Origin of the sequence: Nocardioides sp. (assembly GCF_036274455.1) — a bacterium.
Classification (GTDB): Bacteria; Actinomycetota; Actinomycetes; order Propionibacteriales; family Nocardioidaceae; genus Nocardioides.
The window spans coordinates 1-43,688 of record NZ_DASUFR010000160.1 but is presented as its reverse complement, the minus strand read 5'-3'; the positions used below and the strand labels follow the sequence as shown (position 1 = coordinate 43,688).

The window sequence follows — 43,688 nt, the reverse complement described above, 5'->3', positions numbered from 1 at the left end:
CTAGGACGGATCCGGCACCCTCCGGCGTCGGCGCTGCCGAGACCGGCGGTCGCCGAGCCGATCGACGATCGATTTCGCCGATCGGCCCGAAAACTGCACATCTCTGCACCGCACCTTTTCGCAACTTTGCCCCATTGACCGGACATGTTGCGCGGGTGGAGATTCCAGACCGGATCCATTCTCGGGCGGTCCGTCACCCGGGGCTGGAGCCTGCCTGGAACCCAGGCACCTTCCATCCAGTGGCTCGATCGAGCCCTTCACAAGGAGATTCTCGGGTGAGAAGAAGACTCGTCACCGGGGGCGTCGCTGTGCCGATCACAGTGGGTGCCCTCGTCACGGCGATGGCCGTGCTCGCGCCCACCGGCGCCGGCGCAACCCCAGCGCACCACCCCGACCGGACCGCACCGTCCAAGGGCGTCGCGGTCAAGCCCGCACCGCACGGCGGTGGAAAGGCCGCCGCTGCCGCCTCCGCGGACCGGCTGGTCCACACCAAGCCGGCGGTGCTGAAGGCGGGCAGGCACGACGCGTTCAGGGCGGGCAAGGTGGTGAGCTCGATGGGGCTCCACTACGTGCCCTACGAGCGCACCTACCGCGGCCTCCCTGTCGTCGGCGGTGACTTCGTCGTGGCGACCGACGCCAACGGCAAGATCCTGACCACCAGCGTGGCGCAGACCCGGCAGGTCAGGCTGCACTCGGTCCGGGCGACGGTGACGAAGGCGCGGGCACGCTCGGTCAGCAGGCACGGCGTGCGCCACGCACAGCTCGGTCGGACCCGGCTGGTGGTGCTGCAGCAGAAGCGCTCCCGGCTGGCCTGGGAGACCATGGTCACCGGCCGCAGGCACGGCGAGCCCTCGCGCCGGTCGGTCTACGTCGACGCGCACACCGGGCGCTACCTCACCGCCAAGGAGCACGTCATGGACGGCACCGGGCACTCGGCCTACGACGGCGACCCGGTGACGATCCCGACCAGCGGGTCGGGCAGCAGCTTCTCGATGACCGACCCCGCCCACCCGACGATCAGGTGCCAGAACGCGTCGACCAACACGACGTTCACGGGCACCGACGACGTCTGGGGCAACGGCTCGAAGACCGACCGGGAGACCGGCTGCGTCGACGCGATGTACGTCGAGGACCAGGAGAACAAGATGCTCGCGGCCTGGGACGGCCGCAACTCGTTCAACGGCAGCGGCGGCGGCTGGCCGATCCGCATCGGCCTCAACGACGAGAACGCCTACTACGACGGCACCCAGGTCCAGATCGGCCACAACACCCAGAACCAGTGGATCCCGGTGCTGGACGTGCTCGGCCACGAGCAGGGCCACGGCGTCGACGACCACACCCCGGGCGGCATCTCCGGTGCGGGCACCCAGGAGTTCGTCGCCGACACCTTCGGCGCCGCGACCGAGTGGTACGCCAACAACGCCGTCGACCGGCCCGACTTCACCGTCGGCGAGATGGTCAACCTGGTCGGCTCCGGCCCGATCCGCTACATGTACAACCCGTCGCTCGCGGGGGACAAGAACTGCTACGACTCCTCGATCCCGAACGGCGAGGTGCACGCCGCCGCCGGCCCGGGCAACCACTGGTTCTACCTACTGGCCATGGGCACCAACCCGACCAACGGGCAGCCCACGAGCCCGACGTGCAACAGCACCAGCATCACCGGGCTCGGGATCCAGAAGGCCGAGCAGATCATGTACAACGCGATGCTGCTCAAGACCAGCTCGTCGTCGTACCTGAAGTACCGCACCTGGACGCTGACCGCGGCCAAGAACCTCTTCCCGGGCAGCTGCACCGAGTTCAACACCGTCAAGGCGGCGTGGAACGCGGTGTCGGTGCCGGCCCAGTCCGCCGACCCGACGTGCACGACGAGCGGTGGCGTGACCGTCACCAGCCCGGGCAACAAGACGGGGACGGTCGGTACGGCGATCTCGTCGTTCACGCTGTCGGCGAGCCCGGCCGGGTCCTACACCTGGTCGGCGACCGGGCTGCCGCCGGGCATCACCATCGGCTCGTCGTCCGGCACCGTCTCGGGCACGCCCACCACGGCCGGCACCTACAACGTGACCGCGACCGCGACGGGGTCGAGCGGCTCGGGGTCGACGACGTTCACCTTCACCATCTCCGGTGGCGGTGGCGGCGGGTGCTCGTCGCCGGGCCAGAAGCTGGGCAACCCCGGCTTCGAGTCGGGGACCTCGCCGTGGACCGGCAGCACCGGCTCCATCGGCAACTGGTCCGCCTACGGTGAGCCGGCGCACTCCGGCACGCGCGCCACCTACCTCGACGGGTACGGCAGCACGCACACCGAGGCGATCAACCAGTCGGTGAGCATCCCGGCAGGCTGCTCGACCTACACGTTGAGCTTCTGGCTCCACATCGACACGGCGGAGACCACCACGTCGGTGGCCTACGACAAGCTCACCGTGAAGCTGGGCTCGACCACGCTGGCGACGTACTCCAACCTCAACAAGAGCTCCGGGTACGCCCAGAAGTCGTTCAACGTCTCCGGGTTCGCCGGGCAGACGGTGACGCTCACCTTCAGTGGGTCCGAGGACGTCTCGCTGCAGACGTCGTTCCTGATCGACGACGCGGCGCTGTCGGTCAGCTGATCCCTTGCGAGGAAGCGGAGGCCGTCACCCTGCACGGGGTGGCGGCCTCCGTCCACGTGGCCCCACCAAAAATAGTTAGCCAAGGACAAGTAATCTGGGGTCAGTGACCACCACCGAGCCCAGCCGCCGCGTCCGCGCCAGCCGCTTCGACGCGGAGCACCCGCACTACCGCTGGGTCGCGCTGTCGAACACGACGCTGGGCATGCTGCTCGCGACGGTCAACGCCTCGATCGTGCTGATCTCGCTGCCGGCCATCTTCCGCGGCATCCACCTCGACCCGCTCGAGCCCGGCAACGTGAGCTACCTGCTGTGGATGATCATGGGTTTCCTGGTCGTCTCGGCCGTGCTCGTGGTGCTGCTGGGTCGGCTCGGCGACATCTACGGCCGGGTCAAGATGTACAACCTCGGCTTCCTCGTCTTCGCGCTGTCGTCGGTCGCGCTCTCGCTGGACCCGCTCGAGCAGGGACAGGGCGCGATGTGGCTGATCGTGTTCCGCGTCGTCCAGGGCGTCGGCGGGGCGATGATCTTCGCCAACTCGACCGCGATCCTCACCGACGCGTTCCCGGCCGACCAGCGCGGGATGGCGCTCGGCATCAACAACGTCGCCGCCGTGGCGGGCTCGTTCATCGGTCTGGTCGTCGGCGGCCTCCTCTCGGAGTGGGACTGGCGGGCGGTCTTCTGGGTCAGCGTCCCGATCGCGATCCTCGGCACCGTGTGGGGCTACCACTCGCTCCGCGAGCTCGGCACCCGGCGTACCTCCCAGATGGACTGGTGGGGCAACCTCACCTTCGCGGTCGGCCTCACCGCGGTCCTGGTCGCGATCACCTACGGGATCCAGCCGTACGGCGGCCATGCCACCGGGTGGACCAACCCCTGGGTGGTGGCCGGGCTCGTCGGCGGCGTCCTGCTCCTGGTGGCGTTCGTGGTGATCGAGAACCGCGTGGCCGACCCGATGTTCTCCATGCACCTGTTCCGGATCCGGCCGTTCGCGGCGGGCAACCTTGCCAGCGTGCTCGCCGCGACCGCGCGGGGCGGCATGCAGTTCATGCTCATCATCTGGCTGCAGGGGATCTGGCTGCCGCTGCACGGCTACGACTACGAGTCCACGCCGCTGTGGGCCGGCATCTACCTGCTGCCGCTGACCGTCGGGTTCCTCGTGGCCGGGCCGCTGGCGGGCCGGCTCTCCGACCGGTACGGCGCCCGGCTGTTCGCGACCGGCGGGCTGGTACTGGTGGCGGCGACCTTCGTCGGCTTCCTGCTGATCCCGGTGGACTTCGACTACTGGGTCTTCGCGCTGCTGCTCCTGGTCAACGGGATCGCGTCGGGCCTGTTCGCCGCGCCCAACGCCACCCAGATCATGAACAGCGTCCCGGCCGACCAGCGCGGCGCCGCCTCCGGCATGCGAGGCACGTTCATGAACTCCGGCAGCGCGCTCTCCATCGGCATCTTCTTCTCGCTGATGATCGCCGGGCTGGCCAGCAGCCTGCCCACCTCGCTGCGGTCCGGGCTGACCGCGCAGGGGGTGCCCGCCGACGTCGCCGGGCAGGTCGCGGACCTCCCGCCGGTCGGCTCGCTGTTCGCGTCGTTCCTCGGCTACAACCCGATCCAGACCCTCCTCGAGCCGTCGGGGACCCTCGACCGGCTCCCGGCCGACCACGCAGCGACGCTGACCGGGAAGCAGTTCTTCCCGGACCTGATCTCACAGCCGTTCCACGACGGGCTGGTGGTGGTCTTCCTCGCGGCGGCCATCATGAGCCTGGTCGCGGCGGTGGCCTCGGCGCTCGCCGGAGCGCACTACGTGCACGAGGAGGACTGACATGGCCGACCCCGATCTCGCGGTCTCCCTCTACGTCGCCATCGGCCGGGTGGTCCGCGCGCTGCGCCAGGAGGCGCCGAGGTCGGACATCGGCCCCGGCGGCCTCGGCGTGCTGGTGAGCCTCGACCAGCTGGGCCCCCAGCGGATCGGCGCGCTCGCGGAGGCGGTGGCCGTCACCGCGCCGTCGATGACCAGGATCGTCAACGCGCTGGAGGCCGAGGGGCTGGTGGTCCGCGATCCGGACCCCGACGACGGCCGAGCCCAGGTGGTCGCGATGACCGACGACGGCGCCGCGCTGCTGACCTCGGGACGAGAGATCAGGGTCGCCGCCCTGCGCCGCCGGCTGGCCGAGCTGCCGGCCGAGGAGCGGGACCGGCTGGAGGCGGCCCTCCCCGCGCTGGAGTTAATGGGTGGCGCCCGGCTCGCCGCGCCGTGACATTTGGTCCATGGAGATCCACCGGTTCGGTCCGGACGACACCGACCGGCTGCAGCAGTACGTCGAGGTCGTCAACGCCGCCAGGGCGGTCGACTCGCCCTGGCAGCACCCCGACACGCTCAGCGGCGTGGAAGGCCGGTTCCGCCACGGCTGGGACGGCGAGGTCGAGGCGCCCTACGTCGGCCTCGACGGCGACCTCCCGGTCGCCGTCGGCCGGGTCGGCACCACCGACTACGACAACCTCCACCTGGCCTGGACCGGCGTCCAGGTGCACCCCGACCACCGGCGCCGCGGCCACGGCACCGCGATGCTCGAGGTGCTGGTCGACGAGGTGAAGGCGCGTGGACGCACCTCGGCCGGCATCGACGGCTGGGACGACGAGAGCACACGCGGCTTCGCGGCCAGGCACGGGTTCGAGCAGAAGAGCGCGGCCATCCAGCGCCGGCAGCACCTGGCCGAGGTCGACTGGGGCGACATCGAGCGGTTGCACAAGGAGGCGGCGGCCGCGGCGTCGGCGTACGACGTGATCCGGCGAGCGGGCCGCACGCCCGACGACGAGCTCGAGGAGCTCGCGGTGATGGCCAGTGCGATCAACGACGCCCCTACCGACGACCTCGACATCGAGGACGAGGTCTTCACCGCCGACCGGATGCGCGCCTACGAGTCGGCCCAGCTCGACCGCGGCAACCGGATCTTCCGCACCGTGGCCCGGCACCGCGGCACCGGCGAGTTGGCCGGTCACTCGGTCGTGGAGGTCGACGGCGAGCGGCCGCAGTACGCCGAGCAGGGCGACACCTCGGTCGTGGCGGCGCACCGCGGCCACAGGCTCGGACTGCTGCTGAAGACGGACATGAACCTCTGGCTGCGCGACGAGCAGCCCCAGATCACCGAGATCAGCACCTGGAACGCCGAGTCCAACGACTTCATGATCGCCGTCAACGAGGCGATCGGCTACCGGGTCATGGGGCGGGAGCTGCAGTTCCAGAAGTCGCTCAGGTGAGCGCAGCCAGCACGGCGACGGCCGCCGCTAGCCTTCGTCCCATGGTTCGATTGCAGCGCTGATTCGATCGGCGATCTCCGAGACCTCGTCGAGCACTCCGGTGGAGACCGCCATCACGAGCTCGTACGCGTCATCGTTGGTCAAGGTCAGTCGGTGTCCGTTGAGACCGAGGAAGGCGATCGTGCTTGCCAGCCCGAGTCGCTTGTTGCCGTCGACCAGAGCATGGTTGCGGGTGACGGAGTGGAGGAGCGCGGCAACCTTCGTCTCCAGGGTGGGATACGCGTCCTGGCTGTAGACCGTCGTCCGAGGGCGTGCGGCCGCCGCGTCGAGTAGCCCGAGGTCGCGGATCTCGGGTGGGCGGCCCAGCACGCGTTCGGCGATGTGCAGCAGGTCGTCCAGGTCGAGGTAGATCACTGACCGAGTCGGTCCAGTGCGTCTTCATAGCGCGGCAGCTCGGTGTCCAGGACGAGGTCCAGGAGCTCTCGTCTGGTGTAGTGCTCGACGTAGGCCTCGATGGCCGCGCGTGCCACTTCCTGCTTCGAGCGCCCTTCGCGTCGTGCGCGCTCGGTCAAGGCGCGATCGAGGTCCGTGTTCAGTCGGAGCGTCATCGCCACCCGTCCATGATACCACCCCTGGTATCACGGGACACCGCGTTTCGATACCGCTCGCCGAGCACCGCCACCGCCTCCACCAGCGCCGGCGGCTCGGTGACGTGGAAGTCCAGGCCGAGCATGCCGATGTAGACCGCGATGATCTCGATGCTGTCGCCACCGGTCACCAGCACGCAGTGGTCCGCGTCGACGCTCTCGACCACACCGACGGTCGGGTTGATGCGGGCGAGCACCTCCTCGGCCGGTGCGTCGACGGCGATCCGCGCGTGGTGCTCCCACCCGGAGAAGGCGACCTCGCGCAGCACGAAGGACGTGTAGTCCCCGCCCGGCAGCGGGTGCGGCGTGAACCGCCGGCCGCCGGGCCGCTTCAGGTCCAGCCAGTCGAGGCGGTACGGCGCCCAGCTGTCGGTCCCGGCGTCGCGGGCAACCACGAACCAGCGCCGCTGCCAGCTCACCAGCCGGTAGGGCTCGACCTGGTGGCGGCCGTCGCGGTAGTCGAACCGGATCTCCTCGTGGTCGCGGACGGCCGCCGCCACCTCGGCCAGCAGCCCCGGGTCGACGACGGGGTCGTCGACGTTCGAGCCGGTGTTCTCCGGCCCGGCGCTGACCGCGTCCGTCAGGGCGTTGACGCGGCGCTGCAGCCGGTGGGGGAGGACGTGCTCGAGCTTGGCCAGTGCCCGGGCGCTGGTCTCCTCGATGCCCTGGACCGACGTGCCGGCGCGCAGCCCGATCGCGACCGCGACCGCCTCGTCCTCCTCGAGGAGCAGCGGCGGCAGCTTGGTGCCCGCGCCGAGCCGGTAGCGCCCGTGCCGACCGCGCACCGCGTCGACGGGGTAGCCCAGGCCGCGCAGCCGGTCGACGTCGTTGCGGACGGTCCGGTCCGAGACGCCCAGCCGCTCGGCGAGCTCGGCGCCGGACCAGTCCGAACGGGCCTGCAGCAGCCCCAGCAGGGCCAGCATCCGGGCCGCGGTGTCCGCCATCGAGAGCACTCCGAAAGTCGCGTGGATTCTAGGAAGAAAACGTTCCTAAAGCGTTCGTAGCGTAGCGCCATGACCACCACCCACGACACCGAGAACCCCGACCACACCGAGGTCCGCCCGTTCACCATCACGATCCCCGAGGAGTCCCTCGCGGATCTGCGCCGCCGCCTCGACCACACCCGATACGCCACGCCGGCGCCGGGCGACGGCTGGGAGTACGGCACACCGGTCTCCTACCTGCAGGACATGGTCGAGCGCTGGAAGAGCTTCGACTGGCGCGCGCAGGAGGCCCGGATGAACGCCGTGCCCAACTTCGTGACCGAGATCGACGGCCAGACCGTCCACTTCGTCCACGTCCGCTCGGCGCGCGAGGACGCGACGCCGCTGCTGCTCCTGCACACCTACCCGGGCTCGTTCGCCGAGTTCCTCGACATGATCGGGCCCCTCACCGACCCCGTGGCGCACGGCGGCCGCGCCGAGGACGCCTTCCACGTTGTGGTGCCCTCGATGCCCGGCTTCGGCTTCTCGACGCCACTGGTCGGCGCCGGCTGGACGATGGCCCGGGTGGCGCGGACCTACGACGCGCTGATGCGGCGGCTGGGCTACTCGTCGTACGGCACCCACGGCAGCGACGGCGGAGCGCTGGTCTCCCGCGAGCTCGCGGTGATGGACCCGGAGGGATTCCTCGGGGCGCACGTGCTGCAGCTGTTCTCCTTCCCGTCCGGCGACCCGGCGGAGTTCGAGAGCTTCGGGCCGAAGGAGTACGCCGCGCTGGAGTTCCTCGGCTGGTTCCAGTCGGTCGGCGGCTACAACCAGATGAACGGCACCCGGCCGCAGACGATCGCCGCCGCGCTGGCGGACTCCCCGGTCGGCCAGCTGGCCTACAACGAGCTGTTCGAGAACTTCGGTAACGGCACCAGCCTGGTCTCACCCGAGCAGGTGCTCACCCAGGTGTCGCTCTACTGGCTCACCAACACCGCTGCCAACGCGGTCCGCTACCACTACGCGGAGGCACACGCCGGGGCCGAGGCGCAGGTCAGCCACGGAAGGACCGGCGTCGCGGTGTTCAAGGACGACTTCCAGACCATCCGGCCGCTGGCCGAGCGCGACAACGACAACATCGTGCACTGGTCGGAGTTCGACCGGGGCGGCCACTACGCCGCGCTGGAGGTGCCTGAGCTGGTCGTCGGCGACCTGCGGGTGTTCTTCGCGACGGACCGCTGACAGTGCACCGGAGCGAGATGGCCGGCCCGGTCTCGACCGGGCCGGCCACCTCCTTGGTGCTACGACGTTGGTGCTACGACGTTGGTGCTTCGACGCTGCTCAGCCGAGGCCGATGGCCCTGGCCAGGCTGCCGTTCACCCGCCCCGAGGCGGCCATCTTGGGCAGCACGACACTCGAGCCGGCCGGGTCGAAGGTGACGGAGTCCAGGAGGACCGGGGCGCCGGCGACGTTGGCGGCCACGGCTCCGGGCGGCAGGACGAACGGGCCGCTGATCAGCCCGGCCGCACCGACGATGATCGTGCCGCCCGAGCTCAGGTCACCGACGATCATGGTCTTCGCCGGGACGTAGCCGGCCGGCAGCGTGAAGACGATGGCGTCGGAGGCCTGACCCGGGGCGCTGGAGTCGCAGACCGCGTCGCCACCGGGACCGTTCATGCCGACCGCGATGCCGCTGAGGTGCACGACACCGAACCGGTCCTTGCGGTAGGTCGGTCCGCCCAGGCCCGGCGCGAGGGCGGCACCGCCCTGCCAGATGCAGTCACCCTCGGTGCCGTTGAGCAGGGTGGCGGCGTGCTGCTGCTCCTCCGCGACCATGTCGGCCGCACCCAGCGAGCCGTCCTTGACCTTGTCGGCGGTCACCGCGTTCTTCTTGATCTTCTTGGCGGTGACGGCGTTCTTCTTGATCTTCTTCGCCGTGATGGCGTTGTTCTTGATGTCGCTGGTGCCGATCTGGCCGGCGGCGTAGCCGACACCGGCCGCGCTGGCGACGAGGGCGAGCAGGGCGACGAGGAGGGCGAGCGGCGAGAGTGCCGACCCGACCCTGCGCAGGGCTTTGTTCACGAAACGTGTCTCCTGGATAGGGGTTACAGAACCTGGGAGAATCTCGCAGGCCGGGGTCCCGGACGCACGCACTTCCGGGGGTGTCGCTCGAAACTGGCTAGACCATGCAGCGCGACGCCCGGCCGAGCTCCTCGACGGCGCCGGCGACGATGCGGTCGACCACCTCCTCGCAGCTGGGGACGTCGTCGATCACGCCGACGACCTGCCCGGAGGCGAGGATGCCGGCTCCGGTGTCACCCTCGACCAGCGCGGCCCGGAGCAGGGTGGGGGTGTTGGCGGCAAGCGCCAGCTGGGCGAGGGTGCGGCCCTGCGCCGTGCGCATCGCCCGGCCGTCGCGGGCGAGCCGGAGCCAGCTCATCCCGCTCTCCTGCTTGAACCGACGGGTCCGCCGCACCGCCGCGCCGAACCGGCGGAGGGCGGATGCCGCCTCGACCTCCTCGACGAACGGCGTGCGCAGCATCCGGTGCGGCATGCCGTCGACCTTGGTGGTCACGACCGTGCCGGTGAGGTCGGTCGTCAAGTAAAGTTCCTTTACTTGTTGCGGAACGGTGGAGTCGCGGGTGAGCAGGAACCGGGTGCCCATCCCGACCGCGGCCGCGCCGTAGGACAGCGCCGCGGCCAGGCCCCGGCCGTCGAAGAAGCCCCCCGCCGCCACGACCGGGATGTCGGCCCCGGCGTCGTGGAGGGCGTCGAGCACGCTCGGCAGCAGGAGCGTCGTCGGCACCGGTCCGGTGTGGCCACCGCCCTCGCCGCCCTGCATCATGACTGCGTCCGCGCCCCAGCCGGCCACCTTGACGGCATGCCGGGCCGCGCCGATGGACGGCATCACGACAACACCGGCGTCCTTGAGCCTCCCGATCAGCTCCGGCTTCGGCGCGAGCGCGAACGACGCGACCTTGACGCCGTGGCGGATCAGCAGGTCGCACCGCTCGCCGGCGTCGCCGGCGTCGGCGCGCAGGTTGACGCCGAAGGGCTGGTCGGTGCGGCTCTTCACCTCGAGGATGGCCTGCTCGAGCTGGTCCACGGTCATCGTGGCGCCGGCCAGGATGCCCAGTCCGCCGGCGTTGGCAGTCCCGGTCACCAGTCGCGGCCCGGACACCCAGCCCATGCCGGTCTGCACGACCGGGTGGCGGACGCCGACCAGGTCGGTGAAGGAGGTGCGCAGCAGCTGGGGGGTCACCGGTCGGGCACCTCCTTGAACCGCAGCCCGTGCGGGTCGAGCACCTCGTTGATCAGGACGAGCTCCTCGGCGGTCGGCAGCCGGGTCTCCGGCACCGAGTCGGGCAGAGTGAGGTCGCACCCGGTCGCCGCGCGTACGTCGTCGAGGGTCACGCCAGGGTGCAGCGACAGCAGCCGGAGCGTGTCGTCCGGTCCCCGGATATCAAGGACCGCGAGGTCGGAGACGATCCGGTGGATGTCGTGGTAGCGGGACGCCGCCGGGCCGGCCGCCTGGGCGCGCTGGGGCCCGACTCCCGAGACGACGTCGACCTGCTCGACGAAGACGCGCGGGGAGTGCTTCGGGACCCAGTACGACGTCCGGTTGTTCACGGTGTTGCCCGGCGCCCCGCGCGAGCCGAGCAGCTGGCGGGTCGGCCGCGAGAAGTCGCCGATCGCGGAGATGTTCTGGTTGCCGTGGCGGTCGACCTGGCTGGCGCCCATCATCACGTGCCGCTTGCCGTTGGCGACGACGTCGAAGACCCGCCGGAACGGGATCCACCCCTCGACGACGTCGCCGCGGGCGGACAGCGGTGGGGGAGAGGCGAGGAACAGCGACTCGCCGTCAGAGATGACCAGGTCGGGGTTCTGGGTGAGCCGGCAGAGCCGGACGCCGAGCGTCGGCAGCAGCCCCATCGGGCTGGCGAACAGCTCGCCGTCGTCGACGAAGGCGTCCGCGATGGCGGCCGCGCACACGTCCGCGCGTGTGGGCGTCATCCCTCGGCCTCCTCGGCGAAGGCAGCCACTGCGGCCTGGTAGGCCGCCTCGTCGCCGGAGAGGAAGCGCTGCTCGAAGGCCGCCCACTCCTTCTCGGTGCCGCCGGCTGCCGCCGCGTAGGCACGTTGGAACCGCTCGTCGCGCTCGTAGTCGGGCGTGCACGTCGTGAAGTGCGCGCCGTTCGGTGTCTCGACCACCCCGTCGACCATCATCCGGCTGACCAGCAGCCGCTGGACGGGGGCGTCGACGCTGAGCCCCGCGGTGTCGACGATCTCCTCGCAGGAGACGTAGGCACGGTCCGCGGCCATGCAGAAGAGGTCGTCGAAGTAGGGGTCCGGGCCGAGGTAGGTCGCGTTGCCGTGCCGGTCCGCGCGGTTGAGGTGCACGAGTGCCACGTCGAGCTCGAGGGCGGGCACGGCGACCAGCTCCTGCCCGTCGTCGTAGGGACTGGTCACGGTCCTGATCCACGGGTTGTTGACCAGCACGTCCGAGCCGAGCCCGGCCCGCATGGGCAGGAACGGCAGCCGCTGGGCGGCGGCGTACAGCCCGGTCTGGAACATGCCCTCGTCGAGCTCGACGACCTCCGCGATGGTGCCGAGCTGGCGGGCGCGCTGGAAGTTCGGCTCCAGCGGGATGGAGTCGAGCGAGACGAACGCGTAGACGAGCCTGCGGAGCTTGCCCGCGCGGGCCAGCAGCCCCACGTCGGCCCCGCCCCAGCTGACCAGCGTGAGGTCCTTCAGGTCGGAGCGGAGGATGGCCCGGACCAGCGCCATCGGCTTGCGTCGCGCTCCCCAGCCGCCGATCCCCAGGGTGATGCCGTCCTCGAGGGTCGCCACGACCTCGTCGACGGTCATCCGCTTGTCGCGGGGCCCCTTCGTCACCGCTCGCCCTGCACGAACCGGTCGCGCAGCTCGTCGCTCACGCCGGAGAGGTTGAGCTCGAAGGTGAACCCCTGCTCGAACCGGTAGCTCCGGTTCACGTCGACCGGGTCGATGCCGTTGAGCGCCTCCTTGGCGGCCCGGATCACTCGGGGGTCCTTGGCCGCGATCTCGCCGGCGACCCCCAGCGCCGCCTCGTCGAGCCGGTCGTGGGGCACCACCTCGAGCACGCTGCCATGGGGGAGCAGGTCGGCGGCCTTGATGGTGCGGCCGGTGAAGTAGAGCGTGCGCATCAGGTGCGGCGGGACCAGCCGGGCGAGGTGCGTGGCGGCGCCGAGGGCGCCCCGATCGACCTCCGGCACGCCGAAGTAGGCGTCGTCGCTGGCCACGACGCAGTCCGCGTTGCCGACCAGGCCGACACCGCCGCCCAGGCAGTGGCCCTGCACGGCCGCGACCACCGGGACCGCGCACTCATAGACCGCCTTGAACGCCGCGTAGCAGCCACGGTTGGCACCGATCAGCGCGTCGAAGCCGCGGGTCCGCTGCATCTCCTTGATGTCGACGCCGGCGTTGAAGCCGCGGCCCTCGGCCCTCAGCACCACGACCCTGGTGTCCGCGTCGGCGGACGCCTCGTCGAGGGCCGCGGCGAGGTCGAACCAGCCCTGCACGGTCAGCGCGTTGACCGGGGGAGCGTCCATCGTGACGAGCCGGATGCCCTCGGGGCGCAGCTCGCTGCGGACGGCCATCGGCGGCTCCTCTCTGTGCCCCGGATCTCTGTGCGCCGGATCTCCGCGCCCAGGGCCAGCGGCTCGGACAACCAAGCATTTGCTTGGTAGGGTAGCAGCCATGGCCCTGACGATCGACCTGACCGGTCGGGTCGTGCTCGTCACCGGCGGCACCCGCGGGATCGGCCTGGGCATCGCCGAGGCGTTCGCGGCGGCGGGGTCGCACGTGGTCACCTGCTCGCGCTCCGAGGTCAGCCCCGGGGTTCAGGTCGTGGACCACCACCTCTGCGACGTGCGGGACCCCGACGCGGTCGCGGCGCTCGTGGCGGCGGTCGTGGCCGGCCACGGGCGGCTGGACGTCCTGGTCAACAACGCGGGCGGAGCGCCGTACGCTCCGGCCGCGGACGCCTCACCTCGGTTCCACGACAAGGTGGTGGGGCTCAACCTGCTCGCTCCGCTCGGCTGCGCGCAGGCCGCCAACGCGGTGATGCAGCAGCAGGAGAGTGGGGGCGTGATCGTCAACGTCTCGTCGGTCTCGGCCACCCGCCCGTCTCCGGGGACGGCTGCCTACGGCGCGGCCAAGGCCGGCCTCGACTCACTGACCGCGTCGCTGGCGGTCGAGTGGGCTCCGAAGGTGCGGGTGAACTCGATCGACGTGGGGCTGTGCCGCACCGACGACACCGCGGACCACTACGGCGGGGACGACCGGGTCGCCGCCATCGAGCGGACCATCCCACTCGGCCGGATGGCCCGGCCCGAGGAGGTCGGGAACGTCGCGGTGTTCCTGGCCAGTGACCTGGCGTCCTACGTGTCCGGCGCCCGGGTCGAGTGCCACGGCGGGGGAGAGCCACCGGTGTTCCTCTCGGCCGGGGCCGGGTCCACATGAGCCTGCTGGAGGGTCGGATCGCGATCGTCACCGGAGCCGGCCGGGGCATCGGACGCGCGCACGCGCTCGAGCTGGCCAGGCACGGTGCCGCGGTCGTGGTGAACGACTTCGGGGTCTCGCCGGCCGGCGAGCGCACCGGCGAGACACCGGCCGACGAGGTCGTGGCCGAGATCGAGGCCGCCGGCGGCCGGGCCGTGGCGAACGCCGCCGATGTGGCCGACTTCGAGCAGGCCGCGGCTATGGTGCGGCAGGCGGTCGACACCTACGGCGGACTCGACGTCCTCGTCAACAACGCCGGGTTCGTCCGCGACCGGATGGTCGTCAACACCTCCGAGGAGGAGTGGGACACCGTCATCCGCGTGCACCTCAAGGGCCACTTCGCGCCGCTCCGGCACGCGGCCGCCTACTGGCGCACCGAGTCGAAGGAGGGCCGGCAGCGCGCGGCCCGCGTGATCAACACCAGCTCGGGCGCCGGGCTGCAGGGTTCGGTCGGGCAGGCGACCTACTCCGCGGCCAAGGCGGGCATCGCCGGGCTCACCCTGGTCGCGGCCCAGGAGCTCGGGCGGTACGGCGTCACGGTCAACGCGATCGCACCGGTCGCCCGGACCCGGATGACCGAGGGCGCGTTCGACACCTCACAGATGGCACTGCCCGAGGACAACTCGCCCGTCGTGGCCTGGCTCGCGTCGGTGGAGGCCGGTGACATCACCGGCCGGGTGATCGAGATCGACGGCAGCACGCTCACCGTGGAGACCGGCTGGCGGCACGGCCCCGCGCGGGACAACGGCAGCCGGTGGGAGGCGGCAGCCGTCGGGCCTGCGCTGCGCGCGCTGCTCGCGGACGCACCGGCGCCCGAGCCCGTCTACGGCGCCTGAAGTCCCGCGGGCGACGGACTTCCGACCCTCGTTCGCGAGCGCGGTCGTCCCTAGCGTCGGAGCATGAGGAGCCGTGTCGTCACGGCCGTCGCACTCCTGGGGCTCGCCGGGTGCGCGGCCACCACCACGGGTGGCGTCGGACCGATCGAGTCCGGCGGCCTGCCGACCGCGACGCCCATCGACCTCGGCTTCGACGCCGAGACGCTGGACCGGCTCGCCGACGACGCAGCGGCGTTCGGCTCGACGTGCTTCCTGGTCTCCCGGCAGGGGAAGGTCGTTTTCGCGCGCTACTGGAACGGCGGCGGGCCCGAGAGCCCGCAGGAGGTCTACTCGGTCACGAAGTCGGTGACGAGCACCCTCGTCGGGCTGGCCCAGGCCGACGGTGACCTGTCGATCGACGACGCCGCGTCGACCTACATCGACAGCTGGCGCGGTACGTCGTCCGAGCCGGTCACCGTGCGCCAGCTCCTGTCCGGCGTCAGCGGCCGGTTCTGGAGCGAGGAGAGCGACTACAGCGAGCTCATCGAGACCTCGGACCGGACGGCGTACGCCGTGGCCCTCGACCAGCAGGAGGAGCCGGGCACCGTCTGGGTCTACAACAACGCGGCGGTGCAGACCCTGGACGCCGTGCTCCGGAGCGCCACCGGGACCGACCCCGCCGGCTTCGCCGAGGAGCGGCTCTTCGGACCCCTCGGCATGGAGCACACCCGGTTGACCGAGGACGACAGCGGCCACTCCACCAACGTCTTCTTCGGGATGCAGTCGACCTGCCCCGACCTGGCGCGGTTCGGGACCCTGTTCGCCCAGGACGGCCGGTGGGACGGCCGCCAGCTGGTGCCGGGCGCGTGGGTGCGCGAGGCGACCGGCCGGCCCTCCCAGCCGCTCAACGTCTCCTACGGGCTGCTGTGGTGGCTGAACACCGACGGCCCGGACCAGCTCGCCCCGAAGGCCCGGCCGGAGCTGTTCGCGGCCCAGGGGCTCGGCGGCCAGGTGGTGCTGGTCGACCCGCGCAGCGACACCGTGGTGGTCCGGCTGGGTGGCGGCGAGGACCAGGGCGCGGAGGGCTACCAGATCGCCGACGCGACCCGGGTGGTCACCGAGGCGATGGTCGCTCCCTACACCGGGTAGGTCACGGGTTCGGCGTGCCGTAGACCTCCAGCTCGGTCAGGTCGGCATGCAGGCAGCCGGTGAACGCGCCGGGGCAGTCGGTGCCGAAGTCCGGCACCTGGTTGCCCAGGATCGTGAACCGGACGAACCGCACGGCGGTCGTGCCCGCGGTCGGTGTCAGCATGTTCAGCCGGCCGAGGTCGCCGGCGGTGAACGTGCCCTGGTTGGCCGTCGTCCAGGTCGTGCCGTCCGGTGAGGTCTCGATCCGGTAGCCGCTGGTCGAGGCGCTGGCCCCGTCGAAGCAGGTTGCCGTCGGGTCGACCGCGAGCTGCTTGAGGTCGACCGGCCGCGGCAGCTTCACGGTGAGGTGCTTGGGCACGAACACGTTGCTCGGCGTGGCCTCGTCGGCCGCGGCCGCGGTCTTCCACCCGCTCACCTGGCTGAGGTCGAGCGCGGCGGCCGGGCCGCAGCCGCCGGCGGTGTGGTCGGTGCCGGTGAACTCCGCGACGGTGGCACCGCCGGCCGTGGCCGCCCAGTCGCGCCGCGCGGAGAAGTCGCGACGGGTGCTGCCCTTGCCCACCGTGACCGCCGCCCGGACGGGCAGGTAGCCGGGCGAGTCGGCCTCGAGCTTGGCGTAGTGACCACGCGGCACGTGGCCGAGGGAGTAGCGCCCCTGCGCGTCGGTGACCGTGGACGGGTTCACCAGCCCGCGACCCTGGAAGGCGAGCGTGACCACGGCGCCCGCGACCGGCTGGCCCGAGTCTGGGTCGGTGACGACTCCGGTGATCCGGCCCGTCGCGTGTCCGGCCGGGGGCCGGGCGAAGCTGGCTCCCGGTGCGGCGTCCTCGCCGCCGAACGAGCCGGCGAAGAAGCCCATGCCGCGGGCGGCGAACACCTTCCAGATGGCGCTGTGGTGGCGGCCCCCGAAGACGGCCGTGTCGGCGACCAGGATGGCGTTGCGGATGTCGAGGAACGACGGGTCGTGCGGTGCCAGCTCCATCGCCCGCGTCACCAGCGACTCGGTGGCCCGCGAGCCGAGCCGGGCGCGCAGCTGCCACAGGGTCTGGGCCCAGATCTCGCCGTCGGAGTGCACCTCGGGGCCGCCGAGCACCTTGGCGTAGTCGCGGTAGGTGTACCCGCCGCGGTGACCGGTCGAGCCGCCGTTGCAGCGGGTGGCCGTCGAGCCGACCGGGCAGTCGATCGGCTCGGTGCGGTCGAGGGCGACCCCGGCGCCGTCGAACTGGAACAGCACCACGTCGACCTTCCTCGGGTCGTCCTTCTGGAGTCCCTGGTCGACCAGGTAGTCCATGGCGTACCAGTCGCTCCACGCCTCGCCCATCGCGCCGGCCTGGACGAAGCCCAGGGTCGACTGGCCGTTGGCGTTGACCACGAGCCGGTTGGACAGGCCGTGGGTGTACTCGTGGTAGACGGTGTCGGCCTCGTCGCCCACGTCGGTGGGCGCGAACGGGTCGCCCTTCGGGTAGGACGTACCGGGCGTGTGCTGGAGGTACATCTGCATCCGCGGCGCCTTGCCGTCGGGAGGCGTGGCCATGTTGGCGTTGTCGACGTGCGCCGGGTCCGGCAGGCCGTGGTCGATCGCGGCACCGTCGTCGGTCTGGGTGTTGACGGCATCCTGGCCGCGACCGAGGTGGGTGCGGTTCTTCGCCTGGAAGTTGCCCGCCGCCTCGGTGAAGCCGATCGGCGCCCGCATCAGGTGGTCGTGCCAGTTGTTGACGAAGAAGAAGACCTGGGTGGCGTTCTGCTTGCGGTTGACCTGCCACGAGAACGGCTTGTCCGGGTTCCAGGTGCACGGGTACGGGTTGTCGCAGAACCGCACGCCCTTGAGGTGGAACGGCGTGAGCGGATAGCTCCAGGTGCCGTTCCTCAGCGGCGGCACCTCCTCGCTCGGGTTCGCCACCTGGTCGTCGTTCACGTCGGAGTAGGTGTGCGAGTTGTTGCCGGAGAGCTTGCGCGCGCCGGCCGGCAGCCAGCCCCGGGCCGTGAAGTCGACGTGCCGCGCGGTGCCACCGCGGGGCGCCCCGGGGAAGTACTCCACCGCGGTGCCGCGGCTGTGCTGGTCCTGGGCCAGCGGCCGGCGGTAGAGGAGCCTTCCGGTGACCGCGTCGAAGACTGCGAGGGTCGGCTGCTCGGCGGACATCGTGGTCGTCTGCCAGGCGGCGTGGCTGGTCCCGTCGGCCACGAACACGACCGGCTCGGCCTCGTCGTCGGGTCCGGGCGCGGTCGACGTCTCGCCACCGTCGCGGCGCGCGGCTGCGATGGCGTCGCCCGCGCCGGCCAGCTTCGGCGTCGCGACCGCCGGCGCGGCGGCCCTGCTCACCGGTGACCCGAAGACGACCAGGAGCCGCCCCGACCGGGTGACCGCGGCCTGGAGGCCGGCGTCGAAGACCTTCGTGCCTCCGATCTCCTGGGTCCAGGACAGGTGGTGGGTGCCCTCGATGTCGACGTAGTCGCGATGGAAGTCGAAGGTCCGCAGGTCGGCGGAGGTGAGGCCGAGCGCGGCGAGGTGGCGGCGCACGTAGCCGAGGGCGACGGCGCGGGCCGGCTTCCGGGACGGCCCGGTGAGGTAGCCGTCGAGCTTCTCCACGATGCGGACGGTGCCGGTGGCCGGGTCGGTCTCGAGCAGCCCGCCGGCGGGGACCGAGCGCCGGACCGAAGCCCCGGTGCCCGACCGGCGTGCGTCGTAGAAGCCGAGGTCGTCGGCCGCGGACCTCCGCTCGGCCCTCGGGGCGGGCGGCGGCGACGGGTGACCGGTCGCCGGGTCGGGTACGACGGCCATCGACAGCACGAGCGCGGCGCTGCCGGCCACGACGAGGAGGGGGCGCATGGGCTCACCCTCTTGTCAGCACCGCGTGCGGGCAAGGCTTCGGCAGTGCCCGAGACCGAATCGTGCCTGCGACGTGCAGGCTCCGGACAGGTAGGGGCTACACCCGCTCCAGGACGGTGCCCGTCGCCATCGCACCACCCGCGCACATCGAGATGAGCGCGAGGTTCGCGTCGCGCCGCTCCAGCTCGTGCAGCGCGGTGGTGATGAGGCGGGTGCCGGTGGAGCCGACCGGGTGCCCGAGCGCGATGGCGCCGCCGTTGACGTTGACCCTGTCCAGGTCGACGCGGTGCTGGCCGGCCCAGGAGAGCACCACCGATGCGAAGGCCTCGTTGACCTCGAACAGGTCGAAGTCCGAGATGGCCATGCCGGTCCGGTCGAGCAGCTTCTGGGTGGCCTCGATCGGGCCGTCGAGGTGGTAGTAGGGATCGGAGCCGACCAGGCAGTGGGCCCGGATCCGCGCCCGCGGAGCGAGGCCGAGCGCCCGCGCACGGTCCTCGTCCATGACCAGCACCGCGGACGCGCCGTCGGAGATCTGCGACGAGGTGCCGGCGGTGTGCAGCCCCTCGGGCAGCACCGGGTCGAGGGCCGCGAGCCCCTCGAGCGTCGTGTCCCGCAGCCCCTGGTCGGCGTCGACGACGCCGTCGGCCGTGGTGTACGGCGCGAGCTCGCGCTTGAACCGGCCCTCGTCGACCGCCACCCTCGCCTTCTGCTGTGAGGCCAGGCCGAACGCGTCGAGGTCGGCGCGGGTCAGGCCTCGGCGCGCCGCGATCCGGTCGGCGGCCTCGAACTGGTTGGGCATGTCGATCGACCAGTCGTCGGGACGCGGGTCGCCCAGCCCCGCGGGCACGTTGGCGCCGAGCGGGATCCGGGACATCGACTCGACGCCGCACGCGACGCCGACGTCGATGGTGCCGGCGGCGACCATGTCGTGCACGAGGTGGGCCGACTGCTGGCCCGACCCGCACTGGGCGTCGATCGCGGTGGCGCCGGTGCGCTGGGGGAGCCCGGCGTACAGCCAGGCCCGGCGGACCATGTCGTTGGACTGCTCACCGGCCTGGGTCACGCAGCCGCCGACCACCTGGTCCACGAAGTCGGGGTCGACCCCGGCCCGGCGCAGGACCTCGGTCTGAACGAAGCCCAGCAGGGCGGCCGGGTGGACGCCGGCCAGCCAGCCGTTCCGCTTGCCCAGCGGCGTCCGGACGGCCTCGACGATCACCGGTGTGCCCATGGGGCCATGATGGCACAGAACTAGAACACGTTCTCGTTCGGAGCCCTTCCGAAACGTACCGCGAGTATGTAGCCTCGCCCGCTAGAACGTGTTTCAGAATTCCGCGAGGGACTCCGAGAGGGACACCGTGACCGACGTCCTGCCCGAGGGCTACGACTTCACCGACCCGGACGTGAACTGGGAGGCGATCCCGCACGACAAGTTCCAGGCGCTGCGGCTCAATGCGCCGGTGCACTGGATCGAGCAGCCTCAGTCCTCGCGGGACGGGATGCTGGGCGGCACCGGCTACTGGGCGGTCTCGAAGCACGCGGACGTCTCCGCGGTCTCCAAGGACAGCAAGAACTTCTCCTCCTCGGAGAACGGCGCGATCATCCGCTTCCAGGAGGGGATGCTGCGCGAGATGGTCGAGTTCCAGCGGGTGATGCTGCTCAACCAGGACCCGCCGGAGCACACGACGACCCGGCAGATCATCTCCCGCGGCTTCACGCCCCGCTCGATCGGCGCGCTCGAGGAGATCATGGCGGACCGGGCGCAGCGGATCGTCGCCGACGCCGTACGCCGCGGGAAGGGCGACTTCGTCACCGAGGTGGCCGCCGAGCTCCCGCTGCAGGCGATCGCCGACCTGCTCGGCGTCCCGCAGGAGGACCGGGCCAAGCTGTTCGACTGGTCCAACCAGATGCTCGCCAACGAGGACCCCGACTACCAGGGCGAGCCCGACCTGGCCGCCACCGAGATCCTGGGCTACGCGATGACGATGGCGGCCGCGCGGCGCGAGGAGCCCAAGGACGACCTCGTCACCAAGCTGATCAACGCTGACAAGGACGGCCGCGGGCTCACCGACGACGAGTTCGGCTACTTCTTCATCATCCTGACCGTGGCAGGGAACGAGACCACGCGCAACGCGATCACCCACGGCATGAACGCGTTCCTGGACAACCCCGACCAGTGGCGGCTCTGGGTGGAGCAGCGCCCGGACACCATGGTCGACGAGGTGATCCGCTGGGCCACCCCGGTCAACGTCTTCCAGCGCACCGCGTTGGACGACGTCCGGGTCGGGGGCGTCGACGTGCAGCGGGGCCAGCGGGTCGGCCTGTTCTACGGCAGCGCGAACTACGACGAGGACGTCTTCGACGACCCCTACACCTTCGACATCACCCGGACGCCCAACCCGCACGTGGCGTTCGGCGGCCACGGGGCGCACTACTGCATCGGCGCCAACCTCGCGCGGCTCGAGGTGCGGCTGATCTTCACCGCCCTGGCCGACCAGGCCCCCGAGATCGCCAAGCTGGCCGAACCGCGCCGGCTGCGCCACGGCTGGATCAACGGGATCAAGGAGCTGCAGGTTAGCTACGCCTAGATGACTGATTCCAAGGGATCGTGCAAGCGAGCGGCGCTCAGCGCCGCGCTGGCAAGGCGCGGGCGCGATGTCGTACTTGGTCGTCCAACGAGCGTCCGCAACGCCGCCAGCGTGGATGCTGGGCGTCGCGTAGCGTGCGAGCCCTTGGAATTAGTCATCTAGCCCCGACCACCCGCTCGAGCGCGGTGAAGGCGCGGTCCACGTCCTCGTGGCTGGTGTAGGCGGCGAAGCTGAGCCGGCAGCTGGCCGGTGGGTTCAGCTTGAGGTCGAGGTGGGCGAGGGTCGCGCAGTGGCAGCCCGCGCGCGCCTCGACCCGGTGCTCGTCGAGGGCCGAGGCGACCTGACGGGAATCTCGTCCGCGGACCGTGAAGGCCACCAGCGGCGACCTCGACACGTCCGGCCCAGGCCCGTAGACCTGCACCCCGGGGATGGCCAGGGCCCGGCGCAGAGCGGCGTCCGTCAGCGACCGGACGTGGCTCGACACGAGTGTCATGGCCGACTCCACATGGGTCCGTGGGAGCGGCCGGGCGGTGCCGAACCACGGCTCGTCCGGGTCGAGCGCGAGGTCGACGAGGAGGCGCAGCGCCTGCGCCGAGGCGATGACCCCGAGCACGTTGGGCGTGCCGGCGGCGTACTTCCAGGGGAGGTCGCCGTACTCGACGAGGTCGGGTGAGACTCGGCCCTCGGCGATCATGTCGCCGCCGTAGAGGAAGGGGAGCGAGCCCTGGAGCAACGGCTCGCGCGCGTAGAGGACCCCCACGCCGAACGGCGCCAGCACCTTGTGGAAGGAGAACGCGAGGTAGTCGACGTCGAGCGCGATGACGTCGATGACGCTCGTGGGTGCGAGCTGGGCCGCGTCGACGAGGAGCAGCGAGCCACTCCTGCCGTCGCCGCGCCGGTAGCCGCTCTCGTCAGCGATCCGCCGGATGCGGTGCAGCGGCGGCTTGGTGCCCAGGAAGTTCGAGGCTCCGGTGACGCACACGAGCTTCGTGCGGTCGTCCACGAGCTCGGCGAGGTGGTCGAGGTCCAGCTCGCCCGTCTCGTGGTCGAAGCGGACGACCCGGCACTCCACGCGCCTGCCCAGGCGCGGCAGGATCTCGCGCGACAGGGCGTACCAGGGGACGAAGTTGGAGTTGTGCTCCATCAGCGTCGTCACGACGTTGTCGCCGTCGCGGAACTCGGTGAGGAGCGAGTACATCACGGCGTTGATGGCCTCGGTCGTGTTGCGGTAGGTGGCGATGCAGCGCCGGCTCGGGGCGTTGAGCCAGGTCGCGATGGTGTCGAAGGACTCCTCGAACTCCTCGGTGATCCGGCGTGACGCGGTCGACTGCCCTCGGTGCACGCTCTCGTACCTGGGGGAGAGCTCCCGGAAGAGCTCGATCAGCTCGCGGGGGGTCTGGGAGGTGGCGGCGTTGTTGGTGACCACGCGGCCGGTGCCCGCGAAGTCGAAGTGGCTGCGCATCCGGTCGACGTCCAGCCGGGGCGGCTCCGGCTCCGGCTTCGGCCGTCGCCGCCGGGGCGGCCAGAGCCGTCCGGTCAGCAGCTGCTCGCTCACGTACCCGTAGTGGCTCATCCTCCGAGCTCCTCCCTGCGACACCGGTCATGAACGTACGCCGGTGTCGCGATAGCTGCAACCAGCAATCTGGCTACACTGGTGTCGCTGTGGAGGGAGTCGCGATGGGGAGGAGTCGATGACCGCCGTGCAGATACCGACCGTGGAGATGACGGAGGACCGGGTCCCACGGTCGGCCGCGCTCGTCCGCGACTTCGTCAACACCGTCGACCGCGAGCTCGGCACCGACGCCCTGGAGTCACCGGCGGGACTCTCGGCGTTCCTGTCCGAGCAGGGGCTCGTCACCCGCCCCGGCCGCGCCTCGTCGGCCCAGCACGGGAGGGCGGTCCGGCTCCGTCGCGCCCTGCACGACGCGCTGGAGCTCAACCACGCGTCGGCCGCCGCAGCGTTGCCCGACCTCGACACGGTCCTGGGGGAGCTGTCGGTCCGCCTGGCCTGGGACGGGCAAGGCGTCGTGGGGCGGCCGGCCGAGGAAGGGGTGGACGGGGCCCTCGCCCGGATCGGCCTGGCCGCCCACGAGGCGGTGGCGCAGCAGGTGTGGTGGCGGCTGAAGGTCTGTGCCTTCGACGAGTGCGACTGGGCCTACTACGACCAGTCCAAGAACCGTTCCCGCAGCTACTGCGAGTACGGCTGCGGCAACAAGCTGAAGACTCGCGCCTATCGGGCCCGGCAGCGCTCCGCCCGCCGCTGACGTCGGCCTCGATCCAGGCTCAGCCCTCGAGGTGGCTCCGGTCGGTGAGGACGAGCGGCCCGTCCTTGGTGATCGCCACGGTGTGCTCCATGTGTGCGCCGCGCGAGCCGTCCGCGCTGCGCAGGGTCCAGCCGTCGGCGTCGGTGTAGATCTGGTCGGTCGAGCGCAGGAACCACGGCTCGATCGCGATCACCAGCCCCGGCTTGAGCTTGATCCCGCGGCCGGGCCGGCCGTCGTTGGGCACGTGCGGGTCGCCGTGCATGGTGCGGCCCACGCCGTGGCCGCCGAACTGCAGGTTGACCCCCAGCCCGGCCGCGCGCGCGACGTCACCGATCGCGGCGGAGATGTCGTAGAGACGGTTGCCGACCCGCGCCTGGTGGATCCCGGCCTCGAGGGCGCGGGTGGCCACGTCGATCAGCTCCAGGTCGCCCTCGCGCGGCGTACCGACCACCACGCTGAGCGCCGAGTCGGCCACCCAGCCGTCGACACTGGCGGCGAAGTCCAGGCTCAGCAGGTCGCCGTCGCGGAGGTCGTAGTCGTGGGGGAGGCCGTGCAGCACCGCGTCGTTGACGCTCGTGCAGAGCACCTTGCCGAACGGCGAGGCCCCGAACGACGGGTGGTAGTCGATGTAGCAGGACTCGGCTCCGCGGTCCTTGATCATCTCGTGGGCGAGCGCGTCGAGGTCGAGCAGGTTGACTCCGACGTCGGCGGCGTCGCGCAGCGCGACGAGCACGTCGGCGACGAACCGCCCGGCCGGCCTCATCGCCTCGATCTGCGCGGGCGTGCGGAGCTCGATCATGACCTGAACCCTATGGGTCGAGACCACACCGCATAGGGACACCTCTTGACTTCCACGATCCGGAAGATAATGTCCGGCATGCGAATACTTCACCGGACGAGGAGTGCCACATGCCCCAACGCACGAGTGCCACCGGCCCGACCGGACCGACCGGTGAGCGGCTCGCGGACGCGCTGACCGCGGCACTGGACACCCGGCTCGCCGCCGCGGACGCGGCGCTGGTCCGGCAGTTCCCCGGCGACGCCCCCGACCGGCAGCCGGTGCACACCGTCTACGTGCCGGCGGACCGGTTCGGCGACGACCTGGCCGAGAGCTGGGGCCGGTCCGCGCTCGCGGCCATCGACGAGCACCCGGCGACCTTCGCCGACCTGGCCGGCGGGGAGGCGCAGGCCGACCTGGTCCGCGACAAGCTGCGGCGGGAGCCGATCGAGGATGTGCGGATCGACTTCGAGGACGGCTACGGCGCCCCGGGCGACGACGTGGAGGACGAGCACGTGCGCCGGGCCGCCGCGGCGCTCGCGGCGATGGCCGGGTCCGGGACCGCCCCGCCGTTCCGCGGGATCCGGTTCAAGAGCCTGGAGGCGCCGACGCGCAGGCGGGGGATCCGGACGCTCACGCTGTTCCTCTCCGAGCTGCTCGAGCGCGGCGGCGACCTGGCCGGGTTCGTGCCGACCCTGCCCAAGATCACCAGCGTCGACCAGGTCGAGGCGATGGTCGAGCTGACCGGCCGGCTCGAGGAGGCGCTCGGGCTCGCCGCGAGGTCGCTCCGCTTTGAGCTCCAGATCGAGACCCCGCAGTCGATCCTCGGACCGGACGGAACGGCGCTGGTGGCCCGGATGATCCATGCCGGCGACGGCCGGGTCACCGCGCTCCACTACGGCACCTACGACTACTCGGCGTTCTGCGGGATCCCGGCGGCCTTCCAGAGCATGGAGCACCCCGTGGCCGACCACGCCAAGCTGGTGATGCAGGCGGCCGCGGCCGGCACCGGCGTACGGCTGTCCGACGGCTCCACGAACATCCTGCCGCTCGGTGACGCGGAGGCCGTGCGCCACGGCTGGGAGCTGCACGCCCGGCTGGTGGGCCGCTCGCTCGAGCGCGGCTACTACCAGGGGTGGGACCTGCACCCTGCGCAGCTGCCGAGCCGGTTCGCGTCGACCTACGCCTTCTACCGCGCCGGGTTCGGGGCCGCCGCGCTGCGGCTGCGCAACTACCTCGAGCAGACCGGTTCGAGCGTGGTGGACGAGCCCGCGACGGCCCGGGCGCTGTCGGACTTCGTGGTCCGCGGCGTCGACTGCGGCGCGGTCTCGGCCGCCGAGGTGCAGGAGGCCACCGGCCTCGACAGCGCCGGGCTCACCGCGCTCGCGCGACCACGGCGAGCATGACCCGACGAATGTGAGCACGGTCACCCGAAGGTCTTGACGCCGTTCCCCTCCAGCCCTAATCTTTCCGAAGAACGGTAAAAAGTTTCCGCATACCGGAAACATTGGAGTCTAGGAGAGTGCCATGGGCGTCGTGCTCGGAGCCAACCAGTACGGGAAGTCGGAGAACCGGGTGGTGCGCGTCTACCGCGACACGGACCGCCACGAGATCCGCGACCTCAACGTCTCGACATGGCTCCGCGGCGAGTTCACCGACGCCCACATCACCGGCGACCAGGCCAACGTGCTGCCGACCGACACCCAGAAGAACACCGCCTTCGCCTACGCCAAGGAGCACGGCGTCACCTCGCCGGAGGACTACGCGGTCGCGCTGGGCCGGCACTTCCTCGACGCCGCTCCGCCCGCGACCGGCGCGCTGGTGCAGGTCGACGAGTACGCCTGGGACCGGATCGACGTCGACGGCCAGGGCCACGACCACTCCTTCCTCAGGCGCGGCACCGAGACCCGGCGGACGTGGGTCACCGTCGACGGCCGCGGCGAGGACCAGAAGGTCTGGGTCGTCTCCGGCTTCACCGACCTGACGGTCTTCAAGTCGACCGGCTCGGAGTTCAGGGGCTTCCTCAAGGACCGTTACACCACCCTCCAGGAGACCGACGACCGGATCCTCGCCACCTCGCTGACGGTGTCGTGGCGGCACGAGGGCACCGCACCGCAGCCCGGCACCGACTGGGAGGCGAGCTACGAACGGACCAAGAAGACGCTGCTCGCCACGTTCGCGACCACCTACAGCCGGGCGCTGCAGGAGACGCTCTACGCGATGGGCCAGGCGGTCCTCGAGAGCGACCCGGGCATCGCCGAGCTCAAGTTCTCGGCGCCCAACAAGCACCACTTCCTGGTCGACCTCGACCCCTTCGGCCTCAAGAACGGCGGCGAGGTGTTCATCGCCGCCGACCGCCCCTACGGCCTGATCCAGGCCACGGTGAGCCGCGACGACTCCTCCGAGCCCGGACTGGCCTGGCAGGCCGTGCCGGCGTTCGCCTGAGACCTCCCCACCTGAAACCGGCGCACAGCGCAAACCACTCGGCAAAACCACGAGAAGGTGTGAGATGAGCACAACCACCACCGCCGCGAAGAGACGTCCGCGGCACCCCGTCGACGAGGTGCTGCCCGCGCAGCAGCTCGCGGTCTACGGCCTGCAGCACGTCTTCGCGTTCTACGCCGGAGCCGTCGTCGTCCCGATCCTGCTCGCCGGAGCCATCGGGCTGAACCAGAGTCAGCTGATCCACCTGATCAACGCCGACCTGTTCACCTGCGGCATCGCGTCGATCCTCCAATCCGTCGGGGTCTGGAAGATCGGGGTCCGGCTGCCGCTCCTGCAGGGCGTCACCTTCACCGCGGTCTCGCCGATGATCATCATCGGCCTCGACCACGGCGGTGGGGCGGACAGCCTGACCTTCATCTACGGCGCGGTCATCGTGGCCGGCATCTTCCAGCTGCTCATCGCGCCGTACTTCAGCAGGCTGGTGCGGTTCTTCCCGCCGGTGGTCACCGGCTCGGTGATCACCATCATCGGCATCACGTTGATCCCGGTCGCCGCCTACGACGCGGGTGGCGGGCAGTTCGCCCTCTACAACCCCGACCTGGTCCCCGAGAACATGAAGTTCGGCAGCGCCACCAACCTGAGCCTCGCGTTCTTCACCATCGTCGTGATCCTGCTGATCACCCGGTACGCGCGTGGCTTCCTCGCCACCATCGCGGTGCTCGCGGGGCTGGTGATCGGCACCGCGGTCGCGGCGTTCGTCAGCGACGGCTCCGGCGGCAAGGTCGCCGAGTTCGACTCGGTCAAGGGCTCGGACTGGGTCGGGTTCACCGGGCCGTTCCACTTCGGCGCACCGCAGTTCGCGCTGGTGCCGATCCTGCTGATGATCGTCGTCATGCTGATCACGGCGGTGGAGACCACGGGTGACGTCTACGCCACCGGCCAGATCGTCGAGAAGCCGATCGGCAAGTCCGACATCGCCGCGGCCCTGCGCGCCGACGGGCTCGCGACCTTCCTCGGCGGGGTGATGAACTCCTTCCCCTACACCTGCTTCGCGGAGAACGTCGGCCTGGTGCGGCTGACCCGGGTCAAGAGCCGGTGGGTGGTCGCGACTGCGGGCGGCATCATGATCCTGCTCGGCCTGGTCCCCAAGGCCGGCGCCCTGGTCTCGAGCATCCCCAGCTGCGTGCTGGGTGGCGCGGCGCTGGTCATGTTCGGCACCGTCGCGGCCGTCGGCATCCAGACGCTGGGCCGGGTCGACTTCCACAACCACCGCAACATCATGATCGTGGCGGTGAGCCTCGGGGTCGCCATGATCCCGGTCGCCCTCCCGCAGACCGCGGACGGGCAGTCGGTCTTCCTGACCTCCTTCCCCGACAACGTCCAGGCGTTCTTGAACTCCGGGATCACGGTGGGAAGCGTGACGGCGATCCTGCTCAACCTGTTCCTGAACTACTGGGGCGGCTCCGACGACACCGGCAAGCCCGATCACGAGCTGATCAACATCACCGTGCTCAACACGATGACCCGCGAGGAGTTCATCGCCACCGTCGCCCCGGCGTTCCAGGGAACGTCGGCCGTCGCCGGCGCCGCCGCGGACCGGCGTCCGTTCGCCGACGCCAACGCCCTGCGGGCAACGCTGCAGGACGAGCTGTTCTCGCTGCCGGCCGCGCAGCAGGACGCTCTGATGCACAGCTATCCCGCCCTCGCGGGCGAGGAGCTGCGGGCCGGCGACCTGGGCGAGAACTCGGTGATCGACCAGGCGAGCGCCGGGCTGACCTTCCTCGGCGAGGAGCACCAGGAGGCGTTCAACGAGGTCACCCGGGCATACGAGGAGAAGTTCGGCTTCCCGCTGATCATCGCGGTCCGCGAGCTCAGCGCCGAGCAGGTGCTCGAGCAGGCCTGGAACCGGCTGGACAACTCGCCGACCCAGGAGCACGCCGCGGCGCTGCTGGAGATCGCCAAGATCGCCAACCACCGGTTGGCCGACGTGGTCGCAGACACGGCCCCGATGGGCTCGCAGCGCGCAGCCAGCCTCCAGCGGGTCTACTGAGGGGTCGCGGAGTGACGGTCTCGACCCACGTGCTCGACGCCGTCCACGGCACTCCGGCCCAGGGCATGGCCCTGAGGCTGGAGCGCCTGGACGGCGGCGGGTCCGTACCACTCAGGGAGGGCACGACCAACGCCGACGGCCGGTGCCCCGAGCTGACCGACGGACTCGAGCTGGCCGCCGGGACCTACCGGCTGCGGTTCGCGACGGGGGACTGGTTCGCCCGCACCGGGACGCCGGCGTTCTACCCGATGGTGGACGTCTGCTTCGAGGTCGTCGACCAGGCGGCCCACCACCACGTCCCGCTCCTGCTGGGCCCGTTCGCCTACTCGACCTACCGGGGGAGCTGACCGGCATGACCACCCCGGTGACGGTGATCGAGGGCGGCGTGGTGGCCACCATGGACGGCGTACGCGCGGAGCACGCTCCGGGCCACCTCGTGGTGCGCGACGGCCTGGTCGAGGCGGTGGGCCCGGGTCCGGCCCCTGCCCTCGATCCGGCCACGCCCGTCGACCGGGTGGATGCCCGCGGCTGCCTGGTGACCCCCGGCCTGGTCAACACCCACCACCACCTCTACCAGTGGGCGACCCGCGGGCTGTGCGTCGACGACGGGCTGTTCGGCTGGCTGACCCGCCTCTACCCGGTCTGGGCGCGCATCGACGAGGGCGTCACCGGCGCGGCCGCGGCGGCGGGTCTCGGTTGGCTGGCTCGCACGGGCTGCACGACGACGATGGACCACCACTACGTCTTCCCGAGCGGCGGTGGCGACGTCCTCGGGGCCACCATCGACGCCGCCGACCGGATCGGACTGAGGTTCCTGGCCACGCGCGGCTCGATGGACCTCGGCCGGTCCCGGGGCGGCCTGCCTCCCGACGAGGTCGTCGAGGACATCGACACGATCCTGGCCGCGAGTGCGGCGGCCGTCGATGCGCACCACGACCCGGGGCCGCGGTCGCGGGTCCGGATCGGGCTGGCACCCTGCTCGCCCTTCTCGGTCTCCGCCGACCTGCTCGTGGAGTCGGCCAGGCTCGCCCGCGGGGCCGGGGTCCGGCTGCACACGCACCTGGCCGAGACGCGCGACGAGGACGACTACTGCCGCGAGCACTTCGGGTGCTCGCCGGTCGACCACCTCCAGAAGCTGGGCTGGCTCGGCGACGACGTCTGGTTCGCCCACGGGATCCACTTCGACGACACCGGGATCCGCGAGCTCGCGGCCTCCGGGACCGGTGTCGCCCATTGCCCGTCGTCGAACGCCCGGCTGGGAGCCGGCATCTGCCGCACCCGAGACCTCCGCGACGCGGGCGTCCCCGTGGGGCTCGGCGTCGACGGCGCGGCGAGCAACGAGGCCGGCTCGCTGGTCGAGGAGGCCCGGCAGGCGCTGCTGCTCGCCCGGGCCAGGGGCGGACCCGAGGCGCTCACCGTCCGGGACGCGCTGGAGACCGCCACCATCGGCGGCGCCCGGGTGCTCGGCTGGGACGACCGGATCGGTTCGCTGGAGCCCGGCAAGGAGGCCGACGTGGCCGTCTGGCGGCTCGACACGCTGCCGCACGCCGACATCGTCGACCCGGTGGCCGCGCTGGTCCTCGGCACCCGGCCGCCCCTCGAGCTGCTGCTGGTCGCCGGGCGCCCGGTCGTGGAGCGCGACCGGCTCGTGACCGCTCACGAGCAGGCGCTCGCCGCCGAGGTCGTACGACGCCAGCGCGCGCTGCTCGGCAACGGTTGACGAGCCGCGCCGGCGACGCGTAGTCTCTCGTCCAATGGAAAATATTTTCCGCGATACGGAAGTGATGGAGATGACCGACCACGGGCTGCCGTACCTGGCGAACTGCTCGATGCTGTTCACCGAGCAGCCGTTGCTGGAGCGGCCGCAGGCGGCGAAGGACGCCGGCTTCGACGCGATCGAGTTCTGGTGGCCGTGGCCGGACCAGCCGGTGCCCGCCGACGCCGACGTCGCGGCGTTCGTGGCCGCGGTGCGCGACGCCGGGGTGTCGCTGGTCGGCCTGAACTTCTTCGCCGGTGACCTGGCCGGACCGGACTGCGGGGTGCTGTCGATCCCGGACCGGGCCCAGCAGTTCCGCGACAACATCGACGTCGCGGTCGGCATCGGCGACCAGCTCGGCGTGCGCGCCTTCAACGCGCTCTACGGCAACCGCGTCGACGGTGTGGCCCCGGAGCAGCAGGACGAGCTGGCCCGCGAGCAGCTGCGGGCCGCGGCCGACGCCGCGGCGAGGATCGGGGCGACCGTCCTGGTCGAGCCGGTCAGCGGGCCCAAGCCCTACCCGCTGCGGACCGCCGCCGACGCGGTCGGCGTGGTGACCGCGGTCCGGGCCGACGGGGCGTCGTCCATCGGCTTCCTGTGCGACCTGTTCCACCTCGCCAACAACGGCGACGACCTAGCTGCCGCCATCGAGGCCTACGGGGACCTCGTCGCCCACGTCCAGGTCGCCGACTTCCCGGGCCGGGGCGAGCCGGGCTCCGGCGAGCTCGCGATCGACGACCTGCTCGGAGCGCTCGCCGCCCGGGGCTACGACGGGTGGGTCGGCCTCGAGTACAAGCCCACCACCGACACCGCGGCCAGCCTCGCCTGGCTGCCCAGGGCGCGCCGCGCCGCACCAGCAAGGGAGCAGAACCGATGACCACGATCGCCTTCATCGGCCTCGGCATCATGGGCCAGCCGATGTCCGTCCACCTCCAGAAGGCCGGGTTCGACGTCTGCGGGGTCAACCTGTCGCCCGAGCGGCTCCAGCCGCTCGTCGACGCCGGCGGCCGGGCCGCGTCCTCGATCGCGGAGGCGGTCAAGGGAGCCGACGTGGTCGCGGTGATGGTCCCCGACTCGCCGGACGTCGAGCAGGTGCTGGCCGGTGAGGGCGGCGTGTTCGGCAACGCCGAGCCCGGCACCCTGATCATCGACTTCTCCAGCATCCGGCCCGACGTCACCGCGAGCCTCGCCGAGCAGGCGCGGGCGAAGGGGTTCCGGATGCTCGACGCGCCCGTCTCGGGCGGCGAGAAGGGCGCGATCGACGCCGTCCTCTCGATCATGGTCGGCGGTGCGGCCGAGGACTTCGCCGAGGCGCGGCCGATCCTCGACGCCGTCGGCAGGACGATCGTGCACGTCGGCCCGAGCGGGGCCGGCCAGACCGTGAAGGCCGCCAACCAGCTGATCGTCGCGGTCAACATCGAGGTGCTGGCCGAGGCGCTGGTGTTCCTGGAGGCGTACGGCGTCGACACCGAGGCCGCGCTCGAGGTGCTCGGCGGTGGGCTGGCCGGCTCGAAGGTGCTCGACCAGAAGCGGTCGAACATGCTCAACCGCTCCTTCGACCCGGGCTTCCGCATCGACCTGCACCACAAGGACATGGGCATCGTCACCGCCGCCGCCCGCGAGGCCGGCGTCGTGATCCCCCTGGGCGCGGTCGCGGCCCAGCTGATGGCCTCCGCCCGGGCGAACGGCGACGGCGGCCTCGACCACTCGGCACTGCTGCGGGGAGTCGAGCGGCTCTCCGGCCGCGGCTGACGAGCAGACCACAGCAGACGACGAGGAGCACCGACATGACACGCATGACTGCGGCCCAGGCCGCCGTGGAGATCCTGAAGCTGGAGGGCGTGACCAACGTCTTCGGGCTGCCCGGAGCCGCGATCAACCCCTTCTACAAGGCGATGAAGACCAGCGGCGGCCTCCACCACACGCTGGCGCGCCACGTCGAGGGCGCATCGCACATGGCAGAGGGCTACACCCGCGCGCGGGCCGGCAACATCGGCGTCTGCGTCGGGACCAGCGGGCCGGCCGGCACCGACATGATCACCGGCCTCTACTCCGCGAGCGCCGACTCGATCCCGATCCTGTGCATCACCGGGCAGGCGCCGGTCGCGAAGCTGCACAAGGAGGACTTCCAGGCCGTCGACATCGCCAGCATCGCCGCGCCGCTGACCAAGATGGCGGTCACCGTGCTGGAGCCGGCCCAGGTGCCCGGCACCTTCCAGCAGGCCTTCCACCTGATGCGCTCGGGGCGGCCCGGGCCGGTGCTCATCGACCTGCCGATCGACGTGCAGCTGGCGGAGATCGACTTCGACGTCGAGACCTACGCTCCGCTGCCGGCCTACAAGCCGGCCGCGACCAGGGCCCAGGTCGAGAAGGCGGTCGACATGCTGGTCGCCGCGGAGCGCCCGCTGCTGGTGTCCGGCGGCGGCGTGGTCAACGCCGACGCCGCGGACCTGCTGGTCGAGCTCGCCGAGCTGACCGGGGTGCCGGTGGTGCCGACCCTGATGGGCTGGGGCACCATCCCCGACGACCACGAGCTGAACGCCGGCATGGTCGGGCTGCAGACCTCGCACCGCTACGGCAACGCGACGATGCTGGCCGCCGACTTCGTGCTCGGCATCGGCAACCGGTGGGCCAACCGGCACACCGGTGGCGTGGACACCTACACTCGCGGCCGCACCTTCGTGCACGTCGACATCGAGCCGACCCAGATCGGGCGGGTGTTCGCGCCCGACTACGGGATCGTGTCCGACGCGCGGGCGGCCCTCGAGCTCTTCGTCGAGGTGGCGCGCGACCGCAAGGCCGCCGGGACGCTCCCCGACCGCTCCGCGTGGGCGGCGGAGTGCCTCGAGCGCAAGCAGTCGATGTGGCGGCGTACCAACTTCGACGCGGTGCCGATCAAGCCGCAGCGCGTCTACCAGGAGATGAACCGCGCCTTCGGCAAGGACGTCCGCTACGTCTCCACGATCGGCCTCTCGCAGATCCAGGCCGCCCAGCTCCTGCACGTCTTCGGGCCGCGGCAGTGGATCAACGCCGGTCAGGCCGGGCCGCTGGGGTGGACCGTGCCGGCCGCGCTCGGGGTCGCCACCGCCGACCCCGACAGCACCGTGGTGGCCCTGTCCGGCGACTACGACTTCCAGTTCATGATCGAGGAGCTCGCGGTCGGGGCGCAGTTCAACATCCCCTACATCCACGTGCTGGTGAACAACGCCTACCTCGGGCTGATCCGGCAGGCCCAGCGCGGCTTCGACATGGACTACTGCGTGCAGCTGTCCTTCGACAACATCAACGCGCCCGAGATCAACGGGTACGGCGTCGACCACGTCAAGGTGGCCGAGGGCCTGGGCTGCAAGGCGATCCGCGTCTTCGACCCCGAGGAGATCCTGCCGGCACTCGAGCAGGCGAAGAAGATGCTGGTCGAGCACCGGGTGCCGGTCGTGGTCGAGGTGATCCTCGAGCGGGTCACCAACGTCTCGATGGGCTTGGAGATCGACAACATCACCGAGTTCGAGGAGCTGGCGGAGTCGGGCGAGGACGCCCCCACCGCCCTCTACGCGAACCTCGACTGATGCTCCCGGTCACCTGCCATGTCCCGCGTGCTGCTCGCCCCTGACAAGTTCAAGGGCACGCTCACGGCCGCGGAGGTCGCGGCACACCTGAGCGCCGGGATCCGGGCCGCGCTGCCGAACGCCGAGATCGTGGTGGTCCCGGTGTCCGACGGCGGCGACGGGCTGCTCGACGCAGCGGTCGGCGCAGGCTACGCGCGGGTGCCGGTCCGGGCGTCGGGACCGACCGGGATCGTCGGCGACACCTGGTACGCCCGCCTCGGCGACCGCGCAGCTGTCGAGATGGCCGAAATCTGCGGTCTGGGCAGGCTGCCCGACGGCGTCCCGGCCCCGGCGACCGCGACCACACGCGGCGTGGGCGAGGTGATCGGCGCCGCGCTCGACGCCGGCTGCCGCGAGATCCTGCTGGGCGTCGGCGGCAGCGCGTCGACCGACGGGGGCGCGGGGCTGGTGACGGCCCTCGGCGCCCGGGTGCTGGGCCCAGAGGGAGAGCGGATCGAGGACGGCGGGCTCGCCCTGGCGGGAGCCAGGGCCCTCGACACCTCGGGGCTGCACCCCGCTCTCGCCGAGGCCGAGATCACGGTGGCCTGCGACGTCGACAACCCGCTGTCCGGTCCGGCCGGGGCGGCCGCCGTCTACGGCCCGCAGAAGGGCGCCGCGCCCGACCTGGTCGAGCAGCTGGACGCGGCGCTGTCGCACTGGGCCGACCTCGTGGCCGCCACCACCGGCGCCGACGAGCGCGACCTGCCGGGAGCAGGGGCCGCCGGCGGGCTGGCGTTCGGCGCGGTCGCCGTGCTGGGCGCCCGGCTGCGCACCGGCGCCGAGGTTGTCCAGGAGCTGACCGGGCTCGAGGAGGCCCTTGCCGGCGCCGACCTGGTGGTCACCGGCGAGGGCTCCCTCGACGACCAGACCCTGCGCGGCAAGGCGCCCGCGGGCGTGGCCGCCGCGGCCCGGCGGGCCGGCGTCGCGGTGGTCGCGGTGGCCGGCCGCTGCCTGCTCGACGAGCAGGCGCTGGCCGGTGCCGGGATCGGCTCGGTCCACGCGCTGGAGGACGAGGCGTCCTACCCGGGTGAGGCCTTCGAGAAGCCGGGCCTCCTGCTGGAGCGGATCGGCGCGCGGATCGCGCGCGAGGAGCTGGGGCAGCGATGACCCTCGACCTCGCCGCCGTGGCGCACAAGAACCCGGTCTCGGCCTACGCGGGCCGCCGGCTCGCAGGCGTCGTACGCCGCACCTGGCTGCGTGGGTCGCTCGTCGCCCCTGACCGCCCGCCCCACGGCCGCTTCCTGCTGAGAGGACAACGCTGATGACCGGCCCGACCACCTACTACGCCCCGGCGGCCGGCCTGCCGCCCCAGACCCGGCTGACAACCGACCGGTCCCGCTTCAACGAGGCCTACGTCGTCATCCCGCGTGGTTGCCTGACCGACATCGTGGCCAGCCACCTGCCGTTCTGGGACGACACCCGGCTGTGGGTACTGGCCCGGCCCCTGACCGGCTTCGCCGAGACGTTCAGCCAGTACCTCGTCGAGGTCTCCGAGGGTGGCGGGAGCAGCCGGCCCGAGACCGACCCCGGCGCCGAGGCGGTGCTCTTCGTGCTGGACGGCGCACTGCGGCTCGTGCTCGAGGGCGTCGAGCACGTGCTCGAGGCCGGTGGCTACGCCTACCTGCCTCCCGGCGCCCAGTGGGCCGCGCACCAAACCGGGTCGGGGCCGGTGCGGTTCCACTGGCTGCGCAAGGCCTACGAGTGGGTCGACGGGATCGACGCCCCCGACGCCTTCGTGGTCAACGAGCGGGACGTGGAGCCGCTGGAGATGCCCGGCACCGACGGCGCCTGGACCACGACCCGGTTCGTCGACCAGGCCGACCTCCGCCACGACATGCACGTCAACATCGTCAACTTCCTTCCCGGCGGCGCCATCCCCTTCCCGGAGACGCACGTGATGGAGCACGGCATCTACATCCTCGAGGGCAAGGCGATGTACCTCCTCAACGAGGACTGGGTAGAGGTCCAGGAGGGCGACTTCCTCTGGCTCCGCGCGTTCTGCCCGCAGGCCTGCTACGCCGGCGGTCCCGGGCGGTTCCGCTACCTGCTCTACAAGGACGTGAACCGGCACATGCATCTCTACGAGAGGAGCCACCCGTGAACGCATCGGTGACGACACCGGGAGCGACGGTCAACCGGCAGCCGGCCTCGCTGGGCGGCGTCCCGCCGTACACCTCGGCGCTGGACTGGCTGCGGGACCGGGGGCTGACCGGCGCCAAGGAGGGCTGCGCCGAGGGTGAGTGCGGCGCCTGCGCCATCCTGGTCGCCAGGGAGTCGACCACGGGCGACGGCAGCACGGAGTGGGTCTCGGTCAACGCCTGCCTGATCCCCGCCGGGCTCCTCGAGGGACAGGAGGTGCTCACCGCCGAGGGGCTGGGCACGCCCACCTCCCTCCACCCGGTCCAGCAGGAGATGGCGGTCCGGGGCGGGTCGCAGTGCGGCTACTGCACCCCCGGCTTCGTCTGCAGCATGGCCGCGGAGTACTACCGGGCCGGCCGCTCCCGCTCCAACGGGCACGACGACGCCGAGCACGGCCCGAACGGGTTCGACCTGCATGCCCTGAGCGGCAACCTGTGCCGGTGCACGGGCTACCGGCCGATCAAGGACGCGGCCTACGCCCTGGGCGAGCCGGAGACCGGCGACGAGCTCGCCGCCCGACGCACCCAGGCCCCGCCGCCCGTGCGCCCGGTCCGGATGGCCGCCGAGGGCGCGGAGCTGGTCCGGCCGGCCGACCTGGCCGAGACCGTCCGGCTGCTGGCGGACCGGCCGGATGCACTGCTGGTCGCCGGGTCGACCGACTGGGGCGTCGAGGTCAACCTGCGCGGCGTGCGGGCCGAGCTGGTGCTCGCCGTCGACCGGATCCCGGAGCTGCGGGGGTTCAGCATGGACGCCGACGAGATCAGGCTGGGCGCGGCGCTCACGCTGACCGAGATCGAGCGGCGGCTGGACGCCTCATCGGATGGCGGGGTGCCGCTGCTGGCCGAGCTGTTCCCGCAGTTCGCCTCGCGGCTGATCCGCAACGGGGCGACGCTGGGCGGCAACCTCGGCACCGCGTCGCCCATCGGTGACAGCCCGCCGGCCCTGCTCGCGCTCGAGGCACAGCTGGTGCTGGCCTCGGTGCGGGGGGAGCGGGTCGTGCCGCTCGCCGACTACTTCACCGGCTACCGGCAGAGCGTCCGTGCCGCCGACGAGCTGATCAAGGAGGTCGTGGTCCCGCGCCCGCTCGCGGCGCTGACCGGCTTCCACAAGATCGCCAAGCGGCGCTTCGACGACATCTCCAGTGTCGCGGTCGCGTTCGCCCTGGACCTGGACGGGGGAGTCGTCACGCGCGCGGCGATCGGACTCGGCGGCGTGGCGGCCACGCCGATCCGCGCCCGGGACACCGAGGCGGCGCTAGTCGGCGAGCCCTGGACCGACGAGACGGTCCGGCGGGCGGCCGAGGTCCTGGCCGCCGAAGGGACTCCCATCGACGACCACCGGGCGAGCTCGGCCTACCGCGCTGCGATGCTCGGGCAGTCGCTCCTCAAGCTGCACGCACAGCACCCCCAGGCGGGCGACCCGGAAGGAGCCCCGGCATGAGCCACCTCTCGCAGCGACCAGACGTCGACCCGGCCACGATGGTCGTCGGCAGTGCGATCCCGCACGAGGCCGCGGCCCTGCACGTGACCGGCAAGGCGCTCTACACCGACGACCTCGTCGCCCGCACCAAGGACTGCCTGCACGCCTGGCCGGTGCAGGCCACCGTGGCCCGGGCGCGGATCACCGTGCTCGACGTGACGCCGGCGTACGACGTGCCGGGCGTGGTCCGCGTGCTGACCGCCGCGGACGTGCCCGGCGTCAACGACGCGGGCGTCAAGCACGACGAGCCGCTGTTCCCCGACGAGGTGTGCTTCCACGGCCACGCGGTGTGCTGGGTGCTGGCAGAGACCCTCGAGGCGGCCCGGCTCGGTGCCGCCGCCGTCCGGCTGGAGCTCGAGCCGCTGCCCGCGCTGGTCAACGTCAAGGAGGCGATCGCGGCGCACGCGTTCCAGGGCGCCCAGCCCACGGTGGAGCGCGGCGACGTGGCCGGCGGCATCCAGGCCGCTCCCCACGTCTTCAGCGGCGAGCTCGAGTTCGCGGGGCAGGAGCACTTCTACCTCGAGACCCACTGCGCCCTCTCCGACGTCGACGAGAACGGCCAGGTCTTCGTGCAGTCCAGCACCCAGCACCCCTCGGAGACCCAGGAGATCGTGGCGCACGTGCTCGGGCTGCACAGCCACGAGGTGACCGTGCAGTGCCTGCGGATGGGCGGCGGCTTCGGCGGCAAGGAGATGCAGCCGCACGGCTTCGCCGCGATCGCGGCCCTCGGCAGCACCCTGACCGGGCGTCCGGTCCGGCTCCGGCTGAACCGGACCCAGGACCTCACGATGACCGGCAAGCGGCACGGCTTCCACGCCGACTGGCGGGTGGGCTTCGACGACGACGGCGTGATCCAGGCGCTCGAGGCGACGGTGACTGCGGACGGCGGCTGGAGCCTCGACCTCTCCGAGCCGGTGCTCGCCCGCGCCCTGTGCCACATCGACAACGCCTACTGGATCCCCAACATCCGGGTCAGCGGCCGGATCGCGAGGAGCAACAAGACCTCGCAGACGGCGTTCCGGGGCTTCGGCGGCCCCCAGGGGATGATGGTGATCGAGGACATCCTCGGCCGCTGCGCGCCACTGCTGGGTATCGACCCGGTGGAGCTGCGCCGGCGCAACTTCTACCGGAGCGGCGTCGCGACGCCGCAGACCACGCCCTACGGCCAGCCGGTGCGGCACCCGGAGCGGGTCAACGCGGTCTTCGACCAGGTCATCGAGTCCTCGGACTTCGAGGCCCGACGCGAGGAGGTGGGACGGTTCAACGCCGAGCACGAGCACGTGAAGCGGGCCCTGGCGATCACCCCGGTCAAGTTCGGCATCTCGTTCAACCTGACCGCGTTCAACCAGGCCGGCGCGCTGGTGCACGTCTACAAGGACGGCTCGGTCCTGATCAACCACGGCGGCACCGAGATGGGCCAGGGGCTGCACACCAAGATGCTCCAGGTCGCGGCGACCACGCTGGGCGTGCCGCTGTCCAGGGTGCGGCTGGCGCCGACCCGCACCGACAAGGTGCCTAACACCTCGGCCACCGCGGCCTCGTCCGGCGCCGACCTCAACGGCGGCGCGGTCAAGAACGCGTGCGAGCAGATCCGGCGCCGCCTCGAGCAGGTGGCGTCCGGCGGGCTCGGCGTCCCGGCGGAGGACGTGCGGTTCGTCGACGGCGAGGTGACCGGGCTGGGCCGCTCCGGGTTGTCGCTGACCTGGGAGGAGGTCGTGCGGACGGCGTACTTCCAGCGGGTGCAGCTGTTCGCCGCCGGCTACTACCGCACCGAGGGGCTGCACTGGGACTCCAGCGTCATGCAGGGGTCGCCGTTCAAGTACTTCGCCTACGGCGCGGCGGCCACCGAGGTCGAGGTGGACGGGTTCACCGGCGCCTACACCACCCGGCGCGTCGACATCGTGCACGACGTGGGCGACAGCCTGTCGCCGCTGATCGACATCGGCCAGATCGAGGGCGGCTTCGTCCAGGGCGCCGGCTGGCTGACCCTGGAGGACCTGCGTTGGGACGAGAGCGACGGGCCGCACCGCGGCCGGCTGTCCACCCAGTCGGCGAGCACCTACAAGCTGCCCAGCTTCTCGGAGATGCCGCCCGACTTCAGGGTCACGCTGCTCGAGCGGGCGCACGAGGAGGGTGCCGTCTACGGCTCCAAGGCCGTCGGCGAGCCGCCGCTGATGCTGGCCTTCTCGGTGCGCGAGGCGCTGCGCGAGGCCGCGGCCGCCTTCGGCCCGCCGGGCACGAGCGTCGACCTCGCGTCGCCGGCCACGCCGGAGGCGGTGTGGTGGGCGCTGACCGAGGCGCGCCGCGGTCACGACGAGGGCCACGTGGTCGAGGGCAAGGACGGACACGCACCGGACCGCTCCGACCCCAGCGCTCCCGCCCGCCGGCCGGCCTCCGAGGTCGAGCGGACCGCCGTTCCGCACCTCACCGAGGCGTAGGCAGCGATGGAGTGGTTGAAGGCCGTCGAGGCGCTGCGCTCGCGGCGCGAGGCCGGCGTGCTGGTCACCGTGGCCGCGGTCCGGGGCCACGCGCCCCGCGATGCCGGCGCCAAGATGGTGGTGTCGGCGGGGGAGACCTGGGGCTCGGTCGGCGGCGGCAACCTGGAGGCGGTGGCCGTCGAGCGCGCCCGCGGGCTGCTGGCCGACCCGGCCGCGGGTCCGGAGCTGTTCACCTCCCACCTCACCGACAAGGCGCGGCTGCAGCACGGCGTCCAGTGCTGCGGGGGCGAGGTCACCGTCCTGCTCGAGCCGCTGGCGGTGCTGCCCGCGGTGGCGATCTTCGGGATGGGCCACGTCGGCATCGAGCTGGCCCGGATCCTGGCCCGCCACGACGTCGACCTGCACGTGGTCGACTCCCGGCCCGAGCAGCTCACCGACAAGGCGCTCGAGGTCCTGGCCGATGCCGTGGCCCGGGTGCACCGGCACCACGTCCCCGTGCTCCCGGAGCTGGTGCTCGCCGAGCTCCCACCGGGCACGCACGTCCTGGTGATGACGCACGACCACGCCGAGGACCTCGCGCTGGTCGACGCTGCGCTGCGGGCCTCCCACCTCGGCTCGATCGGGCTGATCGGGTCGAGCGCCAAGTGGAGCCGGTTCCGCTCGCACCTCGTCGCCGACGGCCACGACGACGACGCGATCGCCCGGGTCACCACCCCGATCGGCCTGCCCGGGCTGGCCGGCAAGGAGCCCGCCGTGATCGCGGTGAGCGTGGCCGCCGCCCTGGTGCAGGTGTTCGCGGGCGAAATGCCGCTGATCCCTCAGCTGGCACCGTAGACTTCCGGCATACGGAACAAACTTTCACCATGAGGAGATCGATGACCGCGGAAGCCACGGAGCCGACCGTCAGCCGCAGCTCCGGTGGAGTGCAGTCCCTCGACCGCGCCTTCGCGATCCTCGAGGCGATGGCCGACGCCGGCGGCATCATCGGCCTCTCGCAGCTGGCGGAGAGGTCCGGCCTGCCGCTCGCCACCATCCACCGGCTGGTCCGGACCCTGGTCGACCTCGGCTACGTCCGCCAGGAGGCCTCCCGCCAGTACTCCCTCGGCCCGCGGCTGATGCGCCTCTCCGACACTGCCGCCAAGAGGGTCGGCGCCTGGACGCGGCCGGCGATGACCGCAGCCGTGGACAAGCTGGGGGAGTCGGTCAACCTGGCCACCCTCGACGGCGACGAGATCGTCTACGTCGCCCAGGTCCAGCCGTCGGAGAACTTCATGCGGATGTTCACCGAGGTCGGGCGCCGCACCCGGCCCCATGCCACCGCGGTCGGCAAGGCGATCCTCGCGCGCTTCCCCGACGACGAGGTCGTCTCGCTCCTCGGGCGCACCGGGATGCCGCGCTACACCCCGACCACCATCGGCAGCCCGGAGGAGTTCCTGGCCGCCATGGAGCAGGTCCGCACCGTCGGCTACGCGCTCGACGAGGGCGAGCAGGAGGTCGGCGTGCGGTGTGTCGCCGTGGCCGTTCCCGACGCGCCGCAGCCGATGGCCATCTCGATGTCCGGACCCACCAACCGGATGACCGACGACGTCGTCGAGAAGGCGGCCCAGGTGCTGTCCGAGGCCGCGGCGGAGATCGGCTCGGTGCTCACCCGCACCCCCTGAGCCTCGTCCTCTGCCCAGGGCAGAACCGCCCTCAGCGGATTCGCTGGAACCGGGCCGCCGGGCCGCGCAGGCTCGGAGCATGACCCAGACCATGCAATCCGGCCCCAACCTGGCCGGCCTCTCCGCCGCCGACCGGCTGCTGCACCAGCGGATCATCGTCCTCGGCCAGGAGGTCGACGACGACATCGCCAACAAGCTCTGTGCCGAGCTGCTCCTGCTCTCCGCCGAGGACCCGCGGCGCGACATCGCGCTCTACATCAACTCACCGGGCGGCTCGGTCTCGGCCGGCCTCGCCATCTACGACACCATGCGGCTGATCCCCAACGACGTCGCGACCCTGGCCATGGGGCTCGCGGCGAGCATGGGGCAGTTCCTGCTGTCGGCCGGTACGCCGGGCAAGCGCTACGCGCTCCCGCACAGCCGGATCCTGATGCACCAGGGCTCGGCGGGCATCGGCGGCACTGCGATCGACATCGAGATCCAGGCCGAGAACCTCGAGCACACCAAGGGCGTGGTGCTCGGGCTGATCTCGGAGCACACCGGCCAGCCCCTGGAGAAGATCGAGCAGGATTCGCGGCGGGACAGGTGGTTCACCGCCGAGGAGGCACGTGACTACGGCTTCGTCGACCAGGTGCTCGCCGACGTGGCGTCGGTGACGCCCTACCGCGTGCCCAGCGCCGCGTTCGGAGCGGCGTGATGAGCAGCTACACGATCCCCAGCGTCGTCGAGAAGACCGTGCGCGGCGGCGAACGAGCCGTCGACATCTACAGCCGCCTGCTCACCGACCGCATCGTCTATATCGGCACCGAGATCGACGACGGTGTCGCCAACGTCGTCATCGCCCAGCTCATCCACCTGGAGTCGGACCGTCCCGAGGTCCCGATCGACCTCTACCTCAACTCCCCGGGCGGCTCGGTGACGGCGATGCTGGCGATCTATGACACGATGCAGTTCATCAGCTCGCCGGTCGGCACCACCGCGATCGGACAGGCCGGCTCCTCGGCCGCCGTACTCCTGGCTGCCGGGGACCCCGGCCGGCGGACGGTGCTGCCGCACTCGCGGATGGTGCTGCACCAGCCGTCGGGTGGGGGACAGGGCACTCTCCCGGACCTCGAGCTGCACGCCAAGGAGATCGTCCGGCTGCGCGGCCAGATGGAGGAGATCCTGTCCCGGCACACCGGTCGCACCGTGGAGCAGATACGAGAGGACACCGACCGGGACCTGGTGCTCTCCGCGCAGGAGGCCGTCGACTACGGCCTTGCGGACGAGATCCTGGACAGCCGGAAGCTGGCCCTGGCCCGTTGATTCCGGACTTCCGCCGGTCGACTCCGGACTTCTGCCGGTCGACTCCGGACATCTGCCGGTCGAGTCCGGACTTCTGCCGGTCGAGTCCGGACTTCTGCCGCGACGGAACTCCCGACTCGACCGGCGGAACTCCCGACTCGACCGGCGGAACTCCCGACTCAACGTGGTTGAGCCCTTGAACTCAACCTAACTTGAAGTTTCATGCTGGGAGGCATGACTACTTCAGTGGCTGTGATCACCGGCGCCTCGCAGGGGCTCGGCCGTGCGCTGGCTCAGGAGCTGGCGGGCCGGGGCTGGGCCCTGGTCCTGGACGCGCGGCACGAGGCGACCCTGGCCGAGGCGGTGCGGCAGCTGCCGGGAGGCCCGCACCCGGCCATCGCGGGCGACGTGGCCGACCCGGCCCATCGCCGCGAGCTGGC

The 43,688-nt window shown here is 71.6% G+C and carries 40 protein-coding genes; 28 read left to right on the top strand and 12 right to left on the bottom strand.

Annotated features, from left to right (window positions below; genetic code table 11):
- Positions 1-275: 275 nt before the first annotated feature.
- The 4 genes from VFV89_RS16020 to VFV89_RS16005 all read left to right on the top strand — a co-directional run bounded on the left by VFV89_RS16020 (position 276) and on the right by VFV89_RS16005 (position 5,861).
- Positions 276-2,609, top strand: a complete 2,334-nt coding sequence (locus tag VFV89_RS16020; RefSeq protein ID WP_329706958.1) for a M4 family metallopeptidase — start codon at positions 276-278, stop codon at positions 2,607-2,609.
- 103 nt (positions 2,610-2,712) lie between these two features.
- The gene (locus VFV89_RS16015) at positions 2,713-4,425 is read left to right on the top strand and encodes an MFS transporter (RefSeq protein WP_329706957.1); all 1,713 of its coding nucleotides are present in this window, start codon (positions 2,713-2,715) and stop codon (positions 4,423-4,425) included.
- A 1-nt stretch (position 4,426) separates the two neighbouring features.
- Entirely contained in the window at positions 4,427-4,861 is a 435-nt protein-coding gene (locus tag VFV89_RS16010) for a MarR family transcriptional regulator (protein WP_329706956.1), read from the top strand.
- A gap of 10 nt (positions 4,862-4,871) precedes the next feature.
- Positions 4,872-5,861 (top strand): GNAT family N-acetyltransferase, encoded by a 990-nt coding sequence (locus VFV89_RS16005; protein WP_329706955.1) that lies wholly within the window; start codon positions 4,872-4,874, stop codon positions 5,859-5,861.
- 27 nt (positions 5,862-5,888) lie between these two features.
- Here VFV89_RS16005 and VFV89_RS16000 read toward each other — a convergent pair whose 3' ends face one another.
- Genes VFV89_RS16000 through VFV89_RS15990 form a run of 3 tightly spaced genes read right to left on the bottom strand, consistent with a single transcriptional unit; the run spans position 5,889 to position 7,452 of the window.
- Entirely contained in the window at positions 5,889-6,275 is a 387-nt protein-coding gene (locus VFV89_RS16000; protein WP_329706954.1) for a type II toxin-antitoxin system death-on-curing family toxin, read from the bottom strand.
- A complete protein-coding gene (locus VFV89_RS15995; RefSeq protein ID WP_329706959.1) occupies positions 6,272-6,469 on the bottom strand; it encodes a CopG family transcriptional regulator in 198 nt (65 codons plus the stop codon). The genes VFV89_RS16000 and VFV89_RS15995 overlap by 4 nt, the downstream gene beginning before the upstream one ends.
- Entirely contained in the window at positions 6,466-7,452 is a 987-nt protein-coding gene (locus tag VFV89_RS15990; protein WP_329706953.1) for a helix-turn-helix transcriptional regulator, read from the bottom strand. Before VFV89_RS15990 ends, VFV89_RS15995 begins: the two co-directional genes overlap by 4 nt.
- A gap of 69 nt (positions 7,453-7,521) precedes the next feature.
- Between VFV89_RS15990 and VFV89_RS15985 the strand changes: the two genes are divergently transcribed.
- Positions 7,522-8,676 (top strand): epoxide hydrolase family protein, encoded by a 1,155-nt coding sequence (locus VFV89_RS15985; RefSeq protein ID WP_329706952.1) that lies wholly within the window; start codon positions 7,522-7,524, stop codon positions 8,674-8,676.
- A 99-nt stretch (positions 8,677-8,775) separates the two neighbouring features.
- Here VFV89_RS15985 and VFV89_RS15980 read toward each other — a convergent pair whose 3' ends face one another.
- The 5 genes from VFV89_RS15980 to VFV89_RS15960 all read right to left on the bottom strand — a co-directional run bounded on the left by VFV89_RS15980 (position 8,776) and on the right by VFV89_RS15960 (position 13,072).
- Positions 8,776-9,516: a hypothetical protein gene (locus VFV89_RS15980; protein ID WP_329706951.1), complete on the bottom strand. Its 741-nt coding sequence runs from the start codon at positions 9,514-9,516 to the stop codon at positions 8,776-8,778.
- A 97-nt stretch (positions 9,517-9,613) separates the two neighbouring features.
- Positions 9,614-10,696 (bottom strand): NAD(P)H-dependent flavin oxidoreductase, encoded by a 1,083-nt coding sequence (locus VFV89_RS15975; RefSeq protein WP_329706950.1) that lies wholly within the window; start codon positions 10,694-10,696, stop codon positions 9,614-9,616.
- A complete protein-coding gene (locus tag VFV89_RS15970) occupies positions 10,693-11,448 on the bottom strand; it encodes a CoA-transferase (protein ID WP_329706949.1) in 756 nt (251 codons plus the stop codon). The genes VFV89_RS15975 and VFV89_RS15970 overlap by 4 nt, the downstream gene beginning before the upstream one ends.
- Positions 11,445-12,329 (bottom strand): CoA transferase subunit A, encoded by an 885-nt coding sequence (locus VFV89_RS15965; RefSeq protein ID WP_329706948.1) that lies wholly within the window; start codon positions 12,327-12,329, stop codon positions 11,445-11,447. The genes VFV89_RS15970 and VFV89_RS15965 overlap by 4 nt, the downstream gene beginning before the upstream one ends.
- Positions 12,326-13,072 carry an enoyl-CoA hydratase family protein gene (locus tag VFV89_RS15960; protein WP_329706947.1) on the bottom strand — a complete coding sequence of 249 codons (747 nt, stop codon included), beginning with the start codon at positions 13,070-13,072 and terminating at the stop codon, positions 12,326-12,328. The genes VFV89_RS15965 and VFV89_RS15960 overlap by 4 nt, the downstream gene beginning before the upstream one ends.
- A gap of 100 nt (positions 13,073-13,172) precedes the next feature.
- On the opposite strand from VFV89_RS15960, the gene VFV89_RS15955 reads away from it, so the two are divergent.
- The 3 genes from VFV89_RS15955 (at position 13,173) to VFV89_RS15945 (ending at position 15,940) form a co-directional block, all read left to right on the top strand.
- Positions 13,173-13,937 (top strand): SDR family oxidoreductase, encoded by a 765-nt coding sequence (locus tag VFV89_RS15955; protein WP_329706946.1) that lies wholly within the window; start codon positions 13,173-13,175, stop codon positions 13,935-13,937.
- Positions 13,934-14,812, top strand: coding sequence for an SDR family oxidoreductase (locus tag VFV89_RS15950; protein WP_329706945.1), 879 nt, complete (start codon positions 13,934-13,936; stop codon positions 14,810-14,812). The genes VFV89_RS15955 and VFV89_RS15950 overlap by 4 nt, the downstream gene beginning before the upstream one ends.
- 63 nt (positions 14,813-14,875) lie before the next feature.
- Complete coding sequence (locus VFV89_RS15945) at positions 14,876-15,940, top strand: serine hydrolase (RefSeq protein WP_329706944.1); 1,065 nt, start codon at positions 14,876-14,878, stop codon at positions 15,938-15,940.
- 1 nt (position 15,941) lies between these two features.
- Here the strand turns inward: VFV89_RS15945 and VFV89_RS15940 are convergent, their stop codons facing one another.
- The gene (locus VFV89_RS15940) at positions 15,942-18,764 is read right to left on the bottom strand and encodes a M36 family metallopeptidase (RefSeq protein ID WP_329706943.1); all 2,823 of its coding nucleotides are present in this window, start codon (positions 18,762-18,764) and stop codon (positions 15,942-15,944) included.
- A 97-nt stretch (positions 18,765-18,861) separates the two neighbouring features.
- A complete protein-coding gene (locus tag VFV89_RS15935; RefSeq protein ID WP_329706942.1) occupies positions 18,862-19,992 on the bottom strand; it encodes a steroid 3-ketoacyl-CoA thiolase in 1,131 nt (376 codons plus the stop codon).
- Between the two features lie 127 nt (positions 19,993-20,119).
- On the opposite strand from VFV89_RS15935, the gene VFV89_RS15930 reads away from it, so the two are divergent.
- Positions 20,120-21,349 (top strand): cytochrome P450, encoded by a 1,230-nt coding sequence (locus VFV89_RS15930; protein WP_329706941.1) that lies wholly within the window; start codon positions 20,120-20,122, stop codon positions 21,347-21,349.
- Positions 21,350-21,503: 154 nt separating this feature from the next.
- Here VFV89_RS15930 and VFV89_RS15925 read toward each other — a convergent pair whose 3' ends face one another.
- A complete protein-coding gene (locus VFV89_RS15925; protein ID WP_329706940.1) occupies positions 21,504-22,922 on the bottom strand; it encodes an aminotransferase class V-fold PLP-dependent enzyme in 1,419 nt (472 codons plus the stop codon).
- Positions 22,923-23,040: 118 nt separating this feature from the next.
- Here VFV89_RS15925 and VFV89_RS15920 point away from each other — a divergent pair, with 118 nt between their 5' ends.
- On the top strand, positions 23,041-23,613 hold the full coding sequence (locus tag VFV89_RS15920; protein WP_329706939.1) for a CGNR zinc finger domain-containing protein: 573 nt from the start codon (positions 23,041-23,043) through the stop codon (positions 23,611-23,613).
- A gap of 19 nt (positions 23,614-23,632) precedes the next feature.
- On the opposite strand, the gene map is transcribed toward VFV89_RS15920, so the two are convergent.
- Positions 23,633-24,412: a type I methionyl aminopeptidase gene (gene map, locus VFV89_RS15915; RefSeq protein ID WP_329706938.1), complete on the bottom strand. Its 780-nt coding sequence runs from the start codon at positions 24,410-24,412 to the stop codon at positions 23,633-23,635.
- A gap of 110 nt (positions 24,413-24,522) precedes the next feature.
- On the opposite strand from map, the gene VFV89_RS15910 reads away from it, so the two are divergent.
- The 18 genes from VFV89_RS15910 to VFV89_RS15825 form a co-directional block, all read left to right on the top strand.
- Positions 24,523-25,797: a DUF6986 family protein gene (locus VFV89_RS15910; protein WP_329706937.1), complete on the top strand. Its 1,275-nt coding sequence runs from the start codon at positions 24,523-24,525 to the stop codon at positions 25,795-25,797.
- Positions 25,798-25,918: 121 nt separating this feature from the next.
- Positions 25,919-26,836: a factor-independent urate hydroxylase gene (pucL, locus tag VFV89_RS15905; RefSeq protein WP_329706936.1), complete on the top strand. Its 918-nt coding sequence runs from the start codon at positions 25,919-25,921 to the stop codon at positions 26,834-26,836.
- Between the two features lie 64 nt (positions 26,837-26,900).
- Positions 26,901-28,886 (top strand): 2-oxo-4-hydroxy-4-carboxy-5-ureidoimidazoline decarboxylase, encoded by a 1,986-nt coding sequence (uraD, locus tag VFV89_RS15900; protein WP_329706935.1) that lies wholly within the window; start codon positions 26,901-26,903, stop codon positions 28,884-28,886.
- Between the two features lie 11 nt (positions 28,887-28,897).
- Positions 28,898-29,233: a hydroxyisourate hydrolase gene (gene uraH / locus VFV89_RS15895; RefSeq protein ID WP_329706934.1), complete on the top strand. Its 336-nt coding sequence runs from the start codon at positions 28,898-28,900 to the stop codon at positions 29,231-29,233.
- A 5-nt stretch (positions 29,234-29,238) separates the two neighbouring features.
- On the top strand, positions 29,239-30,606 hold the full coding sequence (locus VFV89_RS15890; RefSeq protein ID WP_329706933.1) for an 8-oxoguanine deaminase: 1,368 nt from the start codon (positions 29,239-29,241) through the stop codon (positions 30,604-30,606).
- 64 nt (positions 30,607-30,670) lie between these two features.
- Positions 30,671-31,519 (top strand): hydroxypyruvate isomerase family protein, encoded by an 849-nt coding sequence (locus VFV89_RS15885; protein WP_329706932.1) that lies wholly within the window; start codon positions 30,671-30,673, stop codon positions 31,517-31,519.
- Positions 31,516-32,394, top strand: a complete 879-nt coding sequence (locus tag VFV89_RS15880; protein ID WP_329706931.1) for a 2-hydroxy-3-oxopropionate reductase — start codon at positions 31,516-31,518, stop codon at positions 32,392-32,394. The genes VFV89_RS15885 and VFV89_RS15880 overlap by 4 nt, the downstream gene beginning before the upstream one ends.
- 35 nt (positions 32,395-32,429) lie before the next feature.
- A complete protein-coding gene (gene gcl, locus VFV89_RS15875; protein ID WP_329706930.1) occupies positions 32,430-34,208 on the top strand; it encodes a glyoxylate carboligase in 1,779 nt (592 codons plus the stop codon).
- Positions 34,209-34,226: 18 nt separating this feature from the next.
- Positions 34,227-35,354, top strand: coding sequence for a glycerate kinase (locus VFV89_RS15870; RefSeq protein ID WP_414690393.1), 1,128 nt, complete (start codon positions 34,227-34,229; stop codon positions 35,352-35,354).
- The gene (locus VFV89_RS15865; protein ID WP_329706928.1) at positions 35,351-35,509 is read left to right on the top strand and encodes a hypothetical protein; all 159 of its coding nucleotides are present in this window, start codon (positions 35,351-35,353) and stop codon (positions 35,507-35,509) included. The genes VFV89_RS15870 and VFV89_RS15865 overlap by 4 nt, the downstream gene beginning before the upstream one ends.
- Positions 35,509-36,348, top strand: a complete 840-nt coding sequence (locus tag VFV89_RS15860) for a bifunctional allantoicase/(S)-ureidoglycine aminohydrolase (protein ID WP_329706927.1) — start codon at positions 35,509-35,511, stop codon at positions 36,346-36,348. The genes VFV89_RS15865 and VFV89_RS15860 overlap by 1 nt, the downstream gene beginning before the upstream one ends.
- Positions 36,345-37,826 carry a xanthine dehydrogenase small subunit gene (locus VFV89_RS15855; protein WP_329706926.1) on the top strand — a complete coding sequence of 494 codons (1,482 nt, stop codon included), beginning with the start codon at positions 36,345-36,347 and terminating at the stop codon, positions 37,824-37,826. The genes VFV89_RS15860 and VFV89_RS15855 overlap by 4 nt, the downstream gene beginning before the upstream one ends.
- Positions 37,823-40,303 carry a xanthine dehydrogenase molybdopterin binding subunit gene (xdhB, locus tag VFV89_RS15850; protein ID WP_329706925.1) on the top strand — a complete coding sequence of 827 codons (2,481 nt, stop codon included), beginning with the start codon at positions 37,823-37,825 and terminating at the stop codon, positions 40,301-40,303. Before VFV89_RS15855 ends, xdhB begins: the two co-directional genes overlap by 4 nt.
- 6 nt (positions 40,304-40,309) lie before the next feature.
- Complete coding sequence (xdhC, locus tag VFV89_RS15845) at positions 40,310-41,137, top strand: xanthine dehydrogenase accessory protein XdhC (protein ID WP_329706924.1); 828 nt, start codon at positions 40,310-40,312, stop codon at positions 41,135-41,137.
- 29 nt (positions 41,138-41,166) lie between these two features.
- Positions 41,167-41,964: an IclR family transcriptional regulator gene (locus VFV89_RS15840; protein ID WP_329706923.1), complete on the top strand. Its 798-nt coding sequence runs from the start codon at positions 41,167-41,169 to the stop codon at positions 41,962-41,964.
- Between the two features lie 79 nt (positions 41,965-42,043).
- Complete coding sequence (locus VFV89_RS15835) at positions 42,044-42,661, top strand: ATP-dependent Clp protease proteolytic subunit (protein WP_329706922.1); 618 nt, start codon at positions 42,044-42,046, stop codon at positions 42,659-42,661.
- Positions 42,661-43,269, top strand: coding sequence for an ATP-dependent Clp protease proteolytic subunit (locus VFV89_RS15830; protein WP_329706921.1), 609 nt, complete (start codon positions 42,661-42,663; stop codon positions 43,267-43,269). The genes VFV89_RS15835 and VFV89_RS15830 overlap by 1 nt, the downstream gene beginning before the upstream one ends.
- A gap of 213 nt (positions 43,270-43,482) precedes the next feature.
- The coding region (locus VFV89_RS15825) for an SDR family NAD(P)-dependent oxidoreductase (protein ID WP_329706920.1) at positions 43,483-43,688 on the top strand (206 nt) is incomplete at its 3' end.

Coding starts and splice junctions, on each gene's coding strand:
- VFV89_RS15870 (WP_414690393.1), top strand. CDS start 34,227: ATGTCCCGCGTGCTGCTCGCCCCTGACAAGTTCAAGGGCACGCTCACG.
- VFV89_RS15990 (WP_329706953.1), bottom strand. CDS start 7,452: ATGGCGGACACCGCGGCCCGGATGCTGGCCCTGCTGGGGCTGCTGCAG.
- map (WP_329706938.1), bottom strand. CDS start 24,412: ATGATCGAGCTCCGCACGCCCGCGCAGATCGAGGCGATGAGGCCGGCC.
- VFV89_RS15925 (WP_329706940.1), bottom strand. CDS start 22,922: ATGAGCCACTACGGGTACGTGAGCGAGCAGCTGCTGACCGGACGGCTC.
- VFV89_RS15935 (WP_329706942.1), bottom strand. CDS start 19,992: ATGGGCACACCGGTGATCGTCGAGGCCGTCCGGACGCCGCTGGGCAAG.
- VFV89_RS15940 (WP_329706943.1), bottom strand. CDS start 18,764: ATGCGCCCCCTCCTCGTCGTGGCCGGCAGCGCCGCGCTCGTGCTGTCG.
- VFV89_RS16010 (WP_329706956.1), top strand. CDS start 4,427: ATGGCCGACCCCGATCTCGCGGTCTCCCTCTACGTCGCCATCGGCCGG.
- VFV89_RS15960 (WP_329706947.1), bottom strand. CDS start 13,072: ATGGCCGTCCGCAGCGAGCTGCGCCCCGAGGGCATCCGGCTCGTCACG.
- VFV89_RS16005 (WP_329706955.1), top strand. CDS start 4,872: ATGGAGATCCACCGGTTCGGTCCGGACGACACCGACCGGCTGCAGCAG.
- VFV89_RS15985 (WP_329706952.1), top strand. CDS start 7,522: ATGACCACCACCCACGACACCGAGAACCCCGACCACACCGAGGTCCGC.
- gcl (WP_329706930.1), top strand. CDS start 32,430: ATGACACGCATGACTGCGGCCCAGGCCGCCGTGGAGATCCTGAAGCTG.
- VFV89_RS15950 (WP_329706945.1), top strand. CDS start 13,934: ATGAGCCTGCTGGAGGGTCGGATCGCGATCGTCACCGGAGCCGGCCGG.
- VFV89_RS15830 (WP_329706921.1), top strand. CDS start 42,661: ATGAGCAGCTACACGATCCCCAGCGTCGTCGAGAAGACCGTGCGCGGC.
- VFV89_RS15865 (WP_329706928.1), top strand. CDS start 35,351: ATGACCCTCGACCTCGCCGCCGTGGCGCACAAGAACCCGGTCTCGGCC.
- pucL (WP_329706936.1), top strand. CDS start 25,919: ATGGGCGTCGTGCTCGGAGCCAACCAGTACGGGAAGTCGGAGAACCGG.
- VFV89_RS15860 (WP_329706927.1), top strand. CDS start 35,509: ATGACCGGCCCGACCACCTACTACGCCCCGGCGGCCGGCCTGCCGCCC.
- VFV89_RS15945 (WP_329706944.1), top strand. CDS start 14,876: ATGAGGAGCCGTGTCGTCACGGCCGTCGCACTCCTGGGGCTCGCCGGG.
- VFV89_RS15840 (WP_329706923.1), top strand. CDS start 41,167: ATGAGGAGATCGATGACCGCGGAAGCCACGGAGCCGACCGTCAGCCGC.
- VFV89_RS15835 (WP_329706922.1), top strand. CDS start 42,044: ATGACCCAGACCATGCAATCCGGCCCCAACCTGGCCGGCCTCTCCGCC.
- VFV89_RS15880 (WP_329706931.1), top strand. CDS start 31,516: ATGACCACGATCGCCTTCATCGGCCTCGGCATCATGGGCCAGCCGATG.
- VFV89_RS15910 (WP_329706937.1), top strand. CDS start 24,523: ATGCCCCAACGCACGAGTGCCACCGGCCCGACCGGACCGACCGGTGAG.
- uraD (WP_329706935.1), top strand. CDS start 26,901: ATGAGCACAACCACCACCGCCGCGAAGAGACGTCCGCGGCACCCCGTC.
- xdhB (WP_329706925.1), top strand. CDS start 37,823: ATGAGCCACCTCTCGCAGCGACCAGACGTCGACCCGGCCACGATGGTC.
- VFV89_RS15890 (WP_329706933.1), top strand. CDS start 29,239: ATGACCACCCCGGTGACGGTGATCGAGGGCGGCGTGGTGGCCACCATG.
- VFV89_RS15955 (WP_329706946.1), top strand. CDS start 13,173: ATGGCCCTGACGATCGACCTGACCGGTCGGGTCGTGCTCGTCACCGGC.
- VFV89_RS15995 (WP_329706959.1), bottom strand. CDS start 6,469: ATGACGCTCCGACTGAACACGGACCTCGATCGCGCCTTGACCGAGCGC.
- VFV89_RS15920 (WP_329706939.1), top strand. CDS start 23,041: ATGACCGCCGTGCAGATACCGACCGTGGAGATGACGGAGGACCGGGTC.
- VFV89_RS15970 (WP_329706949.1), bottom strand. CDS start 11,448: ATGACGCCCACACGCGCGGACGTGTGCGCGGCCGCCATCGCGGACGCC.
- VFV89_RS15885 (WP_329706932.1), top strand. CDS start 30,671: ATGGAGATGACCGACCACGGGCTGCCGTACCTGGCGAACTGCTCGATG.
- xdhC (WP_329706924.1), top strand. CDS start 40,310: ATGGAGTGGTTGAAGGCCGTCGAGGCGCTGCGCTCGCGGCGCGAGGCC.